The 57671-nt window shown below is 41.4% G+C and carries 50 protein-coding genes and 2 pseudogenes (2 of these 52 cut by a window edge); 14 read left to right on the top strand and 38 right to left on the bottom strand.

What is annotated here, in order from left to right:
• From PCY09_RS05515 to PCY09_RS05480, 8 genes are all read right to left on the bottom strand, one after another.
• Window positions 1-4267 carry the 5' portion of an SGO_0316/SGO_0317 family LPXTG-anchored serine peptidase gene (locus PCY09_RS05515; protein ID WP_125396840.1) on the bottom strand. The gene continues 266 nt to the left of window position 1, outside the view, so the window shows 4267 of its 4533 coding nt (coding positions 1-4267); the start codon lies at window positions 4265-4267; its stop codon lies off the left edge, out of view.
• 447 nt (window positions 4268-4714) lie between these two features.
• A complete protein-coding gene (locus PCY09_RS05510; protein WP_125396839.1) occupies window positions 4715-5326 on the bottom strand; it encodes a histidine phosphatase family protein in 612 nt (203 codons plus the stop codon).
• Window positions 5323-5919, bottom strand: coding sequence for a histidine phosphatase family protein (locus PCY09_RS05505; protein WP_080889741.1), 597 nt, complete (start codon window positions 5917-5919; stop codon window positions 5323-5325). The genes PCY09_RS05510 and PCY09_RS05505 overlap by 4 nt, the downstream gene beginning before the upstream one ends.
• 11 nt (window positions 5920-5930) lie before the next feature.
• The gene (locus PCY09_RS05500; RefSeq protein ID WP_185760608.1) at window positions 5931-6773 is read right to left on the bottom strand and encodes an HAD family hydrolase; all 843 of its coding nucleotides are present in this window, start codon (window positions 6771-6773) and stop codon (window positions 5931-5933) included.
• 222 nt (window positions 6774-6995) lie between these two features.
• On the bottom strand, window positions 6996-9380 hold the full coding sequence (locus tag PCY09_RS05495) for a phosphoketolase (RefSeq protein WP_125376724.1): 2385 nt from the start codon (window positions 9378-9380) through the stop codon (window positions 6996-6998).
• A gap of 466 nt (window positions 9381-9846) precedes the next feature.
• Complete coding sequence (metF, locus tag PCY09_RS05490; protein ID WP_045505492.1) at window positions 9847-10701, bottom strand: methylenetetrahydrofolate reductase [NAD(P)H]; 855 nt, start codon at window positions 10699-10701, stop codon at window positions 9847-9849.
• A 137-nt stretch (window positions 10702-10838) separates the two neighbouring features.
• Window positions 10839-13091 carry a 5-methyltetrahydropteroyltriglutamate--homocysteine S-methyltransferase gene (gene metE / locus PCY09_RS05485; protein ID WP_125396837.1) on the bottom strand — a complete coding sequence of 751 codons (2253 nt, stop codon included), beginning with the start codon at window positions 13089-13091 and terminating at the stop codon, window positions 10839-10841.
• Window positions 13092-13369: 278 nt separating this feature from the next.
• The gene (locus tag PCY09_RS05480; RefSeq protein ID WP_045505488.1) at window positions 13370-13741 is read right to left on the bottom strand and encodes a hypothetical protein; all 372 of its coding nucleotides are present in this window, start codon (window positions 13739-13741) and stop codon (window positions 13370-13372) included.
• A 131-nt stretch (window positions 13742-13872) separates the two neighbouring features.
• Between PCY09_RS05480 and pabB the strand changes: the two genes are divergently transcribed.
• The 8 genes from pabB (at window position 13873) to PCY09_RS05440 (ending at window position 21792) form a co-directional block, all read left to right on the top strand.
• On the top strand, window positions 13873-15606 hold the full coding sequence (gene pabB, locus PCY09_RS05475) for an aminodeoxychorismate synthase component I (RefSeq protein WP_301556697.1): 1734 nt from the start codon (window positions 13873-13875) through the stop codon (window positions 15604-15606).
• Between the two features lie 220 nt (window positions 15607-15826).
• Window positions 15827-16735: an ATP-binding cassette domain-containing protein gene (locus PCY09_RS05470; protein ID WP_125396835.1), complete on the top strand. Its 909-nt coding sequence runs from the start codon at window positions 15827-15829 to the stop codon at window positions 16733-16735.
• Between the two features lie 16 nt (window positions 16736-16751).
• On the top strand, window positions 16752-17510 hold the full coding sequence (locus tag PCY09_RS05465; RefSeq protein WP_125396834.1) for an ABC transporter permease: 759 nt from the start codon (window positions 16752-16754) through the stop codon (window positions 17508-17510).
• Between the two features lie 37 nt (window positions 17511-17547).
• Window positions 17548-18240, top strand: a complete 693-nt coding sequence (locus PCY09_RS05460; RefSeq protein ID WP_125396833.1) for an ABC transporter permease — start codon at window positions 17548-17550, stop codon at window positions 18238-18240.
• A 142-nt stretch (window positions 18241-18382) separates the two neighbouring features.
• Window positions 18383-19291 carry an ATP-binding cassette domain-containing protein gene (locus PCY09_RS05455; protein WP_301556696.1) on the top strand — a complete coding sequence of 303 codons (909 nt, stop codon included), beginning with the start codon at window positions 18383-18385 and terminating at the stop codon, window positions 19289-19291.
• A gap of 12 nt (window positions 19292-19303) precedes the next feature.
• Window positions 19304-19999: an ABC transporter permease gene (locus tag PCY09_RS05450; RefSeq protein WP_125396832.1), complete on the top strand. Its 696-nt coding sequence runs from the start codon at window positions 19304-19306 to the stop codon at window positions 19997-19999.
• 145 nt (window positions 20000-20144) lie between these two features.
• Window positions 20145-21077, top strand: coding sequence for an ABC transporter ATP-binding protein (locus PCY09_RS05445; RefSeq protein ID WP_125396831.1), 933 nt, complete (start codon window positions 20145-20147; stop codon window positions 21075-21077).
• Entirely contained in the window at window positions 21070-21792 is a 723-nt protein-coding gene (locus PCY09_RS05440) for a lantibiotic ABC transporter permease (RefSeq protein WP_125396830.1), read from the top strand. Before PCY09_RS05445 ends, PCY09_RS05440 begins: the two co-directional genes overlap by 8 nt.
• 88 nt (window positions 21793-21880) lie before the next feature.
• Here PCY09_RS05440 and PCY09_RS05435 read toward each other — a convergent pair whose 3' ends face one another.
• From PCY09_RS05435 to PCY09_RS05375, 13 genes and pseudogenes are all read right to left on the bottom strand, one after another.
• The gene (locus tag PCY09_RS05435) at window positions 21881-22498 is read right to left on the bottom strand and encodes a helix-turn-helix domain-containing protein (RefSeq protein WP_125396829.1); all 618 of its coding nucleotides are present in this window, start codon (window positions 22496-22498) and stop codon (window positions 21881-21883) included.
• Window positions 22499-22619: 121 nt separating this feature from the next.
• Window positions 22620-22856, bottom strand: a pseudogene (locus tag PCY09_RS05430) (methicillin resistance protein FmtA); the annotation flags it as partial.
• A 448-nt stretch (window positions 22857-23304) separates the two neighbouring features.
• Window positions 23305-24180, bottom strand: a complete 876-nt coding sequence (locus PCY09_RS05425; RefSeq protein ID WP_125396827.1) for a sensor histidine kinase KdpD — start codon at window positions 24178-24180, stop codon at window positions 23305-23307.
• Between the two features lies 1 nt (window position 24181).
• A complete protein-coding gene (locus tag PCY09_RS05420) occupies window positions 24182-24862 on the bottom strand; it encodes a response regulator transcription factor (protein WP_125396826.1) in 681 nt (226 codons plus the stop codon).
• Window positions 24863-25244: 382 nt separating this feature from the next.
• The gene (locus PCY09_RS05415) at window positions 25245-26684 is read right to left on the bottom strand and encodes a 6-phospho-beta-glucosidase (protein WP_125396825.1); all 1440 of its coding nucleotides are present in this window, start codon (window positions 26682-26684) and stop codon (window positions 25245-25247) included.
• 208 nt (window positions 26685-26892) lie between these two features.
• A complete protein-coding gene (locus tag PCY09_RS05410) occupies window positions 26893-27153 on the bottom strand; it encodes a SemiSWEET family transporter (protein ID WP_001291476.1) in 261 nt (86 codons plus the stop codon).
• A gap of 250 nt (window positions 27154-27403) precedes the next feature.
• Complete coding sequence (locus PCY09_RS05405) at window positions 27404-28978, bottom strand: ABC transporter ATP-binding protein (protein ID WP_125396824.1); 1575 nt, start codon at window positions 28976-28978, stop codon at window positions 27404-27406.
• A 541-nt stretch (window positions 28979-29519) separates the two neighbouring features.
• The gene (locus PCY09_RS05400) at window positions 29520-29867 is read right to left on the bottom strand and encodes a VOC family protein (RefSeq protein ID WP_125396823.1); all 348 of its coding nucleotides are present in this window, start codon (window positions 29865-29867) and stop codon (window positions 29520-29522) included.
• Between the two features lie 110 nt (window positions 29868-29977).
• Window positions 29978-31753 carry a pyruvate oxidase gene (spxB, locus tag PCY09_RS05395; protein ID WP_060970698.1) on the bottom strand — a complete coding sequence of 592 codons (1776 nt, stop codon included), beginning with the start codon at window positions 31751-31753 and terminating at the stop codon, window positions 29978-29980.
• A 329-nt stretch (window positions 31754-32082) separates the two neighbouring features.
• On the bottom strand, window positions 32083-32715 hold the full coding sequence (locus tag PCY09_RS05390; protein WP_125396822.1) for an SGNH/GDSL hydrolase family protein: 633 nt from the start codon (window positions 32713-32715) through the stop codon (window positions 32083-32085).
• A gap of 4 nt (window positions 32716-32719) precedes the next feature.
• A complete protein-coding gene (locus PCY09_RS05385; protein ID WP_061601593.1) occupies window positions 32720-33547 on the bottom strand; it encodes a Cof-type HAD-IIB family hydrolase in 828 nt (275 codons plus the stop codon).
• On the bottom strand, window positions 33544-35214 hold the full coding sequence (locus PCY09_RS05380; protein WP_061601594.1) for a methionine ABC transporter substrate-binding protein: 1671 nt from the start codon (window positions 35212-35214) through the stop codon (window positions 33544-33546). The genes PCY09_RS05385 and PCY09_RS05380 overlap by 4 nt, the downstream gene beginning before the upstream one ends.
• A gap of 122 nt (window positions 35215-35336) precedes the next feature.
• Window positions 35337-36773 (bottom strand): glycoside hydrolase family 1 protein, encoded by a 1437-nt coding sequence (locus PCY09_RS05375; protein ID WP_125396821.1) that lies wholly within the window; start codon window positions 36771-36773, stop codon window positions 35337-35339.
• 110 nt (window positions 36774-36883) lie between these two features.
• Between PCY09_RS05375 and PCY09_RS05370 the strand changes: the two genes are divergently transcribed.
• Entirely contained in the window at window positions 36884-37756 is an 873-nt protein-coding gene (locus PCY09_RS05370) for an AraC family transcriptional regulator (RefSeq protein WP_301556695.1), read from the top strand.
• Between the two features lie 111 nt (window positions 37757-37867).
• Here the strand turns inward: PCY09_RS05370 and PCY09_RS05365 are convergent, their stop codons facing one another.
• From PCY09_RS05365 to PCY09_RS05330, 8 genes are all read right to left on the bottom strand, one after another.
• Window positions 37868-38062: a hypothetical protein gene (locus PCY09_RS05365; RefSeq protein ID WP_020992817.1), complete on the bottom strand. Its 195-nt coding sequence runs from the start codon at window positions 38060-38062 to the stop codon at window positions 37868-37870.
• A gap of 16 nt (window positions 38063-38078) precedes the next feature.
• A complete protein-coding gene (locus tag PCY09_RS05360; RefSeq protein ID WP_061598569.1) occupies window positions 38079-38306 on the bottom strand; it encodes a hypothetical protein in 228 nt (75 codons plus the stop codon).
• A 104-nt stretch (window positions 38307-38410) separates the two neighbouring features.
• Entirely contained in the window at window positions 38411-39673 is a 1263-nt protein-coding gene (locus PCY09_RS05355; protein WP_125396820.1) for a CapA family protein, read from the bottom strand.
• Window positions 39674-39829: 156 nt separating this feature from the next.
• Window positions 39830-41758, bottom strand: a complete 1929-nt coding sequence (locus tag PCY09_RS05350) for a beta-glucoside-specific PTS transporter subunit IIABC (protein ID WP_125396819.1) — start codon at window positions 41756-41758, stop codon at window positions 39830-39832.
• A gap of 280 nt (window positions 41759-42038) precedes the next feature.
• Complete coding sequence (locus tag PCY09_RS05345; RefSeq protein WP_125396818.1) at window positions 42039-43310, bottom strand: TRZ/ATZ family protein; 1272 nt, start codon at window positions 43308-43310, stop codon at window positions 42039-42041.
• Between the two features lie 91 nt (window positions 43311-43401).
• Window positions 43402-44088, bottom strand: a complete 687-nt coding sequence (locus PCY09_RS05340) for a DUF4947 domain-containing protein (protein WP_061601600.1) — start codon at window positions 44086-44088, stop codon at window positions 43402-43404.
• An 84-nt stretch (window positions 44089-44172) separates the two neighbouring features.
• The gene (gene msrB, locus PCY09_RS05335; protein WP_061601601.1) at window positions 44173-45108 is read right to left on the bottom strand and encodes a peptide-methionine (R)-S-oxide reductase MsrB; all 936 of its coding nucleotides are present in this window, start codon (window positions 45106-45108) and stop codon (window positions 44173-44175) included.
• 163 nt (window positions 45109-45271) lie between these two features.
• Window positions 45272-46210 (bottom strand): dihydroorotate oxidase, encoded by a 939-nt coding sequence (locus PCY09_RS05330; protein ID WP_061601602.1) that lies wholly within the window; start codon window positions 46208-46210, stop codon window positions 45272-45274.
• 235 nt (window positions 46211-46445) lie between these two features.
• Here PCY09_RS05330 and gdhA point away from each other — a divergent pair, with 235 nt between their 5' ends.
• The 3 genes and pseudogenes from gdhA to PCY09_RS05315 form a co-directional block, all read left to right on the top strand.
• Window positions 46446-47792, top strand: a complete 1347-nt coding sequence (gene gdhA / locus PCY09_RS05325; protein ID WP_061601603.1) for an NADP-specific glutamate dehydrogenase — start codon at window positions 46446-46448, stop codon at window positions 47790-47792.
• Between the two features lie 30 nt (window positions 47793-47822).
• A complete protein-coding gene (locus PCY09_RS05320; protein WP_061601604.1) occupies window positions 47823-48308 on the top strand; it encodes a GNAT family N-acetyltransferase in 486 nt (161 codons plus the stop codon).
• 15 nt (window positions 48309-48323) lie between these two features.
• Window positions 48324-48464 (top strand): annotated as a pseudogene (locus PCY09_RS05315) (NADP oxidoreductase); the annotation flags it as partial.
• 50 nt (window positions 48465-48514) lie between these two features.
• Here PCY09_RS05315 and PCY09_RS05310 read toward each other — a convergent pair.
• Together PCY09_RS05310 and PCY09_RS05305 are read right to left on the bottom strand one after the other, a co-directional pair.
• On the bottom strand, window positions 48515-48883 hold the full coding sequence (locus PCY09_RS05310; RefSeq protein WP_061601605.1) for an EXLDI protein: 369 nt from the start codon (window positions 48881-48883) through the stop codon (window positions 48515-48517).
• A gap of 62 nt (window positions 48884-48945) precedes the next feature.
• Window positions 48946-49848: a DUF2268 domain-containing protein gene (locus tag PCY09_RS05305; protein WP_061601606.1), complete on the bottom strand. Its 903-nt coding sequence runs from the start codon at window positions 49846-49848 to the stop codon at window positions 48946-48948.
• Window positions 49849-50233: 385 nt separating this feature from the next.
• On the opposite strand from PCY09_RS05305, the gene sstT reads away from it, so the two are divergent.
• A complete protein-coding gene (sstT, locus tag PCY09_RS05300) occupies window positions 50234-51448 on the top strand; it encodes a serine/threonine transporter SstT (RefSeq protein ID WP_061601607.1) in 1215 nt (404 codons plus the stop codon).
• Window positions 51449-51528: 80 nt separating this feature from the next.
• On the opposite strand, the gene PCY09_RS05295 is transcribed toward sstT, so the two are convergent.
• The 5 genes from PCY09_RS05295 to PCY09_RS05275 all read right to left on the bottom strand — a co-directional run bounded on the left by PCY09_RS05295 (window position 51529) and on the right by PCY09_RS05275 (window position 56114).
• Window positions 51529-52143: a DUF4352 domain-containing protein gene (locus PCY09_RS05295; RefSeq protein ID WP_125396817.1), complete on the bottom strand. Its 615-nt coding sequence runs from the start codon at window positions 52141-52143 to the stop codon at window positions 51529-51531.
• 36 nt (window positions 52144-52179) lie between these two features.
• Window positions 52180-53019 carry a mechanosensitive ion channel family protein gene (locus PCY09_RS05290; protein ID WP_061601609.1) on the bottom strand — a complete coding sequence of 280 codons (840 nt, stop codon included), beginning with the start codon at window positions 53017-53019 and terminating at the stop codon, window positions 52180-52182.
• A 144-nt stretch (window positions 53020-53163) separates the two neighbouring features.
• Window positions 53164-54603, bottom strand: a complete 1440-nt coding sequence (locus tag PCY09_RS05285; protein WP_061593013.1) for an APC family permease — start codon at window positions 54601-54603, stop codon at window positions 53164-53166.
• 257 nt (window positions 54604-54860) lie between these two features.
• Window positions 54861-55268 carry a hypothetical protein gene (locus PCY09_RS05280; RefSeq protein WP_061593012.1) on the bottom strand — a complete coding sequence of 136 codons (408 nt, stop codon included), beginning with the start codon at window positions 55266-55268 and terminating at the stop codon, window positions 54861-54863.
• A 99-nt stretch (window positions 55269-55367) separates the two neighbouring features.
• Window positions 55368-56114, bottom strand: coding sequence for a LysR family transcriptional regulator (locus tag PCY09_RS05275; protein ID WP_125396816.1), 747 nt, complete (start codon window positions 56112-56114; stop codon window positions 55368-55370).
• A 108-nt stretch (window positions 56115-56222) separates the two neighbouring features.
• On the opposite strand from PCY09_RS05275, the gene PCY09_RS05270 reads away from it, so the two are divergent.
• Complete coding sequence (locus PCY09_RS05270; protein WP_185760607.1) at window positions 56223-56741, top strand: DUF4865 family protein; 519 nt, start codon at window positions 56223-56225, stop codon at window positions 56739-56741.
• 144 nt (window positions 56742-56885) lie between these two features.
• On the opposite strand, the gene trxA is transcribed toward PCY09_RS05270, so the two are convergent.
• Window positions 56886-57200, bottom strand: a complete 315-nt coding sequence (gene trxA, locus PCY09_RS05265; protein ID WP_002898369.1) for a thioredoxin — start codon at window positions 57198-57200, stop codon at window positions 56886-56888.
• Window positions 57201-57283: 83 nt separating this feature from the next.
• A protein-coding gene (locus PCY09_RS05260) for a C69 family dipeptidase (RefSeq protein WP_125396815.1) crosses the window boundary here: on the bottom strand, window positions 57284-57671 show its end. The gene runs 1031 nt beyond the window's last position; 388 of the gene's 1419 nt are visible here — the last part of the coding sequence; the start codon falls outside the window, past its right edge; the stop codon is at window positions 57284-57286.

Here is a 57671-nt window from a genome sequence, read left to right as displayed (position 1 = left end):
TGAGTGGATCTGGTTTTGGATCTGGTACTGGATTTGGGATTGGATTCGGTGTTGGATTCGGATTAACCGGATTATCTTCTGCAACTTCTACAAATGTTGTTAAGAAGCGATTGATTTTTTCTCCTACTGAATAGAAAACATCATTTTCTACTGCACGATAACCTTTTGGCAGTTCAATATGAATCTGATAATCTCCATTTAATAAAATCTTTTCAAAAGTCTTTGGTTCATAGAGGGTTTGTTCTAATTCATGCTGTTCTCCGTTATCCTTACGAATAGCAAATACTCTAGTTCCAGATGGTAAATCCTTATCAAAGACTACGTTAAATCGATTCTTAGATTTGTAATGGTAAACAAAGTTGACTAGGCCTTCAGGATGTTCTTTCGTCAACTCAACCGTTACAGTTGTTGGAGATACCCATGAATAGTTTTCATCTTGTGCAACTACTTTGACGGTATAGCTACCAAATGGCAACCTTGGCAACTCACTTTCATAATAAGTATTAAACTCTTTATCAATTCGATTGCCCTTACTGTCGAATACTTGGTAGCGCATCATCTCAGGATATTGAGAGGTTGGATTTCCCTCTTCATCAACAACACGAACTTCCAGCCTTCCATCTGTTGCTTCTGCTTGACCATCCTCAGAACTTCTTTTTCCTCTTGATTTTCCTTTTTCCTTTTCAGCTGACTCATAAGCGTTCTGACCATCAAGGGTTAAAGTATTGGTATTATAAGCCTTATCCCAAATTGCAAAACGAACAGTTGCTGGATCAACCCCTTCAGGGATCAAATACGAACCATCTTGATTCGGGCTGATTTCAATAGTTTGGCCGTCTTTTTCGTAGGATAAGTATTTACCTGCCAGACCACTTCCTTCCTCGATAATGGTTCCCGGTCTAAAGATACGCGTTTTTGGATCATAGAGATCTTTGGTTGATGCTAATTGAGGAACTTGATTATCGACCTTGACCTTCAAAACGATTTCTTGAGGTTTTGCTCCAGGAGTACTTGGACGGTAGGTAAGAACGTATTGGTATTCCCCATCCGGAACGACCTGATTATTTTGGTCTTTCCCCGTCCAACGACTAGCATAAAGAATTCTACTTCTGTCGTTAATTCTCCAGCCGTAATCAGTTTTTTTCTCACTTTCGTTTCCTTGTTCAAAAATCGGGTGTTCACGTTTCGTATCGTCTGCCTTATAGACTGCTAAATGGATATTATCAACATTTCTCAAAACAACCGCATTTAGTTTAACCGTATCAAAATGCCCATCTCCATTTGGAGAGAATACCAAGGCGTTACCATCGTATTTACCGTCTGTTTCACCCAGTACAACCTGCTCTTTCTTGCCATCTCTACGAATAGAGCTGACTAAAGCAGTAAAATGATTTCCCGGATCCTTGACTGGATTTTCCGCTTTCTCATCTTGATAGTAATAGAAAGGTTTTTCCTTACCAGTAAATTCATAAACTGGCTTTTCGATACCAGGTAGGTCTTGGTAATGTCCTTTAAAACCAATATATGGAAGACTGACTAAATCTTTTTGCGTCTTAGCATCCTTGAAGAAGACGAAACCTTCTAGGAAATAACCATTCTTCATTTGTTGGGACAATTCTTTGGTATAGGCGCTCGTATTAATCTTAATCGGAATTGTCACACTTCCCATTGGAGGTACAAGGACAGTCTTATCACCTTTTTGGTCCAGTAGCTGACGCATTTGAAGTGTAATCCGACCATTTTCAACTTGATCTGTATTAACAACAGTATGGTAGCTGAGTTCTTGGGCTTGATTAGACAAGTTATGAACAGTCACCTCGAAAGTAAAGCTATCTTTAACATTTCCAAGTGTCAGACTACTATCCGTCCCTTTTCCAGTTACATATAGATTGCCAAAAGCAGCTCCCGCAGCATCCATCAGACCAGAACCTTGTTGGCGGACTGAAGAATAGGTATTGCTTTCCTTGTCCTTGTGAGGTTTAGCTGTACTCATAACCAGTTGACGAAGCAAGGTATGAATTTGCTCTGGGCTATATTGCGGGAATCTTTCTTCTAATGCCTGCTTAATCAAGGCTGTTGCCCCAGCAGCATGAGGAGTTGCCATACTAGTCCCGCCATCCATGTCGTAAGAACCGTTCGGAATAGCAGAATAAATCATGCCACCTGGCAAGGTTACATCCGGCTTCAGTTTTCCTTCTGTTGACAGTCCCCAACCAGTAAAGTAGAGCATCTTATCGGCTTCACTATAAGGAACCTTTTTGACCTCTTGATGGAAAGTCAGCTTATACTCACCAGCATGCGCAGCTAATTCTTTACCTAAACTATGTCCTAGCACGCTGACAGGATAGAAGGAACCCCAGTAGCCCATTGGAAGATTTTGGAGCTGGTCTCCTTGTTCCTCATTTTGATAAACCAAAACCCCTTTGGCACCAGCTTGACGAAGGGAGTTTACCTTATCTTCATCCGTAACATCGCCACCACTCTCAACTAAAGCAATTTTCCCTTTGACAGAAGCTACCCGGTAAGCTTCTTCTCCACCTTTTTCAACATGGACATAAGACTGCGGACCTTCAACAGGGAAAATGAGCCGATAGACCGGTAAATCAACAAGACCATTTTGAAATTCTTTCTTATCTTTTAAGGCAGGGATTTCTAAGCGAATCTTTGTCACATGGTCAATTTTATTATTAAAGGCTCCGATTGCTAAAACGCCATTCTCAATAGCTGGTTCGTCAATTGTTCCAGTATCAGGAGCATCTGCTTTTGGTTTGGCTTGCCAATATCCATTCACAGCATAATTTCCTGCTGCAGCGTTTATGACAACACCTGACTTTCTAGCAAATTCAAAGGCTTGTCGAGTAAGAGGATTGGTATCAGCTTCTGAACCACTAATGCCACCAAAACTCATATTGATTGTATCTGCTCCAAGCTTAACAGCATCTTCCACAGCTTTTGCAACGATAAAGCCCTGCTCAGTCATTCCTTTCTTATCTGAAAAGACCCGCATAAACATCAGTTGCGCTTCTGGAGCCACCCCTTTAAGCAGTTCTCCAGTCGGAGATGGTTTAGTCGCATTTCCAACTGCTGAACCGGCTACGTGAGTTCCGTGTGAGCGAGGATCGTCCTCTTTGATCTCATCATTCATATCAGAATAGTTATAAGCATAAACCACCTTATCGTTATACCATTTACCATAGGTAATTCCTGCTTTTTTCATAGCAGCTTCCATTTGCTCTTTATTCTGGTATTTGGCCTTGCTTTTGTCTGTCAAACTAAAGAAGTTATGCTCGTAATCAAGACCAGTGTCAAGAGCTGCGACGATACGTCCTTGTCCTTTTATCCCCTTATCCCATAATGGTTGGAGATTGATTAGTTCATTTTCATCACTAACCTTGGTTGGCAACAAGGTATTTTGTTTCTTAGGAAGATCTTGAGGTGTGTTGGCAGTTGAAAGAGGTGTGATGTCAACTTTTTCAACTCTGGCCACCTGGCGAATCTTCAAAGCTTCCTTGTAGCTTGTTTCTAAAACAAAACCGTTAAAAATCAGATCAAAATCTGCTAATTTCTTATATTGGATTCCTTTTTCGTTCAATTCCTTTAAGACCGCAGCTTTGATTGGTTGATTTTCATGCATCCGAGCTTCAATTTGTGTAGCTCCTACTGGTGTCTCCTTTTTTTCTCCTGCCAGACGAACTACAGCTTGAACACGGGCCTCCTCATCTACTTTATTCGTAATATCTGATTCAACATTAGCATCATTTTTTCTTGCTTCTGAATCTACCTTTTTAGGCTCCTGTGGCACTTCTTTCTTTGTAGTTTCTGAATCTACCTTTTTAGGGTCCAGTGGCACTTCCTTCTTTGGAGTCTCTGAATCTACCTTATTTTGATTAGGCGATATTTCCTTATCGGGATTTTCCTCCGATGCTTTATTTTCTTGTCCATTTTCATTGACGACAGAATCAGCAACCTGAGTCTTGTCTCCTTCACCATCTGTCTTTGTTGTTTCACTCTGCGTTTCAGAGCGAGGCAACTCCTGACTCCTTGTATCTGCCTCTGAAGGTGCTAACTCTGGCTGTTCCAACTTTGAATCTTCTTTCTTCACAAGTTCGGAACTCTGTTCGACGATTGCTGGTGGCTCCAGTTGTGGATTTACTCCTGATTCTTGGGCCAAGACAGTTGGACTATAAAAAAGGCATCCGACTACTACGGATACTAAGCCAACTGAATATTTGCGAAAAGAGAAGCGTTGCTGTCTGTCGTTTCTCATAATTGGACCTCCTATATAAATTGTAAGCGCTTGCCTCGGCTTCATTGTAGTCTTTCTATGTTTTAAAGTCAATGAAATTTAGTAGAAATATATAAGTGTAATATAATATTAATATTTCTGATAATTTTCCTTAGAAAAAGAATAGGAATTGTACAGAAATTACTCTTGTATCCTTGTAAACAAGGAATTTCTCGCTATTCTTCTTCTCATTTGACTTTACAAATCCATTAGATAAAATCTAGGTCAACTACAAGTTCCTTTCCAAAAAATATTTGGCTAGTTAGATTGTTAATAGTCTGAAAATAGTCTAGCGCTTGTTTTCATATTGAATTTTTGACGAATGACAAACAAAAAGTCCTCTGAAAAATATTTCTAAGGACTGTATTTCATATCTAGAAAAGGAACTTGAGTCTGGTCTTTTTCCGTACTTATTCTGTCTTTTTATAGTCAAAGAGAAGTTTCACACTCATACACACTACCCGTCAGTGGGTCAATAACTTCTGCCAGCTTAAAGTGTCCCTGCTCATAATGGTAATGGCAGATGGCGCAGTTGCCAAAGCGCACCTTAGGATCCAGAGCTTGAGCTGCAATCTTGAGATAAAAGGCCCACATGGCACCGCCGTGACTAACAGCCAAGACTGGCTCTGCTCCTGCCTGCTCCATGACCTCAGTCAGAGTGACCAGCATGCGCTCACCGACTTGATCCACGCCTTCTCCGCCATAAGGGACGAAGAGGTCTTCAAAAGAGGTAGCTCCTGGTCGAAATTTCGGCTGCAGGCGTTCGGGCTGAGCCTCAAAAAGACCAAAATTCCATTCTTTAATGCCTTTTAAACGAGTATAGTCGGTCCGGCCGGAAACGAGTTCTAAGGTATCAGAAGCCCTCTCCTGGGTGGACGAGTAGAGCTGACCAAAACGAATGCCCCGCCCTTGCAAATAAGCTCCTGCCTGCCGGGCTTGATTTTGCCCTAGTTCTGTCAAAGGAGAATCGCTAGCTCCCTGCACCAAGCCTTCTTGGTTGAAAAAAGTCTGGCCGTGCCGCATCAAATATAAATCTTTCATTTTCCCTCCCAGTCGCTAAAATCGTGACCAATGGCTTCTTCTAAGTAAAATTGGTCATCTTCAAAAGTAAACTTCAAGATACCGCAGTTGGTCATGTGACCTAAATCATCCAGACGCCAGTTTTTCTGCCAAGCTCTGGCAAAATTAGCCATAGATCCGCCATGGGAGACCATGAGTACAGACTGACCATCTGTCTCTTGCATGAGCTGAAGAATGGTCGTTGCCATACGCTCCTGGACCTGATCTTGTGATTCACCGCCATAGGTCACAAAGAAATCTCCATAAGGCAGGGGCGGATTGAGATCCTCGCTTTCCCCCTCAAAGGTGCCGAAGTTCCACTCCTTGAGCCCCTTCACACGCTTATAAGGAAGCTTACCGTCCGTTACCAATTCCAAGGTATCACAGGCCCGCTCTTGAGTAGAGCTATAAGCATCGTCAAAAGTAATTCCGGCATCCTTAAAATACTGCCCTGCCACCTTGGCCTGATAGATGCCAAAATCGGTCAAAGGAGCATCACACCAGCCCTGCACCTTATGACGCAGATTAAAAAGCGTCTGCCCATGCCGCATCAGATAAAGAGTTTTTGCCATCATTCATATCTCCTTTAGATGAGTTCTAACTTTTCAAAGGCCTTGTAGAGACCGTCTTGACTGACCGAATCTGTCACCATATCGGCCATGGCCTTGATTTCTGTTCCGCCATTTCCCATAGCAACGCCGACCTGACAATAGTCCAGCATAGGAATATCAACCTTGGCATCGCCAAAAGCCAGAGTATCCGCCCTGTCAGCATGCAGATGCTTCAGCAGAACCTCAATGGCATGCGCCTTGGTAATATCTTTGACTCCTAAGTCACCAAAGAGTGCATGCTCCCCCTTGCCTCCCCAAGTACCTGCCTTGAGCTCAGGAAAAGCTGACTTAGAGTCCAGATGGTCTTGGTAGCTCTTGAGGATAAAGCTGACTTTATTCAGGTCGTCTCGGTAGAGCTCTCCTCCATAGACCAGGCCGTGAAGGGCTTCTTCAGCCTCCATATTTACGACTTCTTCTGGCTTGGCACCTTTTCCAAGTACATAGGTCCGAAGAACTGGTCGCGCTGCTTCGCGGAAGCCCCTGCTTGCAAAGAGACCGTTATTACTCTCCAGGTAAAACTCTAGCCCTCTCTCCTGAAGCCAGTCGACTAGCCTCTTAGCGACATCTCGCGGAATCAGCTGGTACAAAATAACCTGCCCCTCATGCTCCACATAAGAACCGTTGCCACCAATCATGCCATCAAAGCCAATATCCCAGATTTCCGGCGGCATCTCAGCCTTGCTGCGACCTGTGCACACATAAACCAAATGGCCCTTTTCCCGTGCCTTGCGAATGGCGATCACAGCAGACTCCGGTATATGATTATCATAGTCGATGATGGTACCGTCCACATCCAGAAAGATGATTTTTCTCGTCATAAAGCCCCTTCCTTCTCGTTTTTGACATAAAATTTGTATATTTCTCACTCTAAATTAACTTGTTTTAGTGAAGTTATTTAGTTTTCTTCTATTATATACTTATTTGAAAGCCTTTTCCTATGAAATAATCAGAGATTCTGATACTATTCTATGATTTATTTAAATAATTTACTTCTCGAATCAACAAGAAAAGGCTGGAAAAAATTCCAAGCCTTTTAAATCTTATTTGTTGATGTTTTCCCATTTCCAGTTTTGAACTTCTGGGATATCATCACCATTTTCACGGATATAATCATTGTGGTAAGCCACAGTCTCGTCCATTTTAGCAGAGAAGTCAGCTGCTGCTGCACCAAGTGCTGCATTTGCTGCATCTTGAGCCAAGTGGAAGCGATCCAATTCTGACATAACACGCATATCAAACGGAGTAGTGATGTCTCCATTTTCACGGTAACCGTGAACACGAAGGTTGTGGTTGTGACGGTTAAAGAAGATGTCACGAATCATTCCTTCATAGCCATGGAAAGCAAAGATGACTGGCTTATCTGTTGTGAACACTTTGTCGAATTCTTCGTCTGAAAGTCCACGCGCATCTACAGATGGATGGCGTAATTTCAAGATATCAACCACGTTAACAAAGCGAATCTTAAGCTCTGGGAAGGCCTTGTGGAGAATAGATACTGCCGCAAGAGCTTCTAAGTTTGGCTCAGTTCCTGCTGCTGCAAAGACAACATCAGGCTCTTCATTGTTAGACACAGTTGAAGCCCAGTCAATAACCTTGTAACCTTCACGTACCAATTCTTCTGCTTCTTCAGCTGAGTAGAATTGCGGACGTGGGTGTTTTGAAGTAACAATCAAGTTAACCTTGTCTTCTGCCTTGAAGGCTTTATCCATAACAGCCAATAAGCTGTTTGTATCTGCAGGCAAGTATTCGCGGATATACTCTGGAGTTTTCTCTGCCAAGTGAGTCAAGATACCTGGATCTTGGTGAGTATAACCATTATGGTCTTGTTGGAAGACTGTTGAAGTTGCAATCAAGTTCAAGGCTGGGTAGTTCTTACGCCATGTAGTATGAGTCTTACATTTACGCAACCATTTGAAGTGTTGTGTCACCATTGAATCTACTACACGAAGGAATGATTCGTAAGATGCGAAGAAGCCATGACGACCAGTCAAGACGTAACCTTCTAACATACCTTCAGCCTGGTGCTCTGACAATTGTGAGTCAATAACACGACCTGCTGGGCTCAAAGCTTCATCGTATTCAGGTCTCATACGGCCCAACCATTGACGGCTAGTACGAGTGAAAACTTCTTGCAGACGGTTTGATTTTGTTTCGTCCGGACCAAAGATACGGAAGTTATCTGGGTTAGCATCTACTAAATCAGCAGCGTATTTACCAAACTCAATCATGTCTTGTGCCACGATCTCACCTGGAGTTTCAAACTTAAGGGCGTGTTTCTTCCAATCAGCAGTGTCCATTGGTTTGATAACACCAGCATTAGTAATTGGGTTCATAGCCATACGGCGGTCACCTTTCGGTGCAATCGCAGCGATTTCAGGCAAGACTTTTCCAGACTCATCAAACAATTCTTCTGGACGGTAAGATTTCAACCAATCAAGAAGGGCATCAACATGCTCCATATGGTGAGCATCTACTGGAATTGGCACTTGGTGAGCACGGAAACCACCTTCGATTGGAGTACCTTCCCATGACTTAGGACCAGTCCATCCTTTTGGAATGCGGGCAACCAATACTGGGAAAATAGCTTGAGTTGCTTCTTCAGCTGATCCTTTACGAGCTTCAGCTTGGACTTTTTTAATTTCTTCGATTGCTTCGTCCAATTTAGCCGCAAAAAGAGCATGAGCAGCTTCATGATTTTCTGAAATAGCTGTTACATCAGCAAAAATAGGTTTCCAACCTAAACCTTCAAAGAACAAGGTCAATTCTTCGTCTGTTTTACGTTCAAAGATAGTTGGGTTGTGAATTTTACCACCGTTAAGATAGAAAATTGGAAGAATAGCACCGTCATTAACAGGGTTGATAAAAGTATTTGACAACCAACCTGCCATCAATGGACCAGTTTCCCCTTCACCATCACCAATAACAGTTGCTGCAATCACATCTGGATTATCCAAGATAGCTCCTGCTGCATGAGATAGGGCATAACCGAGTTCTCCACCTTCATGGATAGAACCTGGTGTTTCAGGTGCTGCGTGAGAAGCGATCCCCCCTGGGAATGAGAAGATCTTGCACAAATGTTTGAAGCCTTCTTCGTTTTGAGGTATATTTGGATTTAACTCTGTATATGAGCCGTCGAGGTATGAGTTTGAAACCATTACCTGACCACCGTGACCAGGTCCTTCAATGTAGAACATATCTAGGTCATATTTATTAATCGTCCGGTTCAAGTGAGCGTAGATGAAGTTTTGTCCTGGAACAGTTCCCCAGTGTCCGATTGGGTGAGCCTTTAGATCATTAGCTACCACATCGCGTTTCAAAAGCGGATTGTCTTTTAGGTACATTTGAGCCGCTGAAATATAGTTAGCAGCACGCCACCAAGCATCAACTTTTTCTAAATAAGCCTTAGAATTATAATCTATTGTCATGTTTCCTCGCCTTTCTATTTGGGTTGATTAGCCATAGCTAAGTCCCTAAACATGAATCTACACCTGGTCTCTCCCAAGATCTCCCCTGAAAAGTGCAAAAAATAAAACATTTAGCTGTTTAATTTCCCCTCTTTCACTTCCATACTCTATTGGGTCAGGAGGTTGTATCTAGTAGAAGTATAGGTGTGATATAAAAGAAGTTAATCAATAAGATTTAAAACTCCTATGTTACCATTCTACCATACTTTTTGGAATATGAAACAATTAAATTAACTTTATATAAAATAATCTGTTTCAGCTGATTTATAAGAAATGTAAGCGTTTTTATGTTCCGAGATCGAAAACAACCAAGAACATGCATAAATAAAAACTTACAGAGACTAAAAAATCCCCTCTCTTCCAGACCTAACTCAAGACATGCTGAATATCTATCAGTCTGAGAAGAATAAGGGATAGGGGGGTAATATTAAGAGAAAAAAGTATGTGTAGCCTGGTAAATATGATGGGCGGTTGCAGCATTGTTCATGGTATATAGATGAACACCCGCTACATCTTGGGTCACCAAGTCCACGATCTGATCCACTGCATAGGCAAGTCCTGCTGCTCTGAGCGACTCAGGGTCATGCTCATACTTGTCTAAGATGGCCTTAAATTTACGTGGAAGATGGATATTCTCACACGTTTTCAAGAGACGAAGCGCTTGATTACGGTTAAGAATTGGCATAATCCCTGCATGAATGGGAATATCAATCCCTGCCAAGGTACACTTGTCTTGGAAATCATAGAAACGCTCATTATCAAAGAAAAGCTGAGTTACAAGGCTAGAACAGCCTGCATCCACTTTCTTCTTGAGATTTTGAATATCCGAGATTTGGTTTGGCGAGTCAGGGTGTCCCTCCGGGTAGCAGGCACCAACAATATCAAAGTGCGGTGCTTCTTCTTTGATGTATTCAATTAAGTCAGTCGCGTACTTAAAATCATCCTTGGGTGCTACATCAGGGAAAATATCCCCTCTTAGAGCTAAAATCTTATGCACCCCAACCTTGTCCAAAGCCTGGAGTGTATCTAAGACCATTTCCTTGGTTAGATAGACCGCTGGAAGGTGAGCGATGGTAGGAATCTTCAAATCATTATAGATGAAGTCAGCCAAACGAACCGTTGTCTCTTCTATATTAAATTTATTATTGCTAGCGGTCACACTAATATAGTGAGGTGCAATATCCTGCATTTCCCGAAGAGCTTGGATTATTTTTTCATTGCCTACTGCTGGATTGGGAGGAAATACTTCAAATGAGAGACTAGGTGAGTGGTGACGAACCATATAATAAAAAGTTCCTTTCAGTGATATACCGCTAAGCTGAGAACAATCCTACAGGAACAATTTCTGCAGGATTGTCAGCTCCGGTTTAAATTTTCTGTTTGCCCTCCATAAAAATAAACGATTATGTCAGAGGAGGATTATTTCAAGTGTTGTCTAGCCGCTTTGGCTGCTTCTACTAAACGAACCAAGCTAGCTTTGGTTTCTGGAATACCACGTGTTTTCAAACCACAGTCAGGGTTGATCCAAACTTTCTTGCTTGGTACTTTGGCAAGGATCGCTTCGATGGTATGGTCGATTTCGCCTTCGTTCGGCACACGTGGTGAGTGGATATCGTAAACACCAGGTCCCACTTCTGTTTGGAAGTTTTTCGCTTTGAGTTCATCCAAGATTTCAAGGTTTGAACGGCTTGCTTCAAAGGAAATCACGTCCGCATCCATGTTGTCGATAGCTGGAATGATATCGGTAAATTCTGAGTAACACATGTGAGTGTGGATTTGAGTATCTGGCGCAACTGTAGAGTGTACCAAGCGGAAGGCAGGAATTGCCCAGTCAAGGTAGTCTTCGTACCAGTCGCTACGACGAAGTGGCAATTTTTCACGAAGAGCAGCCTCGTCGATTTGGATAATCTTCACGCCTGCAGCTTCAAGGTCAAGAACTTCATCCTTGATAGCAAGAGCGATTTGAAGAGTAGAATCCTTGATAGAGATGTCTTCACGTGGGAATGACCAGTTAAGGATGGTAACAGGTCCAGTCAACATACCTTTAACAGGTTTATCAGTACGGCTTTGTGCGTAGCTAGACCACTTGACAGTGATTGGGTTAAGACGAGTGACATCACCCCAGATGATTGGTGGTTTCACCCCACGCATACCGTATGATTGTACCCAACCATTCTTAGAGAAGAGGTAACCTGACAAGTTTTGACCGAAGTACTCAACCATGTCGTTACGCTCGAACTCACCGTGTACAAGCACGTCAAATCCAACTTCTTCTTGCCATTTGATCCATTCGTCAATTTGCTCTGCCAAGAACTTGTCATAGTCTTCTTGTGATAATTCACCCTTACGGAAGGCCAAGCGTTTGGCACGAACTTCTTTTGTTTGAGGGAATGAACCGATGGTTGTTGTTGGAAGAGCTGGAAGTTTAAAGGCTTCTTCTTGGATGGCTTCACGTTCCGCAAAGGCTGGCAAACGAGTGTAGTCAGCGTCTGTCAATCCAGCGATGCGCGCACGAAGTTCTGCATTTTCACCAACACGTTCAGTTGCAAAGAGAGCCTTGTTTGTTGCAAGAGCTTCTGCCCCTTGACCATTGCGGATAGCATCCAAATCACGAAGCTCTTCTAATTTTTCAACTGCAAAGGCAAAGTGGTTCAAGATAGCTGGTTCAAATTCTTCGTTAGCAGTTGTAAATGGCACATGAAGAAGTGAGCATGAGCTTGTCAAGACAATGTTTTCAGCTGGGATTTGTTCAAGAACAGCCAAGCTCTTTTCGTAGTTGTTGCGCCAGATGTTTTTACCATTGACGATACCTGCATAGAGAGTCTTGTCAGCTGGGAAGCCACCTTTAACAAGTTCAAGAGTTTTCTTACCTTCGACAAAGTCCAAACCAATCGCATCTACTGGCAAGTTGACAAGGTCAGCGTAGACGTCACGAACGTCACCAAAGTAGGTTTGAATCAAGACTTCCAAGCCTTTCTTGTCTGCCAAAAGCTTCTTATAAAGATCCAAGAAGAGAGCTTTTTCTTCTGCAGACAAATCTTTGACCAAACTTGGCTCATCCAGCTGGATACGCTTTGCGCCCTGCTCTGCTAATTTTGCAAAGACTTCTTGATAGGCTGCCACCAAGGCATCTACAAAGTCAGCCGGTGCCACACCATCTTCAAAGTCAGATACTTGCAGGAGGGTGAATGGCCCTACCACTACTGGACGGGTTACTAAGCCAAACTCTTTAGCTTCTGCAAATTCATCAAAAATCTTGTGGCCTGCAAGTTTTACTTGAGTTTCTTTTTCAAATTTAGGAACGATATAGTGGTAGTTGGTGTTGAACCATTTCTTCATCGGAAGAGCACGGACATCCCCTTTTTCGCCCTGATAGCCACGAGCCAAGGCAAAATAACGCTCCAAGTCAGTCAATTCCAAGCCTTGCACAGATGACGGCACCACGTTAAAGAGAAAAGCTGCATCCAACACATTATCATAATGAGAAAAATCATTTGATGGAATCTCTGAAATTCCTTTTTCCTTAACAATATTCCAGTGCTTAGCGCGCAACTCTTTAGCTGCAGCCAAAAGTTCTTGAGCTGAGATTTCTTTTCTAAAGTATTTTTCAGTTGTAAATTTCAATTCGCGGAATTCACCCAAACGTGGGAAACCAATGATAGTTGTTGACATATGTGTCCTCCAAAATTTTTCTTGATTTTATCTTATCAGAAAATCCACCCCCTGTATAATTGGAATTTCCCTAATTTTGATATAGCCAAAAACTATATCCTGATTGTTTTGATCATTAGAAAACCCTATTTTCCAACTGACATTGATTGAAATTATTGTTTGATATAAGTAAAAACTATAATTCAAAATAGAAAAACCAGCGATTTTCTCGCTGGTTTTTCTTATTTTACCATCATTTTCTAAGCTATTTGAATGAGAAAAAGTGGACGCGACACAGCTTACTCAGCCTTGTCATCACTCTTAAACCTCGGCAAATCTAAAAGGTATAGAGCTCCTCCTCCTATAGATAAAAGGCCAGCGAAGTTACCCAAAAAAGGGATAAATCCAACAATAGAGGCACAAAAGAGAAGCTTATGGCTGGTCTTATTGACTCTTGAGTCTTCGCTATAATGAGCCATTCCGACAATAGAAAGCGCCAAAAACAGCAGGCTGATTAATACTACCAAGCCACCCCAGCCATAGTTTTCGACCAGTTTGGGAACTAAATCAACTATTTTCCAGTCCCATCTCTCAGAAGAAGCGTAAAGGATTAAGAAACCTCCTAAGATACTGGTAATTCCATTTACCAATAACAATTTATTCGACTTCATATAAATCTTTTTCTTTCTTTTTTAAAATAGTATACCTAACCACTTTCTAATCTGTCAACTTTCTTGAAAGAATTGATGATCTACCAGATAAAACCGTTTTCATTCAAATTATCTTGTGATAAAATAACTTTATGCACAAGAAAACGATTATTGATTTTAAGCAGTTGGGACAACGCCTGATTTTCACAAATCCTATCAGGGAGCTAAAGACTCGTCGCCTTGACCAAGTGGAGGAACTTTTGTCAGAGATTCAGGGCTGGCAGGAGAAAGGATACTATGCTGTCGGCTATGTCAGCTATGAAGCAGCTCCAGCCTTCGAGGAAAAGTTCCAAGTTCATTCGGCTCCACTCCAGAAGGAATACCTCCTCTACTTTACTATCCACGATAAGGCCGAGCAGGCTTCCATTCCCTTGACCTATGAGGAAGTGGAAATGCCAGAGGCTTGGCAGGGGCTGACTTCTGAGCAAGAATACCGGAAAGCTATCGAGACTATCCATCATCATATCCGCCAGGGCGATACCTATCAGGTCAACTACACGGTCCAGCTGTGTGCAGAGCTCAATCATGAGGACAGCTTGGCTATTTATAACAGACTGGTCGTTGAGCAAAATGCGGCCTACAATGCCTATGTAGAGCATGATGAGACCGCCATCTTGTCCATCAGTCCCGAGCTCTTTTTCGAGGAGTACCGAGGTCAACTGACCACTCGCCCTATGAAAGGGACCACCAATCGGGGACTGACCTTAGAGCAGGATAGAGAGCAGGCTGCATGGTTAGCTCAAGATGCCAAAAACCGAGCAGAAAATATGATGATTGTCGATTTGCTGCGCAATGACATGAACCGCATTTCTCAGACAGGTAGCGAGCGGGTTGAGCATCTCTGCAGCGTCGAGCAATACTCTACGGTCTGGCAGATGACCTCTACCATCAAAAGTCAGCTACATGAGGGAATTGGGCTGGCAGAGCTTTTCAAGGCGCTCTTTCCTTGCGGATCCATTACAGGCGCTCCTAAGATTTCGACCATGGCTATCATCAAGGCGACAGAAAAAGCTGCTCGCGGGGTTTACTGCGGTACAGTCGGCATCTGCCTACCAGACCAGAGACGGATTTTTAACGTTGCCATCCGCACCATTCAGCTAGAGGGAAGAAACGCCATCTACGGCGTTGGCGGTGGCATCACTTGGGACAGCTCGTGGAAATCTGAATACATCGAAACCCAGCAAAAATCGGCCGTTCTCTATCGAAAGAATCCGCGATTCTACCTGATTTCTACTGGAAAAGTGACAGATGGAAAGCTGACCCTGCAAGACCAGCACCTGCAAAGACTGGCAGAAGTAGCTAGCTACTTCGCCTATCCTTTTGACCAAGACAAACTAGAGCAAGAGTTAGAAGAAACCTGCGCTCAGCTGAATAAAGTGCAGGATTACAGGCTGCGTATAGCTCTTAAAAAAGGCGGCGGCATTGAGCTAGAAACGACTCCTCTACTACCTCTGACGGAGACTTTCAGAAAGGCAAAGCTGGTCGAGCAGACAGCCAATCTAGCTCAGCCTTTCACCTATTTCAAAACCAGCCATCGGCCACATCTGACCTTGGAACAGCAAGAACAGATTTACTACAATGCACAAGGCCAGTTGCTGGAAACCTCTATTGGCAATCTACTACTGGAGCTAGACGGCAAACTCTACACGCCTCCTGCAGAACTGGGTCTTCTCAAGGGCATCTACCGCCAGCAACTACTGGACGAGGGGCAAGCTATTGAAAAGATTCTGACTCTGTCTGACCTAGCTAAAGCCGATAAAATCTATGCTTGCAACGCAGTTAGAGGACTGTATGAGCTGGAATTGGACCGCAAGCCACCAATGTGAAAGTAAGCATTAAAGCCTTGTATCAAAAAGTCTTCTATGATCAATCAAGGACTTACATAAGCTAGATATACCTGAAAAATTTCTGCTATTTGCAGGAATTTTTTTGCTAAAAAACTTTAGAAATATTTTAGAAATGCTTGAGAATTATTTGAAAGATTGGTACTATACTGGATAGTGAAAAGAGAGCTTCCTCTCCCTATCTATACAAGGAGAACTTATCATGGAAAATATTTTGGTTTTACAGCAAATAAGCAAGAAATTCGGCCAACAATATGCCCTGACCGACGTGAGTCTGACCATCAAAAAAGGTGACATTTACGGTCTTATCGGGAAAAATGGAGCCGGAAAAACGACCCTCATTAAGATTATCGCTCAGTTACTAGAGGCAGATAGTGGCAGTGTTTCTCTTTTTAGTTCTCAAAATCAAAAAGAATGGACGCAAGGCCTCAAGCGGGTCGGATCTGTCATCGAAACTCCGGTAGCTCACAACCACTTGACAGCCTACGAAAATCTCAACTACTACTGCAAACTCCGCCATATCCCCCATGCTGACAAGGTTATCCAAGAAACCTTGGAATACGTGAACTTAACAGATACTGGCAAGAAGAAATTCAGAGATTTTTCACTCGGTATGAAGCAACGTTTGGGTATTGCTATCGCCTTGCTATCTAAGCCAGATTTGATGATTCTAGACGAACCGATCAACGGTTTAGACCCAGTCGGTATTAAAGAATTCCGTCAGATGGTCCAACGGCTCAACGAAGAATTGAGGATGACCTTTATCATCTCCAGCCACATCTTATCTGAACTCTATTTAGTGGGAACAAAGTTCGGCATCATCGAACAAGGTCGATTGATTCGCGAAATTTCTAAGTCTGAGTTTGAAGAGCAAAGCGAAGACTATATTGTTCTTAAAACTTCCAAATTAGAAGAAGCCAGCCGGCTTATTCATGACCAGCTCAATTATCGTATTAAGGTGGTCAATGCTTCTGACGAGATTCATATTTTCACTCATTCGCACCAAATCAGCAAGATTGTAGAAGAACTTGTAGCTGCAGGTCTACCTGTGCAAGAAATCTACTATGCTCGCCAAAATCTGGAAAACTTCTTTACGGATTTAGTTGAATAACAAAGGGAGGCTCATTATGATCGACTTCATTCGTGCCGATTTTTACCGGCTCATGCGCTCAAAAGGCTTTTGGATTACTGAGTTTTTATTATTCTGTGTGATTTTCTCAGCAACCTTCCTTCAAGCAAATATTCATTTTGGAGCAAATATCTCCAGAAATGCGGCTGCTAGTCAATCTCTAGGAAAACTAACCGGCCTTCAGGCTTTGGACTATTTTGCAGGCAATACAGACAGTCTGCTCTTTTTCACCATTATTATCATCAGTATGGTCCTTGGAGTGGATCTATCACGAAAGCTCTACAAAAACTGCCTCAGCTACGGCATTTCAAAACTCAGCTATTATCTTTCTAAATTCTTTGTCTGCGTTAGCATCGCACTTCTACACCTTCTCTTTATTCAAGCTATCTCCTTTGTGACTGCTAGTCTGTCCAACGGAATCGGAACTGCCCCTAGCTCTTTTTTGCCTCATCTGGGCGCTGCTCTTTTCGTTCAATTTCTCAGCACTATCTCTTGGATTAGCATCATCTCTTTGGTCCTCTATGCCAGTCACTCTATCGTATCTAGCTTTTTAACCTATTTTATTGGTGGAGCCCTGCTATCTATCCCTCTTATCTTTTATCCTGATAATGAATGGCTCCCCTATCTCACTCTACGTTTCAACACTGCTATGGCAGCTGATGGAGGAACTATCATCAAGGCTATCCTTACAACATCAGCTGTCTCCCTCCTCTTTCTCATTGGGGGACTGAAGATTTTTAAAACAAAAAATTTATAAGATGCTAGTAGTATTTTAAACAATAGGAGGAAATTCCATGTTACACACCATTCAGGCGGAACTCTTCCAGCTCATCCGTTCCAAACTTTTTTGGATAACAGAGGGTCTGCTCTTCCTCCTCATCTTCGTTAGCTCTTTTGGAGAAGCTAGCTTTAGCTTATATGTCTCTACACCTTCTGAACAAGATGAAATAGTCCGTCAAGGATGGACAGGATTTCAAGCTCTCAATCAAGTCGCTCACGATTTCCTCCCTTTTGTCATGATTGCAGTTCTTGTCCTCACTACTTCTTTATTGGGGCGAGACCTAACCAAAAAACTCTACAAGAATACATTGGCTAGTGGCCTTTCGCGAAAAGATTTTTATCTATTTAAAACTGCTACCCTTACAACTACTAGTCTTATTCAATTAGCTACCGTATTTGTCACAGCTTTTATCTTGGGAAGTATCTTTCATGGGCCTGGGATCATGCCAAAGGATTTCTTTGAGAATTTTTCACTATCTTTCTTTCGTGCCTTTGTCTTTATCATGGCCTGTAGTTCTGCCTTTGCCTGCTTACTCTACCTGACCTACTCCACTCTAGCCAGCTATCTAATTTTTTTCGTCCTGATAATGCTTCAGGCTAGCCTCCACGCTCTTTTTCCTCAACTAAATTCTGATTTCTTCACATTCTTGATCCTTGCCGGATCCCTTTGGGGTGGCTATCAGGCCTTCCAACATCGAGACTTATAAATTTACAGAGTTAGTCCCTGACTAGCTCTTTTTGTTTTTCTTTGTATTTCATATTTCTTTAGAAATACTTTAAAAAGACTTGAGAAATATTTGAAATTTGGTTTGTATACTATAGTTAAACCTAAGAAAGCGAGAATATGCTATGCAAACTGTTTTAGAAGTAAAGCAAGTTACCAAACAATATGGCCAACAATATGCGCTTGATCATGTCAGTCTTTCGATCCAGAAAGGTGACATCTATGGACTGATAGGCAAGAACGGAGCTGGCAAAACTACTCTTCTCAAGACCATTAGCCGGCTCATTCATGCCAACAGCGGAACCGTGTCTGTCTTTGGTTCGCAGAACTCTAAGGAATGGAACGAAGCCCTGCGTAAGATAGGAACTGTCATCGAAACACCAGTCGCTTACAATCAGATGACTGCTTATCAAAACCTCAACTACTACTGTAAGGTCCACCAGATTGCCCAGCCTGACCAGCTCATCAAGGAAACCTTGGCCTATGTCGGATTGAGCAATACTGGTAAAAAGAAATTCCGCAACTTTTCGCTAGGAATGAAGCAGCGTCTGGGGATCGCTATTGCCCTTATAAGCAAGCCTGAACTCATGATTTTAGATGAGCCCATCAACGGCTTAGATTCGCTTGGCATCAAGGAATTTCGCCTGATGATTCAGCGACTCAACCAAGAGTTGGGGATTACTTTTATCATTTCCAGCCACATCTTGTCTGAGCTTTATCTGGTAGCCACCAAGTTTGGCGTGATTGACCAAGGACGGCTTGTCGCAGAATTCACCAAAGACGACTTTGACCGAGCCAGCGAAGATTATATCGTCCTCAAAACCAGCGATAGAGACCAGGCTGCCAATCTCATCCAAGAAAAGCTCCACTATCAGCTCAAGGATGCTGATAAATCTGACGAACTGCACATTGTCGCCCAAGAGCAGGAACTAAATGACATCAACAGGGAGTTGGTCCTATCCAACATTCATGTCAATGGTATCTATACAGCTCACAAAGATTTAGAAAAATACTTTACAGATTTAGTCCAGTAAGGAGAAAAAAACATGTTACATACTTTTCAAGCAGATTTTTACCGCTTCTTTCGTTCCAAGGCTGTTTGGATTACCGAATTCATCTTTCTGCTGACGACCTTGAGCGCAGTCTTTGGCAAATTAAATGCCGTCCAGCTGATACAAACAGTGTCCAGCGCTATCGGTAATAATACATTTATCATCATTATCCTCTCTATGATCGTCATCGGGACAGATCTGAACAAGCAGCTTTACAAGAATACTTTAACCAGCGGCGTTTCCCGTACCAGCTTTTTCATCTCTAAAGCCCTAGTCATGGTCTGCGTAACCTTCTTGCAGTTGGCTCTCTTTTATAGTATCAACTTTATCCTAGCGACTATTCTAAACGGTATTGGTGATTTATCCGCCACCTTCTTACTTCAATTTATTCTTCTATTCTTTGTGCAGTGCCTGACTGTCATGGCTTGGACAGCCATTATTTCCTTTATTCTTTATCTGAGTAAATCTATGATTGCTGCTCTGGGAGGTTACCTTTTCTGCGCATCTTTAACTGGAGCTCTTGCGCAATTATACCCCAAATCTTTATGGCTGCAGTATTTCACCATGAGCTTTGACTTTGATACGCTTCAAAGCAACGGTGTAACCTTGAGAATTATTCTCATCGCCTTGGTCTTTGGAACCGTCTTCACCGTAGCAAGTCTCTATACTTTCCACAAAAAAGATTTATAGTAAAAAAAGGAGCTGGTTCTTAACTGGTTCCTTTTAATTTTTTCATTTCGTATTTCTTTAGAAATACTTTAAAAAGACTTGAGAAATATTTGATAATTAGTTTGTATACTAAAACTATAAACAAAGGAATTAAAGGAGAAACAGCATGCAAAATGTTTTAGAAGTGAAAGGACTTACTAAAAAATACGGGGATCAATATGCTCTGAAAGATGTCAGTCTTTCCATCAAGAAAGGAGAGATCTACGGTCTCATTGGTAAAAACGGCGCTGGTAAGACCACGCTGATCAAAATTATCACTCAAGTCATCTATCCTAGCGGAGGAACCGTGTCTGTCCTGGGCTCTCAGAGCCAACAAGAATGGACCAAAGCCCTCAGCCATACTGGATCTGTCATCGAAACCCCTGTAGCACATGCCCACATGTCGGCCTATGAAAATCTGCGCTACTACTGTACCGACCGGGGCATTCCAAATGCTGACAAAGTCATCAAAAAAACCCTACAATATGTCGGCCTGACCTATACTGGAAAGAAGAAATTCCGCAATTTCTCTCTGGGGATGAGACAGCGGTTAGGCATTGCCATTGCTATTTTGGGGCGCCCCGATTTGCTCATTCTGGACGAGCCCATCAATGGCTTAGACCCAGTTGGGATTCAGGAATTTAGAGAAATGGTCAAACGCCTCAATCAAGAACTGGGCATCACCATCATCATTTCCAGCCATATCCTGTCCGAGCTTTATCTAGTCGCAACTCGTTTTGGCTTTATCAATCAAGGGCATTTCATCAAGGAGCTGTCTAAGGAAGAATTTGACCGAGAAAGCGGCGACTATATCATCCTCAAAACGGATAATATCCAGCAAGCTGCTCATTTAGTGCAAGACAAGCTCGGCTACCAAATCAAGCCGACCAAGAAGGAAGATGAGCTGCATATTTCCGGCCAAGTACAAGAAATTCGCAAGATTGCCAAGGAATTAGTCCTAGCCGACATCCCAATCGGGGAAATCTACTACGCCCACAAAGACTTAGAAAAATACTTTACAGACTTAATCAACCAAGAAGGAGGAAACACTCATGTTTAATAGTATCAAGGCGGATTACTACCGTATCTTCCGCTCCGTAGGATTCTGGGGAGTGCAGGCTTTCTGCATCTTTGGAATTCTCCTCGCCATTTTCACTTCCACAGCCGTCAGTTCCGACAACGGTATCTTTTTTGCCATATATGCCGTCACCTACAACATCGGCATGCTCTTTATTGCCTGCAATGTCATGACTAGCTTGCTTCTCGGTGTTGATCTCAATGACAAACTTTATCACAATAACCTGACTACAGGCAAGACTCGGACCCAATATTACTTCTCTAAAGCACTGGTTATCGGCAGCTTACTTCCTCTACAGTTCATACTGCTCTACACTTTTGGTATTGTCATCGAATTTGTCCGAACCGGCGGTAATATGGGAACCCTACCAGCTAATTTCTGGGGACAATTCGCAATACTCTTTGTCATGCAGATCATCTGTACCTACGCTTGGTACTGCATTACCAGCTTTGTCCTCTACTTGACTCGAAACTATAGTGTCGTCTTTATCACCTATATCATGACCTACATCTTACTCGGTCTCCCTAGTCAAATGTTCGATGCCAATAATGAATGGTTCAAGGCTATCAAGATGGAGTTCTTCTACGAGGACGCTTCAATACCAGGTGTCATCACCAAAACAGCTATCTTTGCTTTCAGTCTGATCACGGTCTTTACCATAGCAGGACTGGCTACTCTGAAGAAGAGAGATTTATAAAATAAAAACTCAGCTAATCACTAAATTAGCTGAGTTTTTTTGAACGGATTTCACCCCTTCTGGTCTAGCCGCCTTTATCGGCTTTCTTTCACTGCTTCCAAACTTGCTTATTCAAGAACAGACTGATGCAGACTCCTAGGATAAGGTAGAAAGTGACAAAGGCAAGGCTGGCTGCCAAACTAGTCGGATATGGAAAGATCTTGCCCATAGGAAAAAGAACATTAGATAGAAATCCTAGGGGAACAAAGAGTAAGAATAAAATCAAGGCTAGCTTAACCTGAAAAGAAGGTCTTACCTCGGATAGATTGCGGCCCATTCCCCACACCAGCAAACCTACTCCCTGAACGATTAGCACCGGTGTTAGCAAGACACTAACCTTGATAAAATCAGCTAGGATAATGGAGAGGATGATGCCCAGACCTACCAAGCCAAGAGAGAGTTGATAGCAAATATTGCTGGCTATTCTCCTGTGCTCAATTGACTGCTCTTCCTCTTTCTGGACTACAGGCTCAATTCCCTTGAGCAGATAGTCTGTGGTCACCTCAAAATAGTCACTCATGGAAATGATCTTATCCAAATCAGGCATACTCTGCTCACTCTCCCACTTGGAAACGGCCTGTCTGGACACACCGATTTGGTCGGCTAGACCCTCCTGCGAAATGCCCCGCGCTTTTCGCAGGTACTGGATTCTGTCTGATAGATTCATGGATTGTTTTACCTACTCTTTCTTATTTTTTATACTTTCTTTCATTGACACTTATTATAGCACAAGGCGAAGACACCGCAAAGTCTGCCTGTCACCTCATCATACAATGCTAGGTTTATTCTTTTTCTTTGTTCATATAGCCAAAGTAATCTTGGTAAATGGTACCGTCCTTGTCGAAGACTGCTGTCGCTATGCCGGCCGATGTCTTTTCATATTCCTTGACATAGTCTTGGATTTTCTGTCCGATTTGACTATAGGATGTCCCAGAGGGAAGTTGAGCCTCATCAGCAGCAGCTGATAAAGAAGCAGTTAAAAACAAAAATAAGATTAGCATAATGAATAAAGGAATTTTCTTCATGCTTTTTCCTCCTTTAAATTAAACTCAAGTTTTTAATCAAAATCCTCAAAGACAGCGATTTGTTAATCTGAAATCAAAAACTTGGCTTCTGCTTTCAGATTAACAAAAAAGCCAGTTGCCTTTCTAGCGACTGGACTTGGAATAAAGAAAAAAACTAGTTGCTTTTTGGGTAATTGAACTTGGAATCATTGTCAACTGTTAGTTGCAAGTCAGTTATATCAAGGGTTTAGAGCATGTGGCTGATTTTTCACTTTGACAGGCAAAATGGCCTCTCTAAGATAATTGACTTCTCAAACCACAAAACAAAAAGACATTTTTATCATGCCTTTCTTTGATTTAATCTAAAAATAAACCTCAGCCAATTCAAAAATTAGCTGAGGTTTATGAGCGGATTTTAAGGCTAGCTGATAGAGCTGAGCCTTCCTTATTTTGCTTTTTCAAGTCTTTTTTACAAGGTCACAACCAGTTCAAACCAGTCGTCTTCGGCTCTCATGGTCAAGTCCCCACCTAGGATTTCGACTAACTGCTGGGTGATATAAAGACCTAGACCAGAGGACTCCTCACTGCTGGAGAGATTTTCTGAATAGAAACGGTTGGTTAATTTATCCAGGTGCAAGATTGGTTGTTGAACGATATTTTTGACGATAAAGATACAGTGCTCTCCGTCTTGTTTCAGAGAAATACTGGCAGCCTTTTGACCATGCTTAAGGACATTACTTATCATATTTTGAACAATACGCTCCAAAATATCAGGATCCGTTGTCAAGGTCAAACCTTCAGTCAAATCAAGATCCAAGTCAATCTGAGCTTTTTGAAAGGCATCGTAATAATCAAAAAGTTGCTGAGTCACCAGCTGAGAAAGATCCGTCTTAACAAAGGTCGGGCGAATAGCTCCCTCCATCAGTCGGCGATACTCCATCAGGGCTTCTAGCCGTTTGGACACCATTCCCAGACTATCCGCAATCTTAACTAGTTGCTGACTCTCTTGGTTATCTTCTTTTAATAGTTGCTGGGTATAGCCACTAGCAATGGTCAAAGGCGTCCGGATATCGTGAGCAATATTACTGATAGCCATGTCCAGAGTCTTCTTTTCTTGCTGTACCACAAAGGTCGTCTTATCCAGCTCCTGAAAGATCTCCTCAACCTCTTCAGTTAGCTCTAAAATACTTGCTACATGGACCGATGGAGCTAGCCTACTAGAACTAGCCTGTTGACGCTTTTGCCGGATTTGCTGGGCTACATCCTTAACTGCCATATGATAACGAACCAAAACGAGGACTAGAAGCAGACAGATAATGACCAATAAAAATGCAAGAACTCCCATTTCAGTCCTCCTTGAGCCTTACACCCAAGCCCCAAACTGTTTCAATGTATTCTTCGGATGGATCTAGCTGAGCCAGCTTTTTACGTAAGTTGCTAAGATGAGTATTGAGGGTATTGTCTCCAGGAAGATAGGCTTCTTCCCATACAGATTCAAACAAAGCTTCTTTAGTAAATATTTTTTTAGGATAGCGGAGCAAGAGTTGAAAAATTTGAAATTCTTTCTTACTCAAACGAACTTCTCGCTCTCCACAAACAGCCTGAAAAGTTGCTGGCAATAATTGAATATTCTTAAAACAAAGGCTTTCTTCCTCGGCTGATGCGGCATACAGACTACGCAATTGGACTGTCACACGGGCAAAGACCTCATCCAGATTAAAGGGTTTGACAATATAGTCATTGGCTCCATTTAAAAGATACTCGCTGACCAGAGACTTCTCTCCCAAAGCCGTCAGCATCAGAATAGGTACTTGGCTGTTAGTCCTACGAATTTCCTTCAATACTTGGTCACCGTTCTTACCAGGCAACATGATATCCAGCAAGACCAGATCAGGCTTTTCACGCTCAAAAACAGCCAGCCCTTCTGTTCCCGAATAAGCCGAGTAGACTTCATGTTCTTTCTCAAACAGACTTGTCAGAATCGCATGAATATCATTATTGTCTTCAATCACCAGAATTCTAGCCACAGTCCTTCTCCTTCGCTCCATTTTTACTATTAGTGTAGCAAGGAAAAAGACGTAAGTCAATGAAATGTCATCTTCTAACAAAACTTTAGAAATATTTTAGAATTTCTTGAAGAATATTTGAAACCTGTTCCTTACAATGAAAGAAAGCAATATTTCTGGATCACATGTAGAAAGGAAGAAAAGAATGATTATAGTATTTTGTAGAGTTATCTTTAGAAGTATAATATTCGCTATCGAGGATTTATAAAAGAAAAATTATTTACACTATTTCTTGTTGGGATCGTAACGCTACAACTTTCCCATTCCTCATCCAAATCAGTCTAAGAACGGGATAGGGACAAAACATAAATAAGGCTGAGACATTCATATCTCAGCCTTTTTCCTATTTTACAGATGCTCCGTTAGTCGCGATGACTTCCTTGTACCAGTCAAAGGATTTCTTCTTAGAACGTTTGAGCGTTCCCTTGCCTTCATTGTCCCGGTCCACGTAGATAAAGCCATAGCGCTTCTTCATCTCGCCAGTTCCGGCTGATACCAGGTCGATACAGCCCCAGGTCGTGTAGCCCCACAGAACTACCCCATCTTCATTGATGGCTTCTCGCATGGCCTTGACATGAGCTGCCAGATAGTCAATCCGATAATCATCAGCCACATAGCCATTTTCATCCGGAATATCCACTGCGCCCAGACCATTTTCCACGATAAACATAGGCTTTTGATAACGATCCCAGATGGTATTCAGCGTAATGCGCAAGCCCAACGGATCGATCTGCCAGCCCCACTCAGAGCTTTCCAAATAAGGGTTCTTGAGAGAAGCAAAGATATTGCCCTCCGTCAGCTCATTAACCTTAGGATCTCCCGAAGCTACCCGACTCGCATAGTAAGAGAAGGAAATGAAGTCCACCGTATGCTCCTTGAGTAGCTGCAGGTCTTCTTCTGTCATTTCGACAGTGATTCCCTCGCCCTCCCAAGCTTTCTTGGCGTAATTAGGATATTCACCACGCGCCTGCACATCAATGAAGAAATAGTTTTTCCTGTCTTCCTCCATACCAGCCCATACATCGCGTGGATGGCAGGTGTTAGGATAATTTTGTCCCGCCGCCAGCATACAGCCGACCTTATTTTCTGGATCAATCTCATGAGCCAGCTTGGTGGCAATGGCTGACGCGACTAGCTCATGATGGGCCGCTTGATACTTGACCTGTTCTTCGTTTTCGCCTTCTTCAAAGCAGAGCCCTGCCCCCATAAATGGTGCATGGAGGATCATGTTAATTTCATTGAAGGTCAACCAGTACTTGACCAAGCCCTTGTAGCGGGTAAAGAGAGTGCGGCAGAGACGCTCGTAAAATTCCAGCATGAGACGATTCCGCCAACCACCATATTGCTCAATCAAGTGCATGGGACAGTCAAAGTGAGTAATGGTCACCAAGGGCTCAATGCCGTACTTACGACATTCCTTAAAGAGGTCTTCGTAAAATTTCAGACCCGCTTCATTGGGCTCCAGCTCATCCCCCTTAGGGAAAATCCGGCTCCAAGCAATGGACAGACGATAGGTCTTAAACCCCATCTCGCCAAAGAGAGCAATGTCCTCCTTGAAGCGATGGTACATGTCAATAGCTTCCTTGGCTGGGTAGAAATAGCCATCCTCAAAGTCAAACATCTTTTTCTTACCCGTGATGATGGCCAGACGGTCCTTACCAATCGGCACCACATCTACATTAGCCAGCCCGCGACCATCCGCATCATAAGCGCCCTCGCATTGGTTGGCAGCTGTCGCTCCACCCCACAAAAAACCATCAGGAAAAGTCAGTTTTTCAGTCATATTTCTACTCGCTTTCTAATTGCTTGTTTATTTACTTATATTATAGCTCATTCTGTAAACCTTTTCTTATAAAATACTGTGACATACTGATACTATTCTACTATTTAAGTTGATCAGATCGTTTTTTAAAAAATTATCCTCTCGAAAAAGCAAATAGCCTCCCCTGGAACAAAAAAAGAAGACTGAAAACCAGTCTTCTCTGTTCCTTTTAAATCAAAGCCGTGATAGCCGTTACGAGGCCAAAAACAATCCCAGGTGCATTGGCTGCAGCAAGAGGGATATCTCTTTCCTTTTTGAAAAGTCCATAGTAGACCCAGAGACTGCAGTTAATCGCTGCAACCAAGGGCTGGATGAAGTTTCCTTTTTGACCAGCCAAGTTGTTCATGATTTGTGGGAAGTAAGACACATACATCATAACAGACATGAAGGTCGCTACCCAACCCAAAACTTTCATTTGTTTTTCAGACATTTTCAAAACCTCTTTCATTTTTGCTGAATCTAATTTTATAATCTTCTTTCAAAACAATCAAGTCTTTAAAACTTTTGTTATAAAGATGTAAACTATCACAATTTTGTGATAAGAAATAAGAGTGAAGTTAGGAAAAATAGTTATAAGCAGAAAAACGCATATTTTTATGTTCTGAAAAATCTTGATACTGGGTCTTTTATTGCTGAAATAGTTACTTCATTTTATGATAAAACTGACTTTTTGGCCAGAATCAATATTTTCCTAAATCTACAACTTGTTGATATCTACTTTCATCATCAATATGATGGGCAATTTCTAACATCATAACAGGAAGAGAAAATAGTAGTTCATGTACCATGAGGGCGTTTTCTTTATCTAGGGTTGCTGTTACTTCATCAGCCAATAACAGATTTTTTCTACGAAGAAGAAAGCGTGCCAATTCAATCCGCACCCTTTGTCCCCCAGAAATATTCTCCCCGTTATTCTTGATAATAAAATCCAGCCCACCCGTCAATTCAAAATCTAGTTTGACTTGCTTCAAAACAGCAAGCAACTCTTCCTCAGAAAATTCTTGTCCTAAGGTCAAATTGTAACGCACTGTATCGTTAAAGAGAAATGGGTGTTGGCTAATAATTCCTATACTAGATACAAAACTTGATGTAGATTCATTAACAGTTGTCACGCCGATAATTTCTCCCTCATCTGCTATTTCTTCTCCAGTAATGAGTCGGAACAAGGTTGACTTACCACAACCACTCGGTCCTTTGATTAAAACTTTCTGACCTGCTTGAACATCCAAGTTTAGATGAGTAAAAAGCTGTCTGTCACCATAGGATTTACTTAAATTTTTAATGTGCAGGGCATGTAATTCTTGCGCATCTTTTTTATCTATCTGTTTTACATCTCCAATTTCTAATATTCCAAAAATCTTATCTGCTGTCGTTTTTGCCCCTTGTATATCTACAGCATCATACATAATAGTCTGAATAGGGCTCACTAGCTGACCTGCTGCGATGTACATGGCAACAAGACTTGCCACTGACACTTTCTGCCCAGCCATAGCAAAGTAAAAACCTAAAACAAGTGGTAAAACTTGGCTCAAAAAGACCATAAAACCGTTGCAAAAGAAAATAATATTATGGGTAAAGCAAAACTTTTGAATTGCTCGTTGATAATTTAGATTAATCTTCCAAAATCTGTTCTGATTTTCAGAAATTGCTTGGTTCATGAGTAGAGTATGTGCTCCTCGGATACTATCAGATACTTGATTATGAACTTCTACTCTGCCTTGCGCCATGTCATCACCAGTATGTTTGAGTCTTTTATTCATCAAGAACTGAGGAATAGGACGTAAAATAGTGAAAAAGACAAAAATGCTACCTAGCAACAAATTTTGCGAAATAATATAAATCGCTGTTAGTAATGCAACAAAGCTCCAGCAAATGATATTGACGTATTTTTCTAAGTAATTATCCCCCAAATACTCCATATCTTGTGTGAGCATGGTGATTTTTTCATCTTCGCTAAAATCTTTATTTGTCATCAGCTTGCTAAATAAATCTGCCCTCATATTCATTTGAATTTCACGACGAAAAACATTATGTGTATGATTACAAAAGAGCATTAAGCTATACAAGACGAAGTATACTGTAAAGCCAAAAATAGCAAACTGTATGATTTTAGAATAAGTCAGTTCTCCTTGATTTAAGGACAAGGCTTGTGATACGACTAAGGGTTGAGCAAGAGCCAAACCTCCATTTGCCAGTGCACCAATGATAGTATAAAACTTCGTTTTCTTAGCCAGATAGTGAAATATTTTATTCATAATGCCCTCCTAGAAAAAGAGAGAGGCTAGCACTCCTCTCCATTTTTATTATATAAATTTAACAAATATTACAATCTCATTATTCCTATCTTCTATCTGTTTTAAATATTTGTTTACCTCATTTACTTCAGGAAAATATTTATTCTCTTCTAAATAGGCAATATATTCACTTTCAGTTGTTTTATTTTTCTGTATAGTCTGCTTTAATTCATCCGTGATTAAAAATGAATGATTATTTTTAGTGTTGAAATACACGCTACCATCTTCTGTATCGTACCTCAATACATATCGTGATAACTTTCATATTACCACCTCTTTATCTGTGCTTTATTTCAAATACATTATACAACTATTAAAATAACAATTCAAGAAAAATCAGAATATTAGAAAAGTCCTACATTTTAATAATATTCAATCGAGTACAAACTAATTTCAAATTCCCTTATCTACTACTATACATGCCGTACTATCACATTTCTGTTCGTCGAGACACAATCTCGCTATTCCTTCCTCTAAGGTTAACTTCAAATGACTACGCGTCCTATTCCATACGATAAAAATCAATCACTAGACCAGCAGGGCCTTTAACTAGTAGCGATTCCGTTCCCCAATCAGTTACAACTGGGCCGTGTAAAATCTCGGCGCCAAGCTCTTTCAACCGTTGGTAGTTCTGCTCTACATCCTCAACCTCGACATGAAGAATGATTCCTGACTGAAAATTTTCCAAAGGAATCAAATGATTTTGGGACAACATGAGGCAGTGACTGCCAATCGTAAACTGAGCAAAACTGTCATCAACATAGTCTGCCTTTTTATCCAAAATACGCTCCAAGTCAGCACAGACTTGGGGAACATTTGAAACAATAATATCTAATTGATTTAAATTCATTTACTATCCTCCAGAAAAAGACCGGATTGCTCCGATCTTTTTAACTTCCGCTCTAAGAAAATCAAAGAATAAAATCTACAAAGTTTACATTTGATTTTCGACGAGAAGAATTATTTGATTGCGCGTGATTGCAATCCTTCTTCTTCCAAGAAGAGGCGGAATGGTACGAGTTCTTCTGCTTCGTATTTTTCCTTGAAGGCTTTGATTGCTTCTTCTGAGTGTTGTTTTGGATCCAACTCAAGTACTTCTACTGGAAGTGGACGGTGTTGCGTGATGCGAGCATCGATAACAACAGTTTTACCTTCTTTGTTCAATTTAACAGCTTCTGCAACAACTGCATCGATATCTTCGATACGGTCAACTGTAAATCCAACAGCTCCTTGTGCTTCAGCGATTTTCGCGTAGTCCGCGTTAGGGAAGTCACAACCAAACAAGTGTTTGTTTGTGTCTTCGTATTTGTCCTTGATGAAGGCATATTTACCATTTGAGAAGACAACGTTGATAACTGGAAGGTTGTATTGAACGTTTGTGATAACGTCTGGATAGCACATGTTGAATGCACCGTCACCCATGATGTTCCATACTTGGCGATCTGGATTGTCTTTCTTAGCAGCGATACCACCAGGAAGGGCAATACCCATTGTCGCAAAGAGTGGAGATGTACGCCACATGTTCTTAGGTGTCATGTGAAGGTGACGAGTAGATGTTTGAGTAGTGTCACCTACGTCGATTGAGTAGATAGCGTCTTGATCAGCATGTTTGTTGATTGCATTGTAAACTTGGTACAATTGCAATTCACCCTCAGTTTTACCTTCGAGTTTGTTCATGTAATCACGCCAGTTTTGGTTGTTCTTAACGTTTGCACGCCACCATGGAGTAGATTCTACTGGGTTTACTTTGTCAAGGATTGCCTTCGCTGCTTGACCTGCATCACCAAGGATTGAAGCGTCAAGGGCATGACGTTTACCAAGTTTGTAAGGGTCGATGTCAACTTGGATGAATTTTTCAGTGTTCTTGAAGGCTTCGTAAACTTCAGCAAATGGGAAGTTTGAACCAAGGAAAAGAACTGTGTCTGCTTCAAAGACCACTTCGTTGGCTGGTTTCCAACCAACACGGTAAGCAGAACCTGTCAAACCTTCGTAGTTCCATTCAAAAGCTTCAAAGTTTTTACCAGTTGTAATGATTGGTGCTTTGATTTTACGTGACAATTCAGTGATCACTTCACCAGCTTTAACACCACCAAATCCAGCATAGATAACTGGGCGTTCAGCATTGTTCAAGATTTCAACAGCTTTATCGATTTCAGCTTCGTTCAAGGCAGGAGCGATAAATGAACGTTCGTATGAACCTGAACCATAGTATGAGTTTTCGTCGATTTCTTGGAAACCGAAGTTTACTGGAATTTCAACAACGGCTGGACCTTTTTTAGAAACCGCAGCACGGCAAGCTTCGTCAATCACTTTTGGCAATTGCTCTGCGTAAGCGACACGTTTGTTGTAAACAGCGATACCGTTGTACATTGGGTTTTGGTTCAATTCTTGGAAGGCATCCATGTTGAGTTCGTTAACTGGACGTGATCCAAGGATAGCAAGGAATGGAGTGTTATCCATAGCTGCATCATAAACACCATTAATCAAGTGAGTCGCACCTGGACCACCTGAACCAACTGCAACCCCAATTGAGCCGCCGAATTTAGCTTGCATGACCGCAGCAAGAGCACCTGTTTCTTCGTGGCGAACTTGCAAGAAGCGGATATCTTTGTCTTCAGCCAAAGCGTCCATGAGTGAGCTGAGTGTTCCTGATGGGATACCGTAGATGGTGTCTACGCCCCATGTTTTCAATACGTTGAGCATTGCTGCAGATGCAGTAATTTTCCCTTGAGTCATAAGAATAACTCTCCTTCAATAAATTAAATTTTCAGTTATTGAAAACATTTTCACTTGTGAATGAAAACGCTTCAAGAAACTTTACTATATCAATTTACCATGTTTTTTCTCACTTGTATAAGAATATGCTCAGAGACAAGATAGAACTATTACATAACACAAGACAGTTATTTCTTCACAAACTTGAATGTGTTTTATAATAATTTTCACAACTCCTTTGAAATCAAGCTTTGTTCGCAGAAAATGTATGGAAGGAAAGGAAAACAAAAAACTTGATTCCTACCTTAACGGAACCAAGTTGTGTCTTTAAATGATGTAAGTAGTCTCATCTACAAATACTTATCCAACTCACTAGACAGGACTGCATAACCAGCAATAGTTAGATGGAGGCCATCCGTGGTGAATTCTTGGCCTAGCTGGCCAGTCTCATCCAGCAATGTTTCATAAAGGTCAATAAAATGGACATTGGTATAGATACTGGCTAAGCCTTGATAAGCTCGATTGAGGTCCTGAATCTTCTCGTTCGTCCTGAGATAAACCGTCCCTTTGTACTCTTCTCCCTCGTTCACTGGCAAGACTGATAGAAGCTGGATCTGAGCCAATGGGTACTCTCTGGAAATCTTCTGAATCACTCCTTCAAGGTTTTCCAGTGTCTCTGACTGAGGTATTTCTTTACCAATATCATTGGTTCCTATTAAAATAAAAACCTTATCTAAAGCAGGACCAAAGAGGTGGGCATCAAGGCTGTCTAGGAGTAAATCCGTCTTATAGCCACGGATCCCACGGTTAATCAGAACCTTATTCGTCTGCAATAGTTCCTGCAAAGGATAGTATTCTACGATGGAATCTCCAATAAAGATAATATCTGGTTCCTTAACGGATACTTGATTCAATTCACGGTATTTATCCTGCATTTTTGCCTGATCTTTCAAGAGCCATTCTTCTAATAATTGTACTGCCATATCCCTATCTTTCTTTTAAATACTGCTCTAAAACTTGGAGAACCCCTGCCTCATTATTACTTGGTGCAATATATTTGGCCATTCTTTTGACTTTTTCTTCTCCGTTTTCCATAGCAAAAGAATAACCCGCCAATTCAAGCATTTCTAGATCATTTTCGCTGTCGCCAAAGGCCATAATTTGATCAGCCTCAATCTTCCAGCGCTCCATCAAGCTACGCAGTCCCCAGCCTTTGTGGATTCCTCTTGGCAAGAGATCAATAGCCCCGTAACCACTAGTAACTGCATTGAGACGTCCTGCAAAATCTTGATTGATTCTCTGTGTCACAGAACTAGTCTGCTCTTCATCTACTACAATACTCATTTTTATGACAGCTTCTTTATCCAGCTCCTGAAAGTCACTGAGAAAATGAATCTGCCGGTAGAATTCCCTGGCTCTTTCTTCCGTCATAATTCTATCTATAATAGGAAAATCCATGCCTTCTAAGGTGTGAGGACCATTTTGCAGATTAGCAACCAAATGGTAATTTCGTTCTCTGCCAGCAAAATATTCTAAAACATCCTGGACCAGATGGCTATCCCAATGTTGCTCCACAATCTTGTCTTCCCCTTCGAAAATACGAGCGCCATTAGCCACGACAAAGGTAATACGATTCGTCAGTTCTGGACCAAAAAGTTTTCGCATCCGACCAATTTCATTACCAGTAGCTACTACAAAGCGAATGTCCCTCTTATCTAGCTCATCTAAAATAGTAGTCAGACGAGGAAGATCTAGCTGTCCCTGACCATCCAGCAAGGTCCCATCCATATCTGTCGCAATCATTCTGATGCTCATACAATTTCCCCTTCTTCTGGCAAATGCCACTGACCGCTCATTTCATAGTCTTCTATAATTCTTCTAGCACCATTTGTTATTTCCTTTGGATAATGGAGACTTTCAAGTGTATTCACTGCATTTTTAGTCAGGGCACTCCCCTCTTTAATCTGATAATCAAACACAATTTCTCCATCACGGTATTGACTGTCAAAGTGAAATTGGTCATTTAAGTCTCCAGAAGTAGCCACCAACTCCACATCATGACTGGAAATCATGTATAGACAGTGACGCCCGGCCAGCCATTTTATAATACCTAGACCTGCACCAATCCGCTCAAGAGTGTTGGTCCCCTTAAAAAGCTCATCGATGAAGAAATAGTGAATTCCTTCTTGTTCCAAACTCTCTAGCATCCGCTTAATGGTGCGACTCTCAGCAATAAAATAGCTGTCGCCTGTCTCGATACTATCGCTCACATCCATGGCTGTCAAGACCGAACCATAGGCTAGGTTGAGACTTTCTGCACAGGCAAAGTTCAGACTTTGAGCTAGGATAGCATTGATAGCAACTGTCCGTAGATAAGTAGATTTTCCAGAAGCATTGTCTCCGCTGATCATGATATTTTTGGTAAAGCTGACATCATTGCTGACTGGCTGACTAAGTAGAGGATGATAGAGTTTTTTCCCCTCTACTCCTGCCTCTTCACAAAAACTTGGCTGGCAGTAAAAAGAAAGAGATTCTTTGTAGCTCAAAAGGCTTATAGCTGCTTCCAAGCGACCCAGAATATCTAAAACAGACTTTGCCTCTTGCTGATGGTGAAAAATTTGTCTGGAAATATAGGATTGAGCCATCTGAGGGATTAGGAAAATCATATTAAGGTAGAGCAAGATGATTTCTAACTCTGACCCACCTGATTGATTTTGAAAAACCGAACCAAATACCCTAGCAGCACGGAAAGGTTTGTTAGACGATTTCAAGTATTCTTGACCTGGGAAATTCAATCCCTTCATTTTATCAGCTATATAGAAAATTCTGACCAAATAACTCATATTTTCCAGCTTCATAGATAAAGACCAGCGTGTCATGGCCGAAAAAATTATATTAACCACTAGGCTGGTCAAAAATAGAACTAGGCCTAGTGAACCAGCTACAAATATCAGACACAAGGAGATAATTGGCAACAAACCTAAGAGGATATAAAGAGGCCACCAGTAATTGGGCTTGATGGGCTGTAAAACTAATTTCTTAGCATGATTGTAATTCTTCTTACCTAACTGAGCAAATAAAACTTGCAGATCCAAGCGCTCCTTGGGATGATTTTTCAAATAGCTCTGCAATTGTTCAAAAATCGGATCTGCTTCAAAGCGTTGCAACCTCAGTTTACTATACAAGTACTCAGAACCAAGACTAGACTGGGCCCCAGCATCTATCTTAGAGAAAATATCATACAAATCCAAATCCGACCAGGTTTGATCGTCTACTAAGCTATCGTATGACTGAAGTTCCATTTCCAGCAGAAGAGACTCACATAGACTCGCTTCGCTATCGGCTTTAGCCAAACGATTAGAACTTCCCCAGTAGCCTGCCAATTTTTGTTTAAAACGGTGACGACTCACTATTCCAATAATATAAATCACAACACAAATCCCTAAAATAAAGAACAGGATTTTAAAAGAAGAATCAAACATAAGAACTCCTTAATAGCAATTGAAATAATCCCCCTCATTATACTACTTGATATAGTAAAAATCAAAGAGGCATTCAACCGCCAACAATTAAAAAGCGAGTTCGAAAACCCACTTTTTACTCTTTAATGATAGAGACTGTCTCCATTCGTCGCAATGACTTCTTTGTACCAATCAAAAGATTTTTTCTTGTAACGGGCTAGACTTCCGCTACCATCATCGTTGCGGTCAACGTAGATAAAGCCGTAACGTTTGCTTAGTTCTGCCGTACTGGCTGAGACCAGGTCAATACAGCCCCAAGTCGTGTAACCTAGCAGTTCTACGCCATCTTCCAGCGCTTCTCCCACCTGCTGCAAATGCTGTTTAAGATAATCAATACGGTAGTCATCTTCAACCGTTGGGCCATTTGGACCATCCACCAAGACATCCTTGGCACCGAGACCATTTTCCACGATAAAGAGAGGCAACTGATAGCGATCATAAAAGCTATTTAGCACCAAGCGCAGGCCGACTGGGTCAATCTGCCAGCCCCATTCTGAGCTAGCCAGATGAGGATTTAGGATGCCACCTAGAAGATTGCCTCGGCCAGAAGAATAATTTTCCGGATCATGAGCCGCAACCACACTCATATAGTAAGAGAAGGAAATAAAGTCTACAGTATTTTCAGCCAAAAGTTCTTTGTCACCTGGCGCAAACTGAATCTCAATCTCATTTTCCTTGAAGAAACGATTGATATAGGCTGGATATTTTCCACGCGCATGGATATCAGAGAAGAGGTAGTTTTGATTTTCAAATTCCCGTGCTGCCAGCACATCTTCAGGCTTAGGTGTCATAGGATAGGTCGGCATAGCCAGGACCATACACCCAATCTTAAAATCAGGATTGATCTCATGACCGATCTTCGTTGCCAAGGCAGAAGCCACTAGCTCATGATGGACCGCTTGATAGAGGTCCTGCTTGGATAGTTCTTCAGCTGGCGTGGCAATGCCTCCGCTCATAAAGGGTGCATGGAGAACAGAGTTGATTTCATTAAAGGTCAGCCAATACTTGACCTTGTCCTTATAGCGGGTAAAAACCGTGCGAACATAGCGCTCGTAGAAGCTGATCAAATCGCGGTTGGCCCAACCATTGTACTGACGCGCTAAATGCAGGGGCGTTTCATAGTGAGACAGGGTAATCAGAGGTTCAATTCCATATTTAGCCAACTCATCAAAGAGATTGTCATAAAATTGCAGACCAGCTTCATTGGGCTCCAGCTCGTCCCCATTTGGGAAAATCCGAGACCAGGCAATAGAAGTCCGGTAGACCTTGAAGCCCATCTCCGCAAAGAGGGCAACGTCCTCCTTATAACGGTGGTAGAAATCAATTCCTTCCAGCTTGAGATTATCTGGCGTTGGCCCCTCGGTAATCAAAGGATTGCGATCACCCGGCTTGGCTGGCAGTCCGCCTTTTGGAGTCACATCCTGAACAGACAGGCCTTTTCCATCTAGATTATAGGCGCCCTCATATTGATTTGCCGCCGTTGCACCGCCCCAGAGGAAATTTTTAGGAGATTTTGCCATTGCATTTCTCGCTTTCGTTTTTTCTTTGATTATATTATAATCTTAGATGAAAATGTTTTCTTGCACAATTCTCTTATATATTGATACTATTCTACTACAAGGAGCAGGAAATGCTAGATCTTGGACAGCTTCATAAAAATACAATTTATAAAAATCAAGGGACCCCCTATTCACTGACCCGGACTATTACAAAAAATGGGCAGCCTGACATCCTCTTTCATTGGCATACGGACGTTGAAATCATCTATGTCCATGAGGGGACTGCTAAGTTTCATATTGACCAGGAATATTTCAACAGCAAGGCGGGAGATATCATCCTGATCCGCCCCAATGCTCTTCACTCCATTCATCATATCGAAAATCAAAAACATTACATGGATGCCTTAAACTTCCAACTGGACTTAATGGGCTACTCTGCAATGGATCAGGCTAGTATCGATTACCTGCAACCCCTCTACAAGGGAGAGCTAGACTTTGTTCACGTGATCGAACCCCATCACAAGGGCTATCAAGCCATCCGTTCCTGTCTGATTGAGACCATGGAAACTGGCTATCATCGCAAGGACTACTTTGAATTTCAGATAAAGGCTCAGCTCAACCAGCTCTTTTATCTGCTTTTTGAAAATGGTTATGTTGTCTCCAAAACGCAATCCTTGGAAGGCTACCGAAAAGAAGAGAAGATCAGAAATATTATTGATTACATCAGTCTTCATTATCAAGAGGAGTTGACAATTGATCATCTGGCTAATATTTGCGGCTACAGCGCTACTCATTTTATGAACTTTTTCAAAAAGCATATCGGTGTCTCCTGCATGGAGTTCCTCATTCAGTTTCGCTTGAGAAAGGCGACCGAGCTTCTGCAACATTCAAATCTTTCAATCCTTGAAATCGCGAATCAATCTGGCTTCAACAACCTATCTAACTTCAATCGTCAGTTCAAAAAATACTATCTAATGACTCCCAGACAGTACCGAAAGAAATGACATTTATTGAAACACATAAAAAACAGCTTCGACGATATCCGAGGCTGTTTTATTTGTCAAAAATATTGAAAATTATCTTTTTTATCTTGCTTGTCTTTTTATCCAAGTCATTTAAATCAGCAAGGCCAGAATGATATTCACAAGTCCCAACACTAGCAAACTCCGCAAAAGCAAATGTCCTAACTTCTCTTTAAAGAAATTGCGTCGAAGAAAAAGGCCAAAAATCAGCAAAACTGTGGCTGCTAAAGCCAGAATCAACCAAATCACCAAAAGCAACCAAAAGAAAATGAATTGATATAAGAACATGATTCCTCCTAATTATCTAGTAAGCATGACCAGTAATGAGAGCATAGATAATTCCAAAAACAAAGTATAAAGCAAGCCCCATGCCAAACAAGAGCCATAGACGTCCCAAGAACTTCAAATAGAGAGACTTACCCGCTTGACCAAAGAAAATTACCAAAAGAGCCGGCAGACTAAGGATTGATAGTATATAAAACACAGGAACAAAGAAACCTACTAGCAACAAACCACTCCCAATACCTTCCATCTCTAAGCTCCTTTCTTGTTCATTATAGCAAACGACATCTGTCTCACCAAATAAAAACCAGAAAAGCTATGCTCTTCTGGCTGAAGTGACTGACGAGAACAAACTTAATCCCAATTTAAGGCAACATGTTCATTCATTTCTCGGTAGGCTATATCGACCCGTTCTTTGGTAGCTTCATCCAGCCTATCCCGATATTTTCCACCTTCTATAAAGTCTTCCAGAATCAAGGTTTGGTAACTATAAAGCAGATAGCCTTCAGCAGAAAAACCTCCTTTTTCTACACGGCTAACCCAGGTCGGATGAGCCTGAGCACTCTTGATTCGGGTACCTTTGAGCGTCTTTTCAAGAGTCAGATCCATCAGAACCCCTCGCTCGGTCCACTGAGCATTTTCAACTCCTTCCATGGTCTCAATCCGTTGATTAGAGATAAAATTTCCCATAGAGTAGATGATTAGTTTTTTCTGGCCGTTCTTTTCCAGAGTTTCAGATGGTTGTGTCACATGTGGGTGTCCACCAAAGATGATGTCGGCACCCCAATCCACCATTTTGTGGTAGAGGGTTACCTGCTCTTCTGTCGGTTGTAGCTGATACTCTACTCCCATTTGAGGCATGACAACCGTAATGTCGGCTTCTTTCTCAGCACGTTCGATTTCTGATTTCATTTTCTCCTCATCAAGATTTGATAAATGCTGGTCATATTCATCTTGACTGAGATTTCCTTCCATTCCATTAAATCCGTAGGAATAGGCTAAGATAGCTATTTTAATCCCATTTACTTCTTTAATAGTCAAAGGCGCTTGAGCACGTGGTTCATGGGTGTAGACACCAACCGGTGTAATACCTTGGTCTTCAAAAGCCTTAGCAGTTGAAAACAGACCAGATAATTGAGAATCTAAAATATGATTATGAGCCAAGTCAAGCACATGATAGCCCGCATCTTTAATAGCTCCTACTACTGACTCAGGCGCATTAAACAGCGGATAGCCTGCTAAAGGTAGGTCAGGACTAATGGTCCCTTCAAAATCTCCAATCGTAAGGTCTGCTTGATGGAGCCATTCTTTAGCATACTGAAAATTCTCTGAGAAATCATAGCTACCATCTTCTCGTCGAGCGCTCATATATAGGGCATCATGGTAAAGCAAATCACCATTTGCCATGATACGAGCCGTTTGAACCTGTTTGTTTGCTACAGTCTTCGGCCTATCTGAACTTTTATTTTCTATACTTGCCTGCCTCGTCTGCTTTCTTGCATCTATTTCCTTTTGGAAAAATAAAATGAGACTAGCCGAAAGAATAATCAGACTAAACAAAGCAAAAACAAACCATTTCTTTTGGGCTTCAGCTTTTCTTCTATCCGAACGTTTCATCCTTTTCGCCTCCTACCATATCTATTTTACCATAAAATAGATGTTCCAGTCATCCTCTAGAAAAACATTGTCATCATTTAAACCTCTGAATATTAAGACCTTTTAAAATTTAAAAAGAGCAGGTGACATCCACATCCTGCTCTTTTCATACGGTTTTTAGTTTAATTCAAACAGAGTATCACCTAGGTCAACTCCCCCTTCGGCCAAAACCTTCAGGTCTCTGAAGCGACTCATATTGGTGACAATAATTGGAGTTGTCACAGGGTAACCAGCTTCTTTAATTGCATCGATGTCAAAGCTGAGTAAAAGTTGGCCTTTTTTGACCTTAGAGCCTTGGACAACATGGGCTGTGAAGCCTTTCCCGTCAAGAGCTACCGTATCCATTCCCACATGGATAAGGAGTTCTGCTCCATCATCAGTAGCTAAACCGATAGCATGGTTGGTAGGGAAGAGCAGGCGAATGACTCCATCAGCAGGGGCCACTACTTCACCCACACTTGGCTCAATGGCAACTCCTTTGCCTATAGCTCCGCTGGCAAAGACTGCGTCTGGAGTATCCTCAAGAGCGATTATTTCGCCAGCTAATGGACTTGTTACAACTTGCTCAGTAGCTCCTTCAGAGACTCGTTCTTTTTCAAGATCTAAGGACTTGGTAGCATCTTTTTCTGACGGAGCACCGAAAAGATTTGGAATCTTGACCAGCTGAGTCAGGCCAAAACCTAATACAAAGTTTGCCACAATGGCAATTAGGAAGTGAATCAAGGTCATACTGTTGCCAGCTTCAATAAAGGATGGAATGGCAAAGAGCCCCATACCTCCCATAACCTGCATTTTGACATTAAAGAAAGCTAGATATGCACCAGTCAACGCTCCAGAAATACAGGTCATAATAAATGGCAAGCGCATAGGGAGTGTGATCCCATAAATAGCTGGCTCCGTTACACCAAAGAGAGCTGAGATGAAAGCTGGAATCGAAAGCTGACGAACCTTCTCTTCCTTGGTTCGCATCATGATGTTAATAAGAGCACCTGCTTGTGCAAAACAGATAGCAATAGAGGCAACAAGAATGACACCTGGACCTTTTTGCAGTTCCAGGATTGCTAGTGGCACCAAGCCCCAGTGAAGACCAAACATGACTAGAACCTGCCAAGCAGCCCCTAGAACGATACCATATAGCACCGGACTAAAATCATAGATACCTGTAAAGAGAGCACCTACTAAATCAGATGCCCAACTCATGACCGGACCGATAACCAGAAAGGCCAGTGGCACTGTAATCAAAAGAGTAAAGAATGGTACGATAAAGACTTTGACAACATCTGGAATGATTTTTTTAAAGCCTTTTTCAATCTTGGCTCCAGCCCAAACAGCTGCAATCACTGGAAGGACCGTTGACAAATAGCTCGATGCTGGAAAGATAATTGGAAGACCGAAGAAAGTCGAAAAAATCGGAGACTCAATCGGTGTACCAGCAAATAGTGTATAAAGCGGTTTTTCCGCCGTAAAGCTAGCTGCGATATTTGGATAAACCAAAGCAAAGCCGATAGCCAAAGCCGTGAACTGATTCATCTTGAAACGTTTAGCAGCTGTAATAGCCAAAATCAACGGAAGGAATTGGAAAAGACCATCTCCTGCTGCATTGAGAACAACATAAGCACCATCTGTTTTGGCAACGCCTAAGGCTGCCATAATAGCTACCACACCTTTGATCATACCTGCTGCAGACAAGGTACCGAGCATCGGCTGGAAGAGGCCAGATACGAGAGCAATGAAGCGGTCAAATAGATTTCCTTCTACAGCATCATCATCTGCATCAACACTGCCCTCACCAGAAATACCTGCAACCTTAAGCACCGTTTCATAAACATCTGGTACATGATTGCCAATAACAACTTGGTATTGACCACCGGCCTTGACAACCGTTACAACCCCATCTCTCTTCATCAGATAGTCTGTGTCCGCCTTTGATTCATCCTTTAGAGAAAAACGCAAGCGTGTCACGCAGTGTACCAGTTTGGTAATATTGTCCTTGCCCCCAACGTGGGCAACAATGTCCTTAGCTAATTCTGTGTAGTCTTTAGCCATTTGGGATCCTCCTATTCTATTTTGATCACGCTAGGCCTGTTCAAGCTCCTGAAAAAAAGAAGAAACCTAGACGAATACCAAATGAGAAGATAGAACAGAGTCCTAACTCATTATTTGTATTCATCTAGGTTTTGCCTGCGTGATCAGTAACAATCCTTATATCTAGTATAGCATATGATTTTAAAATTGCAAGCGTTTTCTAAAAAATATTTAATATTTTTAGAAAGTATTTTAAAAAAAGAGACTGAAAGCAGATGCAGCCTCTATTTTCTTCTCAAAATCAATCTTTTATATTGACATTCACTGTCAAAACCTGTCCATCTCGAACGACCTGCTTGCCAGCAATGTAGACATCCTGAACATCGCTTCCCTTGACAGCATACACAAGATGCGACAGCATATTTTCCAAAGGATAAAGGTGAATCCGCCCCTTTGGTTGAATAGCAATGAAATCGGCTTGCTTGCCCACTTCCAGACTACCAATTTTGTCCTCCAAGCCCAGCGCTTTAGCACCCTCAATCGTCAGTGCTTTCAAGGCTTGCTCAATCGTAAACTGACTTGCATCACCTACCCGCATCTTTTGAAGTAGAGCAGCGGTCCGACCTTCTTCAAACATATCCAGATTATTGTTAGAAGCGACAGAATCTGTTGCGAGGCCAACAGTCACACCAGCAGCTAGTAAGTTGGTCACCGGAGCCACACCAGAAGCCAGCTTGAGGTTGCTGATAGGATTGTGGGCGATGCTGACTGGTGAATTCGCTAAATCCGCAATCTCTGACGAATTCAGCTCAACTCCATGAGCAAAAATAGCTGATTGCTCCAAGTAGCCCAAACCTTTCAAGAAAGCCAGAGGCCGTTTACCGTAGCGTTCTAGGATAATTTTGTTTTCATTTGGGGTCTCTGCTACATGGATATGAAGCTTCAAATCCAACTCACGCGCTAAATCTACACTGCCTCTTAGCAAATCTTCATCACAAGCATAGGGGGAATGAGGGGCCACCATGACCTGAAAATTTTTGTCATCATAGGAGAGAATCTCCTCGATAATAGCCCGCGTACGAATCAGGGTCTCTTCTGCTGTTTCCGCTGGCGAAGTAAAGAGGGTTGGAGAGAAGTAACAGCGCATCCCCGACTGACGGACGGCTTGATAAACTTGCTTAATATCTACCCCATGAGGATTATACATATCATTAAATGTTGTTGTCCCTGATAGCAACATCTCAGCCAGAGCAAATTGAACCGCTTTAGTAGTCACTTCTGCTGTAAACTGGCTCTCTGCTGGCCAGATATAATCCTCCAACCATTCATGCAGATTGCTATCATCACGAATCCCACGTAGCAAAGTCATGGCTGAGTGAGTATGGCAGTTGACCAAACCTGGCATAATCCAAGCTCCTTCATAGTCCACTGTTTCACTACATCTCGCTAGCCAAGCTTGGTCATGGGGGCCGCAGTAGGCAATGCGGTCGTCCTCCACCACAAGCAGGCCTTCCTGATAAACATGAAATTCGCTATCACAGGTCACCAGATTGACATTTATATAGGCTTTCATCCGATATATCCTCACTTTCTAAATACTTGCACTCAGGAGATTTTAGCTATTATAACAAGCCTTATAAAATAGTTCAAGGGCTTCTGGTAGTTTAGTCAAAACTAAGATAAGCAGGGTCCGGTGTAATATATAATAATTGGCCTTTATAAAATACGAGGAAGACCTCATTCTTCTTGTAACTATATAAGACGTAGCTGTTAGCAGATTCATCTCCCCCAGCCAGTCCAACTCCGACTGCAACATCCGCTACTGCAGCACCAAAGGCGCTCAGTTGCTCTTTTGTAAGATGCTGGTCTAAATATAATGATTTTAAGTTTTTAATTTCTTGGTTTCTAAAGTTTCCAGTGAGGTATTTTGGATCCCTTATCACTGCCTCAGGTTCCCCCAGTGCTTCTTTGACTGTTTCCTCAGTATAGCCTTCATAACTAGGCACTTGAGCTTTAATTTGCCCGTCAGAAGAGTTATAAGATACACTTCCATGTCCTTTTGCATAGATTTTATCTTTTGGAGCTAACTGGTCTCCTTCGTCCGAAGCTTCCCTTTTTTCTGAGAATCCAGAATTATCCTTCTCTCCACTTTCCTTACTTGACGACTGGGTCTCTTTACTAGTTTTCTCTTCTTTACTAGTTGACTTAGTCTTTTCTTCTGATTTTGAGCTTGAACTTTCTTCAGTTGGTTTATTCGAATTAGCCTGCCCTTTACCATTAGATTTACAAGCAGTTAGAGTGACAATCGTTAAAATAGTAAGTAAAATCGCCGAAAATCTTTTTAATTTCATCTTTCACTCCTCATTTTTATTACGATCATTATCCCTTATCTAAAAACTTTTGTCAACGCTCAGAAAAAAAGGCCTAACGGCCTTTTATTTCATGTGTTGAAGCAGATAAGCATAACCTTCTGCTTCCATTTTTTCTTTTGGAATAAATCGCAGAGCTGCGGAGTTGATGCAGTAGCGAAGACCGCCTGCTGCTTCTGGACCGTCTGTGAAGACATGTCCCAGATGGGCGTTTCCAGAACGGCTGCGCACTTCGATACGCTCCATGCCATGACTCTTGTCTTCATAGTATTTTAGAACATCTCTGGCAATCGGCCGGCTAAAGCTAGGCCAGCCGCAACCAGACTCAAACTTGTCACCAGCAAAAAAGAGGGGCTCACCAGTCGTCACATCTACATAAATTCCTTCTTCAAAAGTGGCATTGTAGGCATTATGGAAAGGGCGCTCTGTCGCACTGTTCTGGGTCACCTGGTACTGCTCTTCTGACAGCTGCTCTTTTAGTTCCGCATCTGTAGGTCTCTCATATTGGCCAGGATCGACCAAGGGCTGATAGGCGTCATTGACATTGATATGACAGTAGCCACCGGGATTTTTCTTGAGATAATCCTGATGGTAGTCTTCGGCTAGGACATAGTGGCGCAAAGGTTCCAACTCAACAGCAATCTTTTGTCCCAACTGCTTTTCCTGCTCAGCAAAGACCTGTTCAATGACCGCCTTATCGGCTTGATTGGTATAGTAAACACCTGTCCGATACTGGCGTCCTACATCATTTCCCTGCTTATTGACCGACAGAGGATCAATAACTCGGAAATAATAAAGCAGGATTTCCCTCAGGCTGACCCGCTTTTCATCATAGATTAGATGAACCGTCTCTGCATGGTCCGTTTGATGAATCAGCTGGTAGTTGGTTGATTCCACCTGTCCATTGGCGTAGCCCACTGTCGTTTTCTTAACACCTTCAATGCGGGAGAAATACTCTTCCAAGCCCCAGAAGCACCCGCCTGCTAGATAAATTTCAGCCATAAAAACACCTCATTTCTTTGCGTCTATTTTCTCATAAAAGGAGTCGAAATTATAGCAATTTGATTAGAACTTTCTTCAAAATAATATGAAAAAGCTAGGTTTCAATACTTCTCAACCCAGCCATATTCTTCATTTCAAATCACAATAACGCTTGTATAGAAGATTATTCCTCTATATACTTCAATTTCCCACGGAAATCTTCTAGGTTTTCATAGCCTTTTTCTTCCATAATAGTCTTGAGTTCTGCGGTGATGCGCTCGAAGGCTACCACTCCTTCTTTATGAAGGGTTGTTCCGACCTGCACCATACTGGCTCCACAGAGGATATGCTCAAAAGCATCCCGCCCTGTCAAGACACCACCAGTTCCGATGATTTGGATTTCTGGTTTCAGGCGTTGGTAAAAAGCATGGACATTGGCCAGAGCGGTCGGCTTGATGTACTGACCACCGATACCTCCAAAGCCATTTTTCGGACGAATGACTACTGACTCATCTTCTATATAAAGGCCGTTTCCGATCGAGTTTACACAATTGACAAACTTGAGCGGATATTTGTTAAAAATCGCAGCGGCCTGGTCAAAATGCACAATATCAAAATAAGGAGGCAGCTTAATGCCTAGGGGCTTTTTGAAATAAACAAAAACCTCTGACAAAATTTTTTCCGTCGTTTCAAAGTCATAGGCAATCTGCGGCTTGCCAGGGACATTAGGGCAGGAGAGATTGAGCTCAGTAATCCCTTTAAAGTCGCTTGCCTGCACTTTTTTGAGAATGGTGTGGGTTTCTTCTGGTGACATACCGACTAAAGAGAGGAAGAAAGTGCGATTTGGTTCACTTTCCTGGAGTTCCAGCAGGTAGTCAAGATAGTAGTCTAAACCATTGTTAGGCAGGCCCATGGAGTTGATAGAGCCCAGCGGAACATCCTGATAGCGCGGTTCTGGATTTCCCTGACGAAATTCCAGCGTCGCTGTCTTGGTCACAAAGGTCCCCGCAGCAGAATCTTTGACTTCCGCCAGTTCCTCTTTTGTCATACAGGCAACTCCAGCTGCATTCATCAGGCAATTATCAAATGCAAAACCAGCAATCTGTGTCGATGTCGAAACCATAGTAAAACGCTCCTTTTTCTTCTGAAGTCTAAAGCTTCTTTCTCTTTTTCCTCATTATATCACCAAACTCCGCTTTTTCGTTTTTTAAACTGGAATTTTCTAACAAACGTTCGGGAATCTATCCGAAAGATATTTTTGCAAATTTTCAGAAAATTCAACTTTTTTCTTTACACCCCCAAAAAATTCTGCTATAATGGCTCATGTAATAAAATATAACAACAAAAAGGAGAACGATATGACATCTGCTAAAGAATATATCCAAAGCGTGTTTGCAACTGTGAAAGCTCGTAACGGGCATGAGGCTGAATTTCTCCAGGCGGTTGAGGAATTCTTCAGCACTTTGGAGCCTGTTTTTGAAAAACACCCTGAGTATATCGAAGAAAACATCTTGGCACGTATCACTGAGCCTGAGCGCGTGATTTCTTTCCGTGTTCCTTGGGTTGACCGTGAAGGCAAAGTACAAGTCAACCGTGGTTACCGTGTTCAATTTAACTCAGCTGTTGGACCATATAAAGGTGGACTTCGTTTCCACCCAACTGTAAACCAAGGAATCTTAAAATTCCTCGGATTCGAGCAAATCTTTAAAAATGTCTTGACTGGACTTCCAATCGGCGGAGGTAAAGGTGGATCAGACTTCGATCCTAAAGGTAAAACTGATGCTGAAGTGATGCGCTTCTGCCAAAGCTTCATGACTGAATTGCAAAAACACATCGGACCATCACTTGACGTCCCAGCCGGCGATATCGGTGTTGGTGGACGTGAGATTGGTTACCTTTACGGACAATACAAACGCCTTAACCAATTTGATGCGGGTGTCTTGACTGGTAAACCTCTTGGATTCGGTGGTAGCTTGATCCGTCCAGAAGCAACTGGTTATGGTTTGGTTTACTATACTGAAGAAATGCTCAAAGCTAACGGTAACAGCTTTGCTGGTAAGAAAGTGGTTATTTCAGGTTCTGGTAACGTAGCTCAATACGCTCTTCAAAAAGCAACTGAACTCGGTGCTACTGTCATCTCTGTATCTGACTCAAATGGTTATGTTATCGATGAAAACGGTATTGACTTCGATCTTTTGGTTGACGTCAAAGAAAAACGCCGCGCTCGCTTGACTGAGTATGCAGCTGAGAAAGCAACTGCTACTTACCATGAAGGTTCTGTCTGGACTTACGCTGGGAACTACGACATCGCTCTTCCATGTGCGACTCAAAACGAAATCAACGGTGAAGCAGCTAAACGCTTAGTTGCTCAAGGTATTATCTGTGTATCTGAAGGTGCCAACATGCCTAGTGACCTTGATGCGATTAAAGTCTACAAAGAAAACGGAATCCTTTACGGACCTGCCAAAGCTGCCAATGCTGGTGGTGTAGCTGTATCTGCCCTTGAAATGAGCCAAAACAGTCTTCGTCTCTCATGGACCCGTGAAGAAGTTGATGGACGTCTCAAAGACATCATGACAAACATCTTCAACACAGCTAAAACAACTGCTGGAACATACGGACTTGGTACTGACTACCTTGCAGGAGCAAATATCGCTGCCTTCGAAAACGTAGCTAATGCTATGATTGCCCAAGGTATTGTTTAATTAGTCGATACATCCTATCGGAGGACTATCATGAACTTACGGCCAATAGAAATGAGAGACAATCCAGCTGTAGCGCAGCTCATTCGAGCTAGCTTAGAGGAATTTGGGCTTGACAAACCTGGAACTGTCTACTTTGATTCTCATCTAGATCATTTGGCCGACTATTATCAACATCAAGAGAGGGCAGCTTACTTTGTTCTGGAAGATGAAGGACAGCTCGTTGGATGTGGTGGCTTTGCACCTGTGTCCGATAAGATTGCTGAATTACAAAAACTGTATGTCACTAAAAATAGTCGTGGCAAAGGTTATTCCAGTCGGCTGATAAAGCTGATATTCCAGGAAGCTTGCCTAGCAGGTTATGAACAGCTTTATCTAGAAACCGCTACTGAACTAGCTACGGCCGTAGCCATCTATCGGCACTATGGTTTTACAGCACTACAACAACCACTTTCTAACGCTGCCGGCCACCCAGCTATGAATATCTGGATGATAAAATCCCTCTTATCAGATGAATAAATGTCAGTATACTCTGGCCGTCTCAAGGACATCATGACCAAGATCCTCAACGCAGCTAAAACTTACAGACTTAGCAAAGACTACCTTGCAGGAGAAAATATCGCTGCCTTCGAAGAAAATGTAGCCAACGCTATGATTACCCAAGGTATTGTTTAAGCACAATTAAACTAGAATAAATCCGACTGCTTATAAAAGCAGTCGGATTTTTATATATCTAATTTTTCAAAAAATGTGCCTGCAGACTGCTTTTCTTTTAGCTTCTCCAGCAGCTCATTTTCCAGAAAAGGACTCAGGTCGTCAAAATCTTGACAAACCTTAAAGACAGTTTCTCTATCCATCTGACCATAAGCTAGTTCGTAATAGTCCTTATTATGATGCCAGTTCTGGTCATAGTTGTCATCTGTTCGCTGATAGTAAACGATATTCTGCTTCGGAGTCAGGTAAAGCTTCTGTGTGAGAATGCTTTTCTGATCTTTGGATAGTTTGCTACGACTGAAAATCTTGACACCTTGAAAAACCTTACGCTCATGGATACCTTGATTTGTGACTTTCAATTCGACCCTTTTATAGTGCATATAATCACCTCCAGAAATTACCTACATTATATCAAGTTCTGACAGATTATCAAGCAAAAGTGTTATTGCCAAAAGTCTTTCGTCGCCTCTAAAATCTCTTCTGTCGGTGTTACTGTCGCTTCAATAATGCTCTTGCCAGTATTTTTCAGATAGGCTTGTATCAAATGATAGCCATAAGCATAGCCCGCAGCATAAGGCATACCAACTGGAATTTGACCCTGTATCTCCGCGATTTCATCACCGTAGAGATAAGGGGCCATTTCCGCCATCCCTGTTAGCTGAAGCTGACTTGAGATGATGGGCTTGATCTCTTCTAACTGCTCTGGACTGGTTGAAGTGACCCAAGGTCCAATGAGCTCTTTGCCATAGAGCTCAGCTGCAAAAGACTCTGCCAATCCTTCACTAACTACCCAGTCTGCTAGTGTCGTCTGCTGATTCCATTTGATAAATTGGAAGCGGACATTATGGTTGCACTCGTGAGCTAGCGCTGCTTGTACTCGTGGCAAGGTATAGTCATTTGGTAGCAGACTAAGCATGAGGTAGCCTGGAATTCCGCCATCTCCGCTATAACCCTTATTGAGCTGTAGCATAGGTTTTTCTGGATTGCCCAATAAAATAGTAAAATGATAATCCTCGACCTCTAAATCATAGCCAGCCTGCTCAAAAAGACCGATACTCCTTTTAATGGTATCTTGGCAGTCTTGCCAGAGTTGATCAGAGCTCAGAGCGTCGATAGCCGGTCTATCCTTTTCTGACAGAGTTGCGGGCAACAGATTCATAAAGCCAAGTAGGAATAGAGCATCAAATCCTCCAGGGTACTTTGCTTTTAAAGGAATGTGTTGAGTTTGGTATTTGGTTGCAAAAGGTGCTAATATTTTAGCTCGAAAGCAACCTTCTCTCTTTTCTAAAGGTAGCTCGAGCATCTCTTGATAAACTTTATCTGAACGAATCATATTGATTTGCATAATAATCTCCTTTCTTATCTTGTATTACTATACACCCTCCTCTAAGGTCAGAGTCAAGAAAAAAGATTTAAAACTTTTATCTCAAATCTTCTTATCATTTATGAAATCAGCTACTTCCACTTGAAGATTTTTGAGAAGATAGGGAATGACCAGCTAGGACCAGCATTGCTTTCACTAGCTTTCTATTGTATAATGGAGAAATACTCTGTGGCGCATTCAGATAAATACGAATCTAATGAGTATGATTTTTACTGCTTTCTAAGCAATTAAAAAGCCACTGAACTAATTCATCTATCAATGAGAGAGCTCTGCTTTCTTACAGCCAAGCTTCAGCAATTTCTTTAACTGTTGGAGCAGACATTCTATCGTAACGAAAGGAATAGCCATGCTTCATCGAATAATTCTTACTTGGAAAAAAACAAATCTTATTAAACGAATTTCACTAGGTATCCTATGCGGGGCTTTATTAGCTGTCCTCTTTCCCCAAGCTTCAGCAATTGGCCTGTTGGGTGAAATTTTCGTTGGCGGTCTAAAAGCAATTGCCCCTCTCTTGGTTTTTGCTCTTGTAGCCAATGCTCTTTCTCAGCAGAAGAAGGGAGAGAAGAGCAATATGAAAACAGTAATTATACTCTATCTGTTGGGAACATTTGCGGCTGCCCTTGTTGCAGTTCTTATTGGCTTTGTCTTTCCGCTTGAAATTGATTTGGCAGACGCTAAACAGTCCCTCTCGCCTCCTGACGGCATCGGACAAGTTCTAAGCAACCTTTTGCTAAAGCTAGTTGACAATCCTCTCAATGCTCTTATTTCAGCCAATTATATTGGCGTTCTCTCTTGGGCTGTAGTTTTTGGGATTGCCATGCGTGAAGCGAGTCATCACAGCAAGGACCTGCTTCGAACCTCAGCAGAAGTTACTTCTAAAATCGTCGAATGGATCATCAACCTCGCTCCCTTCGGGATTTTAGGTCTGGTTTACACTACCATTTCTGGCAAGGGATTTCAGGCTCTACAAAGTTATGGTTTATTGCTCTTAGTCCTAATTGCCACTATGCTGATTGTCGCCCTGATCATCAATCCCCTGATTGTCTTTGCCATGCTTCGAAAAAACCCCTATCCTCTTGTTTGGCGTTGCCTCAGAGTCAGCGGTGTTACAGCATTCTTTACACGTAGTTCTGCAGCTAATATTCCTGTTAACATGAAACTTTGTCGAGACTTAAATCTAAACCCTGAAACTTATTCTGTCTCGATTCCTCTGGGAGCCACCATCAATATGGCTGGTGCTGCGATCACTATTAATACTTTGACCCTTGCTGCTGTTCATACTTTGGGAATCCAAGTAGACTTTGCTACTGCCTTCGTCTTGAGCATCGTTGCGGCTGTCTCTGCCTGCGGTGCATCTGGAGTTGCAGGTGGCTCTCTTCTACTGATTCCTGTTGCTTGTAGCCTCTTTGGTATTTCTAATGATTTAGCTATGCAAGTCGTTAGTGTTGGCTTCGTGATTGGGGTCATTCAAGATTCTTGCGAAACTGCCTTGAACTCCTCTACAGATGTCCTCTTTACTGCTGTTGCAGAAATGAGAAACTGGCCTAAAGAAAATCGCTAATAAAAAATCCCCAAGCTCATCCTATCGACAGGAAAGTTTGGGGTTTTTATTTATTTTTAGTTGATTCATTGAAATGATCGCTATTTTTTTGATTTGGGCTTCATCCACTTATCTTCACCATAAGTTACGGTATAGGAATGCTCATCCCCCTGCTCACCATCAAACACTAAGTCGAAGCTAATCGTCTTCCCAGGAATTAAATCCATCCCTACCTGAGAATGGTCAAAGGTAGAACCATCTAAAATATAAAGATTTCCTTTTTCATCATATAAGTCGAAATTATAGGGATTTAATAATATCCTCCGATTGGAAGTATTCTTAACCCTTACAGACACAACAACAGCAACCCCAGTAGCATCGTCACTCATCTTTTTACTAGTATCCATCTTTGCTGACTGAACAGTGATTTTAGTTCCATTTTGAAAAAAGACAGCATCGCCAAAATAATGATTAGGATGCTCATTTTTATAATCGTAAGCTCGATTTGAACTATCCATCTTACCATTTATCTTCAAACTATCCTCTGAAAGGCTGAAATTAATGAGCAATAAAACAACTGTTACCAAAGATAGAATGATGACCAAGCCAGAACTGATGACACTGGTCCAAAATAATGGCTGTTTATGTAAAGGCTTCTTAATTTGATAGAGATTCCCATCGGCATCAATCATTTCGTGTGGGGGATCATGTTTCATATTTTCTCCTCTGTCTAAAGGACTAGCTTTAGAATATTAATTTGGCAAATCAATGCCTTCCTTTAGTAAAGCTTCATGATAAAGTCTGTAAAAGGAATGGTAAATTTTAGTTTGAGTCCCACTTTGAACCATCATGCTAACACGAAAAACAAACTGGCTATTTTCTTCTAACTGAGGTCCCAAAATATCTGGCTCTTGTAAAATTTCAGGATAATCTTTAAGGGATGCTTGGTTGACTTTCTCAATCACACGAGCAATATTATCTAAATCTGTTTGTGCATTAATCGGAATATCAATCAAAACCCGCATATCTCCGCGCGAAAGATTGCTGACGACCATAATATTGCGATTAGGAATATAGTGAAGCGAGCCATCTGCATCCCGAATCTGAGTTGTTCGAATCCCAACACTAACGACTGTTCCCGCTATATTGATAGGACCATTGGTCAAGCGAACGCTATCGCCCACATCTAGCTGGCGTTCCAAAAGAATAAAGAAGCCATTGACCAGATCCGATAAAAAGCCTTGCGCACCCATCCCAATAGCTACTCCGGCAATCCCTGCACCAGCTAAAAGACTAGAAACTGGCAAACCTAAAATGGATAAAATCCAATAGATCAAAAGAAAATAAAGGGCATAATTAAGAACATTCTCTATCAAGCGACTAATGGTTTTCTGTCTGGCGATGTCAGTACTAGAAAATTTTAAGGATGGGGAGATAATTTTTCTGACAAAGACATGAAGAAGCTTCTTGGCAATGTAAAATAAAATAAATAAAAAGAGCAGAGAAATCAACTTGGAAACAGCATCATCTAAAATAGCCGTCCAATCAAACTGCTTAAAATAACGAGAAAAAATATTGCTTGAAAAAAACATTGCTTACCTCATACAATCCCATTTATCCCAGTACCAGAAGGAATATAATCTATTATAACACAAAGCCCATACTTGAAAAAGGCTGGGACCCTAAGAAAACTCAACAAAAAGCTGGGACAGTCTTTTGACTTGTCCCAACTTTCTTTATTTTTTCTCTCGACGTGCAGCCATAGGCAGAAGCAAGCCTAGACCCAAGAGGGCTATCGGAGTGATAATATTCGTGATGAGAGTGAACCACCACTCGGTTGGATTTGTTGTCATCTTGACTTGTGGAGCCATACCTAGAATACAAGCAAAGGCAGTGAAAGCAAATCCCCAAGCTCCCATAAGAAAACCTAGTCTACGATTTTTCATAAATTTGTATTCAACATTTTTAAATTTGTCCCATTTACGATACAAGAACATATAAGCTACAAATACCCAAAGGAAACACATGGGAGAAACGATAGCATTGAGATTGGTCATCCATACAACCAGACCATCGATTTCCTTCAATCCAAAAAGTGGCAGTACAATGATAATTGCTACTAGTACCCCTGTTAAAAGATAGCCATTAATCAGCATTCCTGACTTGGTACGCTTACGCAACCAGCTTGGAATAAAATCTTTATCTGCGCTACCCAAAAAGATTTGTAGAGGCGCATCGATACAAATGGCTAGTGTAGACGCTTGTCCTATTGCTTGGGTAAGAGCATAGATAGTAACTAAGAAATTGCCTATTCCCCAATGCTTTCCTAAAACAGCAAAAGCTTGGTAGGCGCCATTCCTCATCAAATCGTCTGGGATATGGTTGCTATCAAAAATCATGGCCATGGCAAGAGAGCCTAAAATAGCACAGGCTCCTATCATGACAACCATAGCTATCATACCTTTTGGAAAGCCCTTTGCAGGATTTTTCACTTTATTAACATAAGGAGAGATAGCTTCCGCTCCTCCTACTGAGAAGACTAAGAGTGCAATCGTTGTAAAATAGGAGAAGTCAAATTTTGGAATATAAGTCGATAACTGGTCCATATGTTGAGTGGCCAATTGTAGATCTGGCTTAATCAATGGCACACCAACAGCCATTAGAATAAAGAGAACCGACATGATCAGCATAGCTCCACCGGCTAATGTTCCCAAAAATTTCAAGGCTTTCAAACCCTTGGTCGAAATATACAAAAGGAGTAGGAAAGTTAGTAAAGAAAGGCAGACAATCATTGGCATGGATAGACTTTCCAAAATCCTTCCATTTCCTTGAAAGGCCCATCCTAAAGCAATTAAGATTGTTTGAGGTTTTTGAGCCAAATATGGTATCTGCACAACCCAGTAGGTCCAAGCCGCAAAAAAAGCTAGCTGTTTGGTAGAGGTAAACTTAATCCAGTCACTAACCCCGCCTTCACTATCCTTAAATGTTGAACCTAACTGCCCAACCATTAATGTGTAAGGAATAAAATAGATAATCAGCAAGAGAATCCATGAAGTGATCACGACAATTCCCTGCTGAGCAAAATTATTCACGACATTGCCTAAGCCCCAAACAATATTAAAGGCTATCAAGGCTATCATGAGCCAACTTAACTGCTTAGAATCTTTTTCTTCCATACGATTTCCTCCTTCCAATCGTTAAAAGCTCTTTTGTCTCTCAAATAGAGGCAGCAGTTGGATAACTTGTTAATATATTTCACTGTTATTATAACACTTTAAAAAATAAAATAAAGCGCTTTCATATTTCGTTTCTGTTTCATTTTTTCCATTAAAGAAGAGCATAAAAAGAACAATAAATCATCCGTACCTCCTTTGTTGATCCCTTCTCAACATTTAGAAAAAATAAAAAAATTCCCTAGCTAAGCAGAGAATTCTTATTTTTCCAAACAATTTTTTAAAATAAAAATCGATTGAGGAACATCTGAGAAAACTTGGCTTAAAAATCCCAAATGTTGCTGATCTTTGCTATCTAAAGCTACGGTGTGCTTAACATTTACAGTGCCATCATTATTCTCGATGATCTGATGTCCAAAAAGGATATCTCCAAACGGAGTCGCTGTTTTATCCCAAAATTCCTCAAAGGGCTTGACAAGTGTCAGCTGATATTCCATTGGGGGCATTCCTTCGAGTTCCATCATCCCACAAGAACCTGTCTTAAATCCACCATTTAATGTAATATTTTTTAAATCTTCTTCCCAGTCATACCACTTTTCAATATTTTCATAGTAGAACCATACATCTTCTTTTGCTGCTTTCATGCTTAAACTGAAACTAAATTCCATTACAATAACTCCTTTATAATATGTATACTTATTATAAGTGTATTTATAATGTTTGTCAAATGGTTTTCCACTCTAGCATTAGCATTTCTTCTAAATGAGCTACCTGCTTTGGTTCTTCTTTTCATACTGATAAAATGGAATCAGAACGATGTCTTGGTCGTATGGCTTGATTTTCGCTCTCTTATTTAACCATTTAGGCAATAGTGCGATTCCTTTCCCGTTTTCAACTAAGCTGATAATGTTCTCAAAAGAATCAATTTCTACAACTGATTTTAAATGAGCAAACTTCATTAAGCTTTGTTTTCTAAAAGGACAATTTTCATCTTTATTAACGAATATAGGCATTTCCTCAGTAGCCTTTATGCTACTCGAACAAGCATAAACCGACTTGATATGTCCGATAGTCTCATCATAATGCTTTAAATTTTCAATTTTTTGAAAGCAAAAAATTTTATCAAAGTCTTCCTGACGAGCAATGATTGGTATATCCGAAGTTTTTTGGATATTGATCTCACTTTTATCCAAATCAATTGTTTGTGAATTATTAATATCGTGATTGAATAACAATTCTGAAATTAAGATGGATATTTTTGAGGTTTCACATTTCTTTTTTAATTTCTCTAAATTGTTAGAAGTTTCCTTACAAAATTGATAAAATAAGTCTCCACTTTCTGTCGGAATTAAACCATTATATTTTCTGTAAAATAATTTTGTATCTAATTCAGTTTCAAGCACTTTCAATCTAGCACTGAGATTAGATTGCGCATATTGTAAAATCTTTGAACTTTTGTTTATTGACCTTGTCTCATAGATTGTCACAAAAATGCTCATATCATTAAAATTCATTTAAAACACCCTATCACTTTTTGTGATAATTATATCATTTTTAAGTATTATTCAACATGATATAAATCATTTATACTGTCAATAGTTCATTAGAAAAGGGGTACTGCTATGCAAGCAATGCAATATACTATAAAATTACCATCAGATTATGATATGGATATCATTAGACAACGTGTCCGAAATACAGGTCATTTAATGGATGGATTCGACGATTTGTTTTTCAAAGTTTATTTAATCTCTGAAAAGTCTGAAGGCCAATTATTTAATAGTTACTGTCCGCTATATATTTGGAAAAATACCAACGGAATGACAAAATTCATATTTGATGGTTACTTTGATCATATTTTAAATTCGTTTGGCTGGCAAAATATTGAAATCGGAGTGACTTCATCAGTCGAAATATCTGATCATTTTGACTCAAGTAAATATGCTACATTAGAAGTCATTGATATAGAAGTATCTGAAAGTTTAAAATCCTTTACCATTTACGAGCAAATGAAAACCAACGAAAGTGGCAAAGTCGTTATTTTCAATCCTGATAAATGGAAAAAATGTATCTTTACTTTTTATACCAATAAACCCGATACACAACTACCAACATTTGAAATTTTACACATTTCACAATAAGCACTATGATAAGTAATAGGGAAACGCCTGAGCAAACACTTCTTCAATGCTATTTTGCACAACTTGCTCTTCTGTATAACCTTTACTGTCATCGGCTAAATGAAAAAATCGTTACGACATGTAACGATTTTTTTAGCTATGATATTAACTCAATTCCGCGATAATAGCCTTGAGCTGGTCTTTGGTGTGAACACCTGCGACTTGCTTAACGACTTGACCATCTTTCTTGAAGAGAAGGGTCGGAATGGACATAATGCCAAATTCACGGGCAGTATTTGGATTTTCATCCACATCCATTTTGAGGATTTTCAGTTCGTCCTCATGGACTTCTCCTGCCAACTGCTCCAAGATAGGCGCCTGCATACGACATGGACCGCACCAAGTTGCCCAAAAGTCAATCAGAACCAATCCGTCTTTTGTTTCTTCTGCGAATGTTGCATCTGTAACTGCTGCTACCATAAATTTTCTCCTTTAATAGCTTACTTTTGTTAACATTTTACACCAAAAACAAGAGAAAGAAAAATATTTGCTACGGGTAGACCTTAGTCGCTCAGTGAGAAATGGTTGGTCATGAGATTGCTGGCATCCAAGAGGACCTTCTCCAAGAGCTGGTCTGTCGCTTCTTGCACCATGTCGCTCATGGCTTGATTTTCAGCTTCAAAGTCCACATCCTCGCCCTTGGCCAAAGCACGATCTACTCTACCAATCATTTCATGACCCCAGGCCATAGTCTTTTCCTGATAATCATCCAAGTCTCCAACATGACTGTTAAAATGAGCATCAGCCAGCCCAGCAATCAAGCGATTGGCCCAGTAGAAAGAATCCGTCGAAACCTTGTCCGTCGTGTTGGCAAAGTAGTCTGGCGTTGTTGAAACTTGAGTAAAGAAAGGAACAGCTGTATTGTAAGGCATAGAACCATAACAGATCCAC

Origin of the sequence: Streptococcus sp. SG2, from assembly GCF_030439925.1 — a bacterium.
In the GTDB taxonomy this organism is placed as follows: domain Bacteria; phylum Bacillota; class Bacilli; order Lactobacillales; family Streptococcaceae; genus Streptococcus; species Streptococcus gordonii.
This window is presented reverse-complemented; position numbering and strand designations above follow the sequence as displayed.

Excerpts from the sequence above, each read along its gene's own strand:
- PCY09_RS05440 (WP_125396830.1), top strand. The coding sequence starts at position 21,070 with ATGTTTAATAGTATCAAGGCGGATTACTACCGTATCTTCCGCTCCGTA.
- PCY09_RS05305 (WP_061601606.1), bottom strand. The coding sequence starts at position 49,848 with ATGCAAATCAATATGATTCGTTCAGATAAAGTTTATCAAGAGATGCTC.
- PCY09_RS05470 (WP_125396835.1), top strand. The coding sequence starts at position 15,827 with ATGGAAAATATTTTGGTTTTACAGCAAATAAGCAAGAAATTCGGCCAA.
- PCY09_RS05270 (WP_185760607.1), top strand. The coding sequence starts at position 56,223 with ATGCAAGCAATGCAATATACTATAAAATTACCATCAGATTATGATATG.
- PCY09_RS05370 (WP_301556695.1), top strand. The coding sequence starts at position 36,884 with ATGCTAGATCTTGGACAGCTTCATAAAAATACAATTTATAAAAATCAA.
- PCY09_RS05450 (WP_125396832.1), top strand. The coding sequence starts at position 19,304 with ATGTTACATACTTTTCAAGCAGATTTTTACCGCTTCTTTCGTTCCAAG.
- PCY09_RS05510 (WP_125396839.1), bottom strand. The coding sequence starts at position 5,326 with ATGAAAGATTTATATTTGATGCGGCACGGCCAGACTTTTTTCAACCAA.
- PCY09_RS05505 (WP_080889741.1), bottom strand. The coding sequence starts at position 5,919 with ATGATGGCAAAAACTCTTTATCTGATGCGGCATGGGCAGACGCTTTTT.
- PCY09_RS05425 (WP_125396827.1), bottom strand. The coding sequence starts at position 24,180 with ATGGGAGTTCTTGCATTTTTATTGGTCATTATCTGTCTGCTTCTAGTC.
- PCY09_RS05375 (WP_125396821.1), bottom strand. The coding sequence starts at position 36,773 with ATGGCAAAATCTCCTAAAAATTTCCTCTGGGGCGGTGCAACGGCGGCA.
- PCY09_RS05455 (WP_301556696.1), top strand. The coding sequence starts at position 18,383 with ATGCAAACTGTTTTAGAAGTAAAGCAAGTTACCAAACAATATGGCCAA.
- PCY09_RS05365 (WP_020992817.1), bottom strand. The coding sequence starts at position 38,062 with ATGTTCTTATATCAATTCATTTTCTTTTGGTTGCTTTTGGTGATTTGG.
- PCY09_RS05355 (WP_125396820.1), bottom strand. The coding sequence starts at position 39,673 with ATGAAACGTTCGGATAGAAGAAAAGCTGAAGCCCAAAAGAAATGGTTT.
- PCY09_RS05390 (WP_125396822.1), bottom strand. The coding sequence starts at position 32,715 with ATGGCAGTACAATTATTAGAAGAATGGCTCTTGAAAGATCAGGCAAAA.
- PCY09_RS05400 (WP_125396823.1), bottom strand. The coding sequence starts at position 29,867 with ATGAATTTAAATCAATTAGATATTATTGTTTCAAATGTTCCCCAAGTC.
- PCY09_RS05330 (WP_061601602.1), bottom strand. The coding sequence starts at position 46,210 with ATGGTTTCGACATCGACACAGATTGCTGGTTTTGCATTTGATAATTGC.
- spxB (WP_060970698.1), bottom strand. The coding sequence starts at position 31,753 with ATGACTCAAGGGAAAATTACTGCATCTGCAGCAATGCTCAACGTATTG.
- gdhA (WP_061601603.1), top strand. The coding sequence starts at position 46,446 with ATGACATCTGCTAAAGAATATATCCAAAGCGTGTTTGCAACTGTGAAA.
- PCY09_RS05275 (WP_125396816.1), bottom strand. The coding sequence starts at position 56,114 with ATGAATTTTAATGATATGAGCATTTTTGTGACAATCTATGAGACAAGG.
- PCY09_RS05280 (WP_061593012.1), bottom strand. The coding sequence starts at position 55,268 with ATGGAATTTAGTTTCAGTTTAAGCATGAAAGCAGCAAAAGAAGATGTA.
- PCY09_RS05295 (WP_125396817.1), bottom strand. The coding sequence starts at position 52,143 with ATGAAACATGATCCCCCACACGAAATGATTGATGCCGATGGGAATCTC.
- PCY09_RS05345 (WP_125396818.1), bottom strand. The coding sequence starts at position 43,310 with ATGAAAGCCTATATAAATGTCAATCTGGTGACCTGTGATAGCGAATTT.
- PCY09_RS05495 (WP_125376724.1), bottom strand. The coding sequence starts at position 9,380 with ATGACAATAGATTATAATTCTAAGGCTTATTTAGAAAAAGTTGATGCT.
- pabB (WP_301556697.1), top strand. The coding sequence starts at position 13,873 with ATGCACAAGAAAACGATTATTGATTTTAAGCAGTTGGGACAACGCCTG.
- trxA (WP_002898369.1), bottom strand. The coding sequence starts at position 57,200 with ATGGTAGCAGCAGTTACAGATGCAACATTCGCAGAAGAAACAAAAGAC.
- PCY09_RS05310 (WP_061601605.1), bottom strand. The coding sequence starts at position 48,883 with ATGCACTATAAAAGGGTCGAATTGAAAGTCACAAATCAAGGTATCCAT.
- PCY09_RS05350 (WP_125396819.1), bottom strand. The coding sequence starts at position 41,758 with ATGGCTAAAGACTACACAGAATTAGCTAAGGACATTGTTGCCCACGTT.
- PCY09_RS05460 (WP_125396833.1), top strand. The coding sequence starts at position 17,548 with ATGTTACACACCATTCAGGCGGAACTCTTCCAGCTCATCCGTTCCAAA.
- sstT (WP_061601607.1), top strand. The coding sequence starts at position 50,234 with ATGCTTCATCGAATAATTCTTACTTGGAAAAAAACAAATCTTATTAAA.
- PCY09_RS05435 (WP_125396829.1), bottom strand. The coding sequence starts at position 22,498 with ATGAATCTATCAGACAGAATCCAGTACCTGCGAAAAGCGCGGGGCATT.
- PCY09_RS05385 (WP_061601593.1), bottom strand. The coding sequence starts at position 33,547 with ATGAGCATCAGAATGATTGCGACAGATATGGATGGGACCTTGCTGGAT.
- metF (WP_045505492.1), bottom strand. The coding sequence starts at position 10,701 with ATGGTTCGTCACCACTCACCTAGTCTCTCATTTGAAGTATTTCCTCCC.
- msrB (WP_061601601.1), bottom strand. The coding sequence starts at position 45,108 with ATGGCTGAAATTTATCTAGCAGGCGGGTGCTTCTGGGGCTTGGAAGAG.
- PCY09_RS05405 (WP_125396824.1), bottom strand. The coding sequence starts at position 28,978 with ATGAATAAAATATTTCACTATCTGGCTAAGAAAACGAAGTTTTATACT.
- PCY09_RS05360 (WP_061598569.1), bottom strand. The coding sequence starts at position 38,306 with ATGGAAGGTATTGGGAGTGGTTTGTTGCTAGTAGGTTTCTTTGTTCCT.
- PCY09_RS05465 (WP_125396834.1), top strand. The coding sequence starts at position 16,752 with ATGATCGACTTCATTCGTGCCGATTTTTACCGGCTCATGCGCTCAAAA.
- PCY09_RS05320 (WP_061601604.1), top strand. The coding sequence starts at position 47,823 with ATGAACTTACGGCCAATAGAAATGAGAGACAATCCAGCTGTAGCGCAG.
- PCY09_RS05480 (WP_045505488.1), bottom strand. The coding sequence starts at position 13,741 with ATGAAGTCGAATAAATTGTTATTGGTAAATGGAATTACCAGTATCTTA.
- PCY09_RS05445 (WP_125396831.1), top strand. The coding sequence starts at position 20,145 with ATGCAAAATGTTTTAGAAGTGAAAGGACTTACTAAAAAATACGGGGAT.
- PCY09_RS05415 (WP_125396825.1), bottom strand. The coding sequence starts at position 26,684 with ATGACTGAAAAACTGACTTTTCCTGATGGTTTTTTGTGGGGTGGAGCG.
- PCY09_RS05285 (WP_061593013.1), bottom strand. The coding sequence starts at position 54,603 with ATGGAAGAAAAAGATTCTAAGCAGTTAAGTTGGCTCATGATAGCCTTG.
- PCY09_RS05340 (WP_061601600.1), bottom strand. The coding sequence starts at position 44,088 with ATGAAATTAAAAAGATTTTCGGCGATTTTACTTACTATTTTAACGATT.
- metE (WP_125396837.1), bottom strand. The coding sequence starts at position 13,091 with ATGTCAACAACTATCATTGGTTTCCCACGTTTGGGTGAATTCCGCGAA.
- PCY09_RS05410 (WP_001291476.1), bottom strand. The coding sequence starts at position 27,153 with ATGTCTGAAAAACAAATGAAAGTTTTGGGTTGGGTAGCGACCTTCATG.
- PCY09_RS05290 (WP_061601609.1), bottom strand. The coding sequence starts at position 53,019 with ATGTTTTTTTCAAGCAATATTTTTTCTCGTTATTTTAAGCAGTTTGAT.
- PCY09_RS05500 (WP_185760608.1), bottom strand. The coding sequence starts at position 6,773 with ATGACGAGAAAAATCATCTTTCTGGATGTGGACGGTACCATCATCGAC.
- PCY09_RS05380 (WP_061601594.1), bottom strand. The coding sequence starts at position 35,214 with ATGTTTGATTCTTCTTTTAAAATCCTGTTCTTTATTTTAGGGATTTGT.